The sequence below is a fragment of the Thermus sp. H19.2 genome (assembly GCF_054979525.1).
On sequence record NZ_CM143429.1, the window covers coordinates 892,432 to 945,320 of the forward strand.

Annotated in this window: 57 protein-coding genes and 3 tRNA genes (2 of these 60 only partly in view); 36 read left to right on the top strand and 24 right to left on the bottom strand. The window is 68.1% G+C overall.

All coding sequences use genetic code 11. The features are described from left to right. On the top strand, window positions 1-597 hold the end of the coding sequence (locus ACY5J6_RS04845; RefSeq protein WP_462846234.1) for a (Fe-S)-binding protein. It extends 1,389 nt beyond the left edge of the window; only the last 597 of its 1,986 coding nucleotides appear in the window; its start codon lies off the left edge, out of view; the stop codon is at window positions 595-597. On the opposite strand, the gene ACY5J6_RS04850 is transcribed toward ACY5J6_RS04845, so the two are convergent. Genes ACY5J6_RS04850 through ACY5J6_RS04865 form a run of 4 tightly spaced genes read right to left on the bottom strand, consistent with a single transcriptional unit; the run spans window position 587 to window position 3,608 of the window. After that, complete coding sequence (locus ACY5J6_RS04850) at window positions 587-1,123, bottom strand: methyltransferase domain-containing protein (RefSeq protein ID WP_462846236.1); 537 nt, start codon at window positions 1,121-1,123, stop codon at window positions 587-589. The genes ACY5J6_RS04845 and ACY5J6_RS04850 overlap by 11 nt on opposite strands. Beyond that, a complete protein-coding gene (locus tag ACY5J6_RS04855) occupies window positions 1,116-1,790 on the bottom strand; it encodes a TerC family protein (RefSeq protein WP_462846238.1) in 675 nt (224 codons plus the stop codon). The genes ACY5J6_RS04850 and ACY5J6_RS04855 overlap by 8 nt, the downstream gene beginning before the upstream one ends. Next, complete coding sequence (locus ACY5J6_RS04860) at window positions 1,787-2,725, bottom strand: alpha/beta hydrolase-fold protein (protein ID WP_462846240.1); 939 nt, start codon at window positions 2,723-2,725, stop codon at window positions 1,787-1,789. The genes ACY5J6_RS04855 and ACY5J6_RS04860 overlap by 4 nt, the downstream gene beginning before the upstream one ends. A 37-nt stretch (window positions 2,726-2,762) precedes the next feature. Continuing rightward, window positions 2,763-3,608 (bottom strand): DUF1517 domain-containing protein, encoded by an 846-nt coding sequence (locus tag ACY5J6_RS04865; RefSeq protein ID WP_462846242.1) that lies wholly within the window; start codon window positions 3,606-3,608, stop codon window positions 2,763-2,765. Window positions 3,609-3,719: 111 nt separating this feature from the next. Between ACY5J6_RS04865 and lon the strand changes: the two genes are divergently transcribed. Beyond that, window positions 3,720-6,143, top strand: a complete 2,424-nt coding sequence (gene lon / locus ACY5J6_RS04870) for an endopeptidase La (protein WP_462846497.1) — start codon at window positions 3,720-3,722, stop codon at window positions 6,141-6,143. A gap of 63 nt (window positions 6,144-6,206) precedes the next feature. On the opposite strand, the gene bshA is transcribed toward lon, so the two are convergent. The 3 genes from bshA to ACY5J6_RS04885 form a co-directional block, all read right to left on the bottom strand. Further along, window positions 6,207-7,301, bottom strand: coding sequence for an N-acetyl-alpha-D-glucosaminyl L-malate synthase BshA (gene bshA, locus ACY5J6_RS04875; protein WP_462846244.1), 1,095 nt, complete (start codon window positions 7,299-7,301; stop codon window positions 6,207-6,209). 113 nt (window positions 7,302-7,414) lie between these two features. After that, a complete protein-coding gene (locus tag ACY5J6_RS04880) occupies window positions 7,415-8,521 on the bottom strand; it encodes an LptF/LptG family permease (protein ID WP_462846246.1) in 1,107 nt (368 codons plus the stop codon). Then, the gene (locus ACY5J6_RS04885) at window positions 8,518-9,141 is read right to left on the bottom strand and encodes a hypothetical protein (RefSeq protein ID WP_462846248.1); all 624 of its coding nucleotides are present in this window, start codon (window positions 9,139-9,141) and stop codon (window positions 8,518-8,520) included. The genes ACY5J6_RS04880 and ACY5J6_RS04885 overlap by 4 nt, the downstream gene beginning before the upstream one ends. 65 nt (window positions 9,142-9,206) lie before the next feature. Here ACY5J6_RS04885 and ACY5J6_RS04890 point away from each other — a divergent pair, with 65 nt between their 5' ends. Then, complete coding sequence (locus ACY5J6_RS04890) at window positions 9,207-10,631, top strand: O-antigen ligase family protein (RefSeq protein WP_462846250.1); 1,425 nt, start codon at window positions 9,207-9,209, stop codon at window positions 10,629-10,631. Continuing rightward, on the top strand, window positions 10,628-11,035 hold the full coding sequence (locus tag ACY5J6_RS04895; protein ID WP_462846251.1) for a hypothetical protein: 408 nt from the start codon (window positions 10,628-10,630) through the stop codon (window positions 11,033-11,035). Before ACY5J6_RS04890 ends, ACY5J6_RS04895 begins: the two co-directional genes overlap by 4 nt. Here the strand turns inward: ACY5J6_RS04895 and ACY5J6_RS04900 are convergent. The 3 genes from ACY5J6_RS04900 to ACY5J6_RS04910 form a co-directional block, all read right to left on the bottom strand. Continuing rightward, on the bottom strand, window positions 11,032-11,466 hold the full coding sequence (locus ACY5J6_RS04900) for a hypothetical protein (RefSeq protein WP_462846252.1): 435 nt from the start codon (window positions 11,464-11,466) through the stop codon (window positions 11,032-11,034). The genes ACY5J6_RS04895 and ACY5J6_RS04900 overlap by 4 nt on opposite strands. Window positions 11,467-11,475: 9 nt before the next feature. Beyond that, on the bottom strand, window positions 11,476-13,089 hold the full coding sequence (locus tag ACY5J6_RS04905; protein WP_462846253.1) for a hypothetical protein: 1,614 nt from the start codon (window positions 13,087-13,089) through the stop codon (window positions 11,476-11,478). A gap of 121 nt (window positions 13,090-13,210) precedes the next feature. Further along, window positions 13,211-13,690: a hypothetical protein gene (locus ACY5J6_RS04910; protein ID WP_462846255.1), complete on the bottom strand. Its 480-nt coding sequence runs from the start codon at window positions 13,688-13,690 to the stop codon at window positions 13,211-13,213. A gap of 84 nt (window positions 13,691-13,774) precedes the next feature. On the opposite strand from ACY5J6_RS04910, the gene ACY5J6_RS04915 reads away from it, so the two are divergent. The 14 genes from ACY5J6_RS04915 (at window position 13,775) to ACY5J6_RS04980 (ending at window position 30,030) form a co-directional block, all read left to right on the top strand. Next, entirely contained in the window at window positions 13,775-15,160 is a 1,386-nt protein-coding gene (locus tag ACY5J6_RS04915) for a phosphohexomutase domain-containing protein (RefSeq protein ID WP_462846256.1), read from the top strand. A gap of 105 nt (window positions 15,161-15,265) precedes the next feature. Further along, the gene (locus ACY5J6_RS04920; RefSeq protein WP_462846257.1) at window positions 15,266-16,525 is read left to right on the top strand and encodes a nucleotide sugar dehydrogenase; all 1,260 of its coding nucleotides are present in this window, start codon (window positions 15,266-15,268) and stop codon (window positions 16,523-16,525) included. Beyond that, window positions 16,522-17,454: a Gfo/Idh/MocA family oxidoreductase gene (locus ACY5J6_RS04925; protein WP_462846258.1), complete on the top strand. Its 933-nt coding sequence runs from the start codon at window positions 16,522-16,524 to the stop codon at window positions 17,452-17,454. The genes ACY5J6_RS04920 and ACY5J6_RS04925 overlap by 4 nt, the downstream gene beginning before the upstream one ends. A 3-nt stretch (window positions 17,455-17,457) precedes the next feature. Beyond that, the gene (locus ACY5J6_RS04930) at window positions 17,458-18,036 is read left to right on the top strand and encodes an acyltransferase (protein WP_462846259.1); all 579 of its coding nucleotides are present in this window, start codon (window positions 17,458-17,460) and stop codon (window positions 18,034-18,036) included. Window positions 18,037-18,039: 3 nt separating this feature from the next. Continuing rightward, the gene (gene asnB, locus ACY5J6_RS04935) at window positions 18,040-19,965 is read left to right on the top strand and encodes an asparagine synthase (glutamine-hydrolyzing) (RefSeq protein ID WP_462846260.1); all 1,926 of its coding nucleotides are present in this window, start codon (window positions 18,040-18,042) and stop codon (window positions 19,963-19,965) included. Continuing rightward, the gene (locus ACY5J6_RS04940; protein WP_462846261.1) at window positions 19,958-21,154 is read left to right on the top strand and encodes a glycosyltransferase; all 1,197 of its coding nucleotides are present in this window, start codon (window positions 19,958-19,960) and stop codon (window positions 21,152-21,154) included. The genes asnB and ACY5J6_RS04940 overlap by 8 nt, the downstream gene beginning before the upstream one ends. Next, window positions 21,135-22,235 (top strand): DegT/DnrJ/EryC1/StrS family aminotransferase, encoded by a 1,101-nt coding sequence (locus ACY5J6_RS04945; RefSeq protein WP_462846262.1) that lies wholly within the window; start codon window positions 21,135-21,137, stop codon window positions 22,233-22,235. Before ACY5J6_RS04940 ends, ACY5J6_RS04945 begins: the two co-directional genes overlap by 20 nt. Before the next feature lie 137 nt (window positions 22,236-22,372). After that, window positions 22,373-23,497: a lipopolysaccharide biosynthesis protein gene (locus ACY5J6_RS04950; RefSeq protein WP_462846263.1), complete on the top strand. Its 1,125-nt coding sequence runs from the start codon at window positions 22,373-22,375 to the stop codon at window positions 23,495-23,497. Continuing rightward, window positions 23,494-24,579 carry a non-hydrolyzing UDP-N-acetylglucosamine 2-epimerase gene (wecB, locus tag ACY5J6_RS04955; protein ID WP_462846264.1) on the top strand — a complete coding sequence of 362 codons (1,086 nt, stop codon included), beginning with the start codon at window positions 23,494-23,496 and terminating at the stop codon, window positions 24,577-24,579. Before ACY5J6_RS04950 ends, wecB begins: the two co-directional genes overlap by 4 nt. Then, on the top strand, window positions 24,579-25,703 hold the full coding sequence (locus ACY5J6_RS04960; RefSeq protein ID WP_462846265.1) for a glycosyltransferase family 4 protein: 1,125 nt from the start codon (window positions 24,579-24,581) through the stop codon (window positions 25,701-25,703). The genes wecB and ACY5J6_RS04960 overlap by 1 nt, the downstream gene beginning before the upstream one ends. Window positions 25,704-25,715: 12 nt before the next feature. Next, window positions 25,716-26,828, top strand: a complete 1,113-nt coding sequence (locus ACY5J6_RS04965; protein WP_462846266.1) for a glycosyltransferase family 4 protein — start codon at window positions 25,716-25,718, stop codon at window positions 26,826-26,828. A 4-nt stretch (window positions 26,829-26,832) separates the two neighbouring features. Further along, complete coding sequence (locus tag ACY5J6_RS04970; protein WP_462846267.1) at window positions 26,833-28,062, top strand: sugar transferase; 1,230 nt, start codon at window positions 26,833-26,835, stop codon at window positions 28,060-28,062. 188 nt (window positions 28,063-28,250) lie between these two features. Then, a protein-coding gene (locus tag ACY5J6_RS04975) for an IS3 family transposase (protein ID WP_462844539.1) occupies window positions 28,251-29,422 on the top strand; the annotation gives its coding sequence in 2 pieces (ribosomal slippage) (window positions 28,251-28,506 and window positions 28,506-29,422; 1,173 coding nt in all). A 53-nt stretch (window positions 29,423-29,475) separates the two neighbouring features. Then, a complete protein-coding gene (locus ACY5J6_RS04980; protein WP_462846269.1) occupies window positions 29,476-30,030 on the top strand; it encodes a hypothetical protein in 555 nt (184 codons plus the stop codon). 46 nt (window positions 30,031-30,076) lie between these two features. On the opposite strand, the gene ACY5J6_RS04985 is transcribed toward ACY5J6_RS04980, so the two are convergent. Genes ACY5J6_RS04985 through ACY5J6_RS05005 form a run of 5 tightly spaced genes read right to left on the bottom strand, consistent with a single transcriptional unit; the run spans window position 30,077 to window position 33,578 of the window. Then, window positions 30,077-30,301, bottom strand: coding sequence for a hypothetical protein (locus tag ACY5J6_RS04985; protein ID WP_462846270.1), 225 nt, complete (start codon window positions 30,299-30,301; stop codon window positions 30,077-30,079). Beyond that, window positions 30,301-31,524, bottom strand: coding sequence for a vWA domain-containing protein (locus ACY5J6_RS04990; RefSeq protein WP_462846271.1), 1,224 nt, complete (start codon window positions 31,522-31,524; stop codon window positions 30,301-30,303). The genes ACY5J6_RS04985 and ACY5J6_RS04990 overlap by 1 nt, the downstream gene beginning before the upstream one ends. Further along, window positions 31,521-31,907 (bottom strand): HI0074 family nucleotidyltransferase substrate-binding subunit, encoded by a 387-nt coding sequence (locus ACY5J6_RS04995; RefSeq protein ID WP_462846272.1) that lies wholly within the window; start codon window positions 31,905-31,907, stop codon window positions 31,521-31,523. Before ACY5J6_RS04995 ends, ACY5J6_RS04990 begins: the two co-directional genes overlap by 4 nt. Continuing rightward, complete coding sequence (locus tag ACY5J6_RS05000) at window positions 31,892-32,194, bottom strand: nucleotidyltransferase family protein (protein WP_462846273.1); 303 nt, start codon at window positions 32,192-32,194, stop codon at window positions 31,892-31,894. Before ACY5J6_RS05000 ends, ACY5J6_RS04995 begins: the two co-directional genes overlap by 16 nt. Next, complete coding sequence (locus ACY5J6_RS05005) at window positions 32,184-33,578, bottom strand: sigma 54-interacting transcriptional regulator (RefSeq protein ID WP_462846274.1); 1,395 nt, start codon at window positions 33,576-33,578, stop codon at window positions 32,184-32,186. Before ACY5J6_RS05005 ends, ACY5J6_RS05000 begins: the two co-directional genes overlap by 11 nt. Window positions 33,579-33,644: 66 nt before the next feature. On the opposite strand from ACY5J6_RS05005, the gene ACY5J6_RS05010 reads away from it, so the two are divergent. From ACY5J6_RS05010 to ACY5J6_RS05035, 6 genes are all read left to right on the top strand, one after another. Continuing rightward, window positions 33,645-33,836 carry a HEPN domain-containing protein gene (locus ACY5J6_RS05010; RefSeq protein ID WP_462846275.1) on the top strand — a complete coding sequence of 64 codons (192 nt, stop codon included), beginning with the start codon at window positions 33,645-33,647 and terminating at the stop codon, window positions 33,834-33,836. Then, on the top strand, window positions 33,833-34,201 hold the full coding sequence (locus ACY5J6_RS05015; protein WP_462846276.1) for a nucleotidyltransferase domain-containing protein: 369 nt from the start codon (window positions 33,833-33,835) through the stop codon (window positions 34,199-34,201). The genes ACY5J6_RS05010 and ACY5J6_RS05015 overlap by 4 nt, the downstream gene beginning before the upstream one ends. Window positions 34,202-34,211: 10 nt before the next feature. Next, window positions 34,212-34,778 (top strand): ATP-dependent protease subunit HslV, encoded by a 567-nt coding sequence (hslV, locus tag ACY5J6_RS05020; RefSeq protein ID WP_462846277.1) that lies wholly within the window; start codon window positions 34,212-34,214, stop codon window positions 34,776-34,778. After that, entirely contained in the window at window positions 34,775-36,025 is a 1,251-nt protein-coding gene (locus ACY5J6_RS05025) for an ATP-dependent protease ATPase subunit HslU (RefSeq protein ID WP_462846278.1), read from the top strand. The genes hslV and ACY5J6_RS05025 overlap by 4 nt, the downstream gene beginning before the upstream one ends. 9 nt (window positions 36,026-36,034) lie before the next feature. Continuing rightward, a complete protein-coding gene (locus ACY5J6_RS05030; RefSeq protein ID WP_462846279.1) occupies window positions 36,035-37,099 on the top strand; it encodes a tetratricopeptide repeat protein in 1,065 nt (354 codons plus the stop codon). Window positions 37,100-37,179: 80 nt separating this feature from the next. Next, the gene (locus ACY5J6_RS05035) at window positions 37,180-37,917 is read left to right on the top strand and encodes a formate dehydrogenase accessory sulfurtransferase FdhD (RefSeq protein ID WP_462846280.1); all 738 of its coding nucleotides are present in this window, start codon (window positions 37,180-37,182) and stop codon (window positions 37,915-37,917) included. Here ACY5J6_RS05035 and tatA read toward each other — a convergent pair. After that, the gene (gene tatA, locus ACY5J6_RS05040; RefSeq protein WP_448569877.1) at window positions 37,907-38,071 is read right to left on the bottom strand and encodes a twin-arginine translocase TatA/TatE family subunit; all 165 of its coding nucleotides are present in this window, start codon (window positions 38,069-38,071) and stop codon (window positions 37,907-37,909) included. The genes ACY5J6_RS05035 and tatA overlap by 11 nt on opposite strands. A 71-nt stretch (window positions 38,072-38,142) precedes the next feature. Between tatA and ACY5J6_RS05045 the strand changes: the two genes are divergently transcribed. The 4 genes from ACY5J6_RS05045 (at window position 38,143) to mscL (ending at window position 38,839) form a co-directional block, all read left to right on the top strand. Continuing rightward, a tRNA-Pro gene (locus ACY5J6_RS05045) sits at window positions 38,143-38,219 on the top strand. A 1-nt stretch (window position 38,220) separates the two neighbouring features. Beyond that, a tRNA-Gly gene (locus tag ACY5J6_RS05050) sits at window positions 38,221-38,296 on the top strand. 34 nt (window positions 38,297-38,330) lie between these two features. After that, window positions 38,331-38,406 (top strand) — tRNA-Arg (locus tag ACY5J6_RS05055). A gap of 58 nt (window positions 38,407-38,464) precedes the next feature. After that, a complete protein-coding gene (mscL, locus tag ACY5J6_RS05060) occupies window positions 38,465-38,839 on the top strand; it encodes a large conductance mechanosensitive channel protein MscL (protein ID WP_462846281.1) in 375 nt (124 codons plus the stop codon). On the opposite strand, the gene ACY5J6_RS05065 is transcribed toward mscL, so the two are convergent. Continuing rightward, on the bottom strand, window positions 38,823-39,644 hold the full coding sequence (locus ACY5J6_RS05065; protein WP_462846282.1) for a hypothetical protein: 822 nt from the start codon (window positions 39,642-39,644) through the stop codon (window positions 38,823-38,825). The two genes, mscL and ACY5J6_RS05065, sit on opposite strands and share 17 nt — an antisense overlap. Before the next feature lie 104 nt (window positions 39,645-39,748). Between ACY5J6_RS05065 and ACY5J6_RS05070 the strand changes: the two genes are divergently transcribed. The 8 genes from ACY5J6_RS05070 to ACY5J6_RS05105 are packed head-to-tail and all read left to right on the top strand — an operon-like array spanning window position 39,749 to window position 47,714. Beyond that, a complete protein-coding gene (locus tag ACY5J6_RS05070; protein WP_462846283.1) occupies window positions 39,749-40,078 on the top strand; it encodes an ArsR/SmtB family transcription factor in 330 nt (109 codons plus the stop codon). Then, window positions 40,075-41,727, top strand: a complete 1,653-nt coding sequence (locus tag ACY5J6_RS05075) for a proton-conducting transporter transmembrane domain-containing protein (protein WP_462846284.1) — start codon at window positions 40,075-40,077, stop codon at window positions 41,725-41,727. Before ACY5J6_RS05070 ends, ACY5J6_RS05075 begins: the two co-directional genes overlap by 4 nt. After that, window positions 41,724-42,575, top strand: a complete 852-nt coding sequence (locus ACY5J6_RS05080; protein WP_462846286.1) for an NADH-quinone oxidoreductase subunit H — start codon at window positions 41,724-41,726, stop codon at window positions 42,573-42,575. Before ACY5J6_RS05075 ends, ACY5J6_RS05080 begins: the two co-directional genes overlap by 4 nt. Further along, window positions 42,566-43,198 (top strand): hypothetical protein, encoded by a 633-nt coding sequence (locus ACY5J6_RS05085; protein WP_462846288.1) that lies wholly within the window; start codon window positions 42,566-42,568, stop codon window positions 43,196-43,198. Before ACY5J6_RS05080 ends, ACY5J6_RS05085 begins: the two co-directional genes overlap by 10 nt. A gap of 2 nt (window positions 43,199-43,200) precedes the next feature. Then, window positions 43,201-44,547 (top strand): proton-conducting transporter transmembrane domain-containing protein, encoded by a 1,347-nt coding sequence (locus tag ACY5J6_RS05090; RefSeq protein WP_462846289.1) that lies wholly within the window; start codon window positions 43,201-43,203, stop codon window positions 44,545-44,547. Next, a complete protein-coding gene (locus ACY5J6_RS05095) occupies window positions 44,535-45,848 on the top strand; it encodes a hydrogenase large subunit (protein WP_462846290.1) in 1,314 nt (437 codons plus the stop codon). Before ACY5J6_RS05090 ends, ACY5J6_RS05095 begins: the two co-directional genes overlap by 13 nt. 9 nt (window positions 45,849-45,857) lie before the next feature. Further along, window positions 45,858-46,646, top strand: a complete 789-nt coding sequence (locus ACY5J6_RS05100; RefSeq protein ID WP_462846291.1) for an NADH-quinone oxidoreductase subunit B family protein — start codon at window positions 45,858-45,860, stop codon at window positions 46,644-46,646. A gap of 9 nt (window positions 46,647-46,655) precedes the next feature. Next, the gene (locus tag ACY5J6_RS05105; RefSeq protein WP_462846292.1) at window positions 46,656-47,714 is read left to right on the top strand and encodes a pyridoxal-phosphate-dependent aminotransferase family protein; all 1,059 of its coding nucleotides are present in this window, start codon (window positions 46,656-46,658) and stop codon (window positions 47,712-47,714) included. Here the strand turns inward: ACY5J6_RS05105 and ACY5J6_RS05110 are convergent. The 7 genes in view from ACY5J6_RS05110 to ACY5J6_RS05140 are tightly spaced (at most 44 nt apart) and all read right to left on the bottom strand, a layout consistent with a single transcriptional unit that may run on beyond the window. Next, entirely contained in the window at window positions 47,677-48,267 is a 591-nt protein-coding gene (locus tag ACY5J6_RS05110) for a TIGR01440 family protein (RefSeq protein ID WP_462846293.1), read from the bottom strand. The genes ACY5J6_RS05105 and ACY5J6_RS05110 overlap by 38 nt on opposite strands. A gap of 44 nt (window positions 48,268-48,311) precedes the next feature. Next, window positions 48,312-49,163, bottom strand: coding sequence for a menaquinone biosynthesis prenyltransferase MqnP (gene mqnP / locus ACY5J6_RS05115; protein WP_462846294.1), 852 nt, complete (start codon window positions 49,161-49,163; stop codon window positions 48,312-48,314). Further along, window positions 49,160-49,510 carry an aspartate 1-decarboxylase gene (panD, locus tag ACY5J6_RS05120; RefSeq protein WP_462846498.1) on the bottom strand — a complete coding sequence of 117 codons (351 nt, stop codon included), beginning with the start codon at window positions 49,508-49,510 and terminating at the stop codon, window positions 49,160-49,162. The genes mqnP and panD overlap by 4 nt, the downstream gene beginning before the upstream one ends. A gap of 23 nt (window positions 49,511-49,533) precedes the next feature. Next, window positions 49,534-51,081 (bottom strand): Rqc2 family fibronectin-binding protein, encoded by a 1,548-nt coding sequence (locus ACY5J6_RS05125; protein ID WP_462846295.1) that lies wholly within the window; start codon window positions 51,079-51,081, stop codon window positions 49,534-49,536. Then, window positions 51,066-51,830 carry a tRNA (adenine-N1)-methyltransferase gene (locus ACY5J6_RS05130; protein WP_462846296.1) on the bottom strand — a complete coding sequence of 255 codons (765 nt, stop codon included), beginning with the start codon at window positions 51,828-51,830 and terminating at the stop codon, window positions 51,066-51,068. The genes ACY5J6_RS05125 and ACY5J6_RS05130 overlap by 16 nt, the downstream gene beginning before the upstream one ends. Window positions 51,831-51,840: 10 nt before the next feature. Beyond that, window positions 51,841-52,698: a DsbA family protein gene (locus ACY5J6_RS05135; RefSeq protein WP_462846297.1), complete on the bottom strand. Its 858-nt coding sequence runs from the start codon at window positions 52,696-52,698 to the stop codon at window positions 51,841-51,843. Next, window positions 52,695-52,889, bottom strand: the 3' portion of a protein-coding gene (locus tag ACY5J6_RS05140) for a cyclic-di-AMP receptor (RefSeq protein WP_054637906.1). It continues 135 nt past the right edge of the window; 195 of the gene's 330 nt are visible here — the last part of the coding sequence; its start codon lies beyond the right edge, outside the window; the stop codon is at window positions 52,695-52,697. The genes ACY5J6_RS05135 and ACY5J6_RS05140 overlap by 4 nt, the downstream gene beginning before the upstream one ends.

Here is a 52,889-nt window from a genome sequence, read left to right on the forward strand (position 1 = left end):
GAAAAGTGCACCGGGGATTCGGCGAGGCGGGCGGGCAACGAGTACCTCTTCTTCCAGCTCGCCACGGAGAACGTGGAGACCCTGAACCAGGTGGCCCCCAAGACCATCGTCACCACCTGCCCCCACTGCCTCCACACCCTGAAGAACGAGTACCGGGCCTTCGGCGGGGAGTACCGGGTGGTGCACCACACGGAGTTCCTCGCCGAGCTCTTGCGCAAGGGCCAAATCCGGGTGGAGGAGGAAACCCGCAAGGTGGTCTTCCACGACCCCTGCTACCTGGGCCGCCACAACGGGGTCTACGAGGCCCCGCGCGAGGTGCTCAAGGGGGTGGGCTTCCTCCTCACCGAGCCTCCCCGGAGCCGGGAGAAGAGCTTCTGCTGTGGGGCGGGCGGGGCCCAGTTCTGGAAGGAGGAGGAGCCCGGGGCTATGCGGGTTTCCGAGAATCGGTACAAGGAACTTAAGGCCACGGGGGCCGAGGTCATCGCCACGGGCTGCCCCTTCTGCATGGCCATGATGAACGTGGAAACCGCCCAGGACGAGAGGCCCCCGGAGGTTTTGGACATCGCCGAGCTGGTGGCGAGGGGCCTCAAGGCTTGACGTAGACGGCGTAGACCCGGTACCCCCCCATCCACCCCTCCCCAAAGGCCCTTAGGGAAAGGCCCGGGGGAGGGGTGAGGAGTTCTTCCCCTTCCCAGTAGAAGGGGCTCTGGGGCCTTTCCCGCCTCAGGGCCTCCCTCCGGGAGAAGCCCTCTACCAGGAGAAGCCCTCCCGGGGCCAGGAGGGGAGGGAGGGCCCGGAGGAGGGGGCGGTTCACGTAGTAGCTTTTCACGATGGCGGCGAAGGGGCCCTGGGGAAGGCGGGCGAGGGCCCCTTCGGCTTCCAGGTCCAGCTCCACGAGGTGGAGGCCCTTCACTCCCCGAAGCCTCTTTAGGGCCTCCCGGCTCTTCTCCACCAGGACCACGGGGTGGCCTCGTTCCAGAAAATAAAGGGCGTTCCGCCCCAGGCCTCCCGCCAGGTCCAAAACCCTTCCCTGGGGCGCGAAGGCCCCGTAGGCCCGCACCACGAAGGCGGGTTTCCCCATCTTTGGGGCTTCGCGGTAAAAGGCCTCCCAGTCCCTAGGCATGGCGGCGGAGGGCGAGGGCGCTCCCCACGAGGAGGATGAGGAGGGTCCCTCCCCAGAACACCCCCTTGGGGAGGGTTAGGGCGAGCTCGGGGCGGTGGAGGAGGTGGGCCAGGGTGTGGGTGCCCTCCAGGAAGAGCTTCACCCCGGCCCAGCCCACCAGGGCGTAGGCCACCTTTTCCAGGCCCGGGTAGCGCTCCATCAGGGCCACCACCGAGCCCGCCAGGAGGCGGATGAAGAGGATGCCCAGGGCCACCCCCAGGAACACGAGGAGGAAGTCCTTGGAGAAGGCCACCACCGCCAGGATGGAGTCCATGGCGAAGGCCAGGTCCACCAGGTTGATGAGGACCACCACCCGCCAGAACTCCTTGGCGGTGGCCTCGAGGAGGGGCTTGGCCTCGGGGGGGTCGCGGAAGTGCTGGACCATCAGGTACACCAGGTAAAGCCCCCCCAGGACCTGGGCCCACCAGAGCCGGATGAGGAGGACGGCGAAGAGGAGGGCGAGCCCCCTAAGGAGGTAGGCCCCCAGCAGGCCGTAGAGGAGGGCCCGGCGGCGGAGGCGAGGAGGCAGGGGCCGCACCATCACCGCCAGGACCAGGGCGTTGTCCCCGGAGAGGAGGGCCTCCAGGGCGGCCACCGAAAGGAGGGTGAGGAGGGCCTCCCCGCTCACCCTTCCCCCAGAAGGTAGCGAAGCCCGGGGGCCAGGGCCTGCTTCCAGGTGACCCAGTTGTGGCCCGAGGGCCTTTCCCGGTAGGCGTGGGGGGCCCTTCGGTCGGCGAGGAGGGCGGCGAAGCGGCGGTTGGGGCCCAAAAGCCACTCCAGAAGGCCCACCTCGAGGTAGACCCTGGGAAGCCTTTCCGCCTCGGCGTAGCGGGGGAGGAGCCACTCCTCGTCCCGGTAGGCGTCCATCCCCCCGGGGTGGGCCTTCAGGGCGGGGGAGAGGGCGAGGGCCTTCTTAAAGCGGTCCGGATGCCTCCAGGCCTGCCACAAGGAGAAGAGCCCCCCCAAGGAGGCCCCCACCAGGACCACCTCCCCCAGGGGACCGTAGGCCCTTTCCACTTCTTCCAGCACCCGGTGGAACTCCGCCTCGTAGGCCTCGCTGAAGCGGTACTCGGCGTTGCGGTCTAGGGGCTCCACGAAGACCAGGCGCACCGGGGGAACCTCGCCCCGCTCCAGGAGGGCCCGGGCCACCTTGTGGAGCCCCGCCGTGCGGTAGAAGGCCACCCCGTCCTGGGCCACCACCGTGGCTTTGGGGGAGGGTCCGGTCTCCGCCACGTAAAAGCGCCTCTCCCCAAGGCGGTGCCGGGCCACCTTGGGCTCCTCTTGGGGCTCGGGAGGGGCCTCGTAGCGGAAGCCGGGGAGCCTCACCGCCCTCGGGTAGCTCCACCAGGGGTTGTCGGCCCTCTCCGGGTTGTGGGGGTCGGGGAAGGGGCGGCCCTCCCGGTCCAGGAAGGCGTACTCCACATAGGCCCCTTCCGGGAACTCCAAGGTGACGGGCCCCGCGAGGGGGATGGGGTTTCTCTCCCAGTCGGTGAAGTCGCCTATAAGGGCGCGGGCGCCCTCGGGAGGGTAAAAGGTGATGTGCCTTGGGCCTACCTGCACCACGGCTTACACTTTACCCGCAAAGGCCAGGACAGGGCCCTCACAGCTTATCCAGGCCGGGGAAGAGGAAAAGGAGTTCCTCCTCGGTGAGGCCCTCCCCCTCCTTCTCCGGCGTCCAGGCCAGGTGGAAGGCGAGGAGGGTGTAGGGGGTGCTCCCGGCGAAGGCGAGGAGGGCCTCCCTCGCCCTCTTTCGGTCCAGGGGGCCCGGCGGGGGCAGGCCTCCCCGCACCGCGAGGAGCAAGGAGGCCACCAGGTACCGCCCGCCCGGCTCCACCTTGGGGGTGTAGGCCGCCTCCACCTTTTTCCCCTCAAAGTGCCGGAAGGTCTCCCGGTAGGCGCTCCGGTCCTCCAGCATCCAGGCATCGAAGCGGGCCAGGACCGCCTCCTCGTTCCCCACTTGGGCCTCGTAGCTTCCGAAGCGCCAAGCGGGCTCCTCCCGCAGGAGGACCAGGGCCACCTCGTCCAGAAGGTCGGCGAGGCCCTTGGCCGTGGTGGTGTCCGCCTCCTCGGCGAGGCGGCGGAGGGCCCTTTGCGTTTCGGGGCGCAGGAGAAGGGCCAGGCGCAGGCGGCCCACGCTGGCCGCAGGCCCCCTTTCCCCCGCCTGGCTTAGCCCCCGCACCATGAGGAAGGCCACCAGGGCCAGGCCGAGGAAGACCAGGACCGGCGCCGCCCCCAGGCTCCCCCCGCCCCCCGGGTAGGGGTAGACGTACACCGGGCCCGGGGTGGGGTAGGGTAGGGGGTAGGCGGGGGCGGGCCCCGGGCTCATGGGCGGGGGGGAGGGGGTGTAGGGCCTCCCCCCCACCCCGCCCCCGCTCTTCTGCCCCAGGGCGAGGCCCAGGACGAGGAGGAGAAGAAGGGCCCGGAAGGCCTTCACGTCCCTTAGCATAAGGGCTTTGGGCCGGCGCCCTTTGCGTAAAACAAGCTCTTGCAGTAAACTTGACATAGGTAGGCTTAGGCTATGGACGAACGCAAGGAAACGCCCGAAAGGAGGAACGCCATGCTGCCGGAAACCCTGCCCGTCTGCCCCGTGAGGGGGTCGGTCATCTACCCCACCATGGTCATGCCCATCGATGCGGGCCGGCCCATCTCCATCCGGGCCATCGACGAGGCCCTGGCCCGCGAGCGGGTGCTCCTCATCGTGAGCCAGAAGGACAAGGAGGTGGAAAGCCCCAGGCCCTCGGACCTTTACGAGGTGGGCACCGCCTGCAACATCCTGAAGATGCGCAAGAACCCGGACGGGTCCGTCCAGGTCCTGGTGCAGGCCTTCGCCCGGGTGCGGGTGAGGGAGTGGCTGGACCTGGGGGACCACCTCGAGGCCCGGGGGGAGGTGCTCCCCGACGAGCCCGGGGAGGCCCTCACCGTGAAGGCCCTGGTGCGGGAGGTGAAGGACAAGTTCCAGGCCCTCCTGAAGGAGGGGAAGTACCTGGCCCCCGAGGTGGCCCAGTTCGTTCTGAACCTGGAGGACCCCTCCCAGCTGGCCGATTACATCGCCTTCCACATGGACTTCCGCCTCGAGGACAAGCAGAAGGTCCTGGAGACCGCCAACGTGGCCGAGCGCCTGAAGCGCGTCCTGGTCCTTTTGGAGGCGGAGCTGGAGCTCATCGAGACCCAGCGGCGCATCCAGCAGCAGGTCAAGGAGGAGATCGACCGCAACCAGCGGGAGTACTTCCTCCGCGAGCAGATGAAGGCCATCCAGCGGGAGCTCCACGGGGAGGAAGGGGAGCAGGAGGTGGAGGAGTTCCGGAAGCGGTTGGCCGAGCTGGACCTCCCCCCCGTGGTGCGGCAGGAGGTGGAGCGGGAGCTCAACCGCTTCGCCCGCATGCACCCCGACTCCGCCGAGGCCAGCGTCATCCGCACCTACCTGGACTGGATCGTGAATCTCCCTTGGAACACCCGTACCGAGGACAACCTGGACCTGGCGCGGGCCAAGGAGATCCTGGAGCGCGACCACTACGGCCTGGAAAAGGTGAAGGACCGGGTTTTGGAGTACCTGGCGGTGCGCAAGCTCAAGGCGGAGCGGGCGAGGCGCGGGGAGATCCCGCCCGACGAGGTGAACAAGGGGCCCATCCTCCTCTTCGTGGGGCCGCCGGGGGTGGGGAAGACCTCCATCGCCAAGAGCATCGCCGAGGCCTTGGGGCGGAAGTACGTGCGCATCTCCCTGGGCGGCGCCCGGGACGAGTCGGATATTAGGGGCCACCGCCGCACCTACATCGGGGCCATGCCGGGCCGGATCATCCAGGGCCTGAGGCAGGCGGGGACCAAGAACCCCGTCTTCCTCCTGGACGAGGTGGACAAGCTGGGCATCTCCTACCAGGGGGACCCGGCGGCGGCCCTCCTGGAGGTCTTGGACCCCGCCCAGAACAAGGAGTTCGTGGACCACTACCTGGGGGTGCCCTTTGACCTCTCGGAGGTCATGTTCATCTGCACCGCCAACTTCCCCCAGAACATCCCGGCGCCCCTCATGGACCGCATGGAGGCCATTGAGTTCACCAGCTACATCGAGCAGGAAAAGCTGGAGATCGCCAAGCGCTACCTCCTGCCCAGGCAGCTAAGGGAAAACGGCCTCGAGCCCGAGCAGGTGGTGGTCACCGAGGCCGCCCTCACCCGCCTCATCACCCACTACACCCGGGAAGCGGGGGTAAGGCAGCTGGAGCGGGAGATCGGGGCCCTGCTGCGCAAGGCCGCCCGGCAGATCCTGGAGGAGGGAAAAAAGCGGGTACGCATCACCGAGCGCGACCTGGAGCGCTACCTGGGCCCGCCCCGCTTCCTGCCCGAGACCGAGGCCCGGGAGCCCCAGGTGGGGGTGGCCACGGGGATGTACTACACCCCGGTGGGCGGGGACATCATGTTCGTGGAGGTCTCGGTGATGCCCGGCAAGGGCAACCTGATCCTCACCGGGCAGCTGGGGGACGTGATGAAGGAGTCCGCCCGGGCGGCCCTCTCCTACGCCAAGAAGAACGCGGAGCGCTTCGGCATCCCCCTGGAGAAGTTTGACCGGTCCGACATCCACATCCACGTCCCCGCCGGGGCCATCCCCAAGGAAGGCCCCTCCGCCGGGGTGGCCATCGTGAGCGCTTTGGTATCCGCCCTCACCGAGGTGCCCGTGCGGCACGATATCGCCATGACCGGGGAGATCACCCTCACGGGCAGGGTGCTTCCCATCGGCGGGGTGAAGGAGAAGGTCCTGGGAGCCAGGCGGGCCGGGATCCGGGAGGTGATCCTGCCCAAGCAGAACGAGCCCGACCTCGCCGACATCCCCAGGCCCCTCCGGCAGAACATGACCTTCCACTTCGTGGAGCACCTGGACGGGGTGCTGGACCTGGCCCTGGTGGGGGGGCTGAAGGCCTTGGAGGCCCGCGCCCGGGAACCCAAGAAGCGCCCCGCCCGCAAGGGCAAGCGGGAGCTGGTGGCCCACGCCTAAGGTACCCCGCTCTGGCTAAAGCCAGAGCGGGGGCCCCAGAAGCCCCAAAAAGGCCTTTTGCCTTTAGCCTAGGGCCTCCCGGTAGACCTCCAGGTACTGCCCCGTGATCCGCTCGGGGTGGAAGCGCTCCACGGCGTAGGCCCGGGCCCGCTTGCGCATCTCGGGAAGCCTTGGGCTTTGTAAGAGCTCCAGCACCGCCTCGGCGAGGCCCTCGAGGTCGCCCAGCTCCACCAGCCTTCCCACCTCTGGGGTGACGAGCTCCGGGACCCCCCCCACCGCCGTGGCCACCACGGGCACGCCCGAGGCCAGGGCCTCGAGGGCCGCCTGGCCGAAGGACTCCTCCTCCGAGGCCAGGAGGAAGAGGTCCCCCGCCCCCAGGACCTCCTCCGGGTGCGGGGTGGGGGGGTGGAAGGTGACCCAGGGGGCCACCCCCAGCTCCTCCGCCACCCGCCTGGCCTCGGCCTCCTCCGGCCCCTTCCCCAGGAGGAGAAGCCTGGCCCGGACCTTCCTCCGCACCTTGGCGAAGGCCCGCACCAGGTCCGGCACCCTCTTGATGGGGCGGAAGTTGGAGGCGTGCGCCAAGAGGAACTCCCCTTCCTCCGCATAGAGGCCTTTCCTTTCCGGCCTGGGGTAAAAGCGCTCCGGGTCCACGGCGTTGTGGATCACCCTCGGCCGCACCCCGAAGGCCCTTTCCGCCTCCTGGGCCAGGGCCTGGCTCACGGCGGTGGTGGCCCGGGCCTTGGCCAAGGCGCGGCGGGTGGGCCCGTGGAAGGCGGGGTCCATCCCCAGGAGGGACACGTCCGTGCCGTGGAGGGTGTGCACCAGGGGAAACCCCTCGCCCAAGGCCAGGTAGGCCGAGGCGGCGTGGGGGATGGCGTAGTGGGTGTGGACCAGGTCCAGTCCGAGCCTCCTGGCCTCCCTCTCCAAGGTGCCCGCCAGGGATAGGGTGTAAAGGGGCCCGGGGAAGACGGGGTAGTAGGGCAGGTCCACGGGCACGTAGACCACGGGGCTTTCCTTGGCCAGGCGGAAGGGCCGTTCCGTGGCGAAGAGGTAGACCCGATGCCCCAACCGGGCGAGCCTGTCCGCCAGCTCCGTGGCCACGATGCCGCTTCCCCCAAGGCCTGGGTAGGCCACCAGGCCCAGGCGCAAGGGCCTCACGGTCTAAGCCCCCCGGTGCCCTTCGGGCGCCCGCGCGGGGATTGGGGAGCCTTCCCCCGCGACGAAAGCGGCGGCGGGGTAGTTAGGGAGCCCCTTCCCACCATGTCCCGAGTCTACCGCAGGGCCCGCACCCCGAGGAAAAGGAAGAGCAGGTTGGCCCCCCAGGCCCCAAGCTCCGGGGGAAAAGCCCCCACCCCGGCCAGGGAGCGCCCCAGGAAGAAGGCCCCGTAGTAGGCCAGGGCGAGGACCACGCTCATCCCCAGGGCGAGCCCGGCGCTCCGCCCGTAGCGGAGGGCCATGGCCGCCGAGAGGAGGACCAAGACCAGGTTGGCCAGGGGCAAGGCCAGCTTGGAGTGGAACTCCAGCCTAGCCCTCAGGCGGTCGGCGGGGGGAAGGAAGGGGTCCTTGAGCTTTCGCCAGGCCTCGCTGAGGCTATCCTGGCCGAAGCTGAAGGTGTCGGCGTAGTCGGCGATGGCCCGGGCCCGGGAGAGGTCGGACTCCACTTCCAGAAGCTTTCCCTGGCTTACCGCCCGGAAGACCTTGCGCACCTGGGCGAGGAGGTCCTTAGCCCCTTTCAGCCCCGGCACCTCCCGGAAGTCCACCCGGTAGAGGCGGTAGTCCCGGAGGTAAAGGGTCTTGTCCTCCCAGGTGCCCCGCTCGGCGAAGAGGAAGGTGCACACCTCCCCCTGGAAGGCGCTGATGCGCACCCCCAGCATCTCCTTGGCCGCCATGTCAAAGCCATCGAAGTAGAGGTTTTTGCCCTGGCCGATGGGGATCTCCTTCCCTACCAGGCGGAAAAGCCCCGCCCCCTGGGTGTGGATCTCGTCCCACCAGGCCACCCGCACCCGGTTGTTGGCCTCCGGGACCACGTACTCCTGCAGGTAGAGGGAGGCCAGGGAAAGGAGGGCCCCCATCCCGAGGAGGGGTAAGGCCGCCCGCCAAAGGGGGATCCCCCCGGAAAGGAGGGCGAACTGGGCCCCTTCCGCCGAAAGCCTTCCGAAGAGGAGGACGGTGGCCGTGACCAAGGCGATGGGGAAGACCTGCACCAGCACCCCGGGCACGTGGTAGGAGAGCCAGCGGAGGACCTTGGGGATGGGGACCCCTTCCAGCCACCTGGCCCCGGCGTAGAAAAAGCCGAAGAGGTAGACGGCGGTGAGGAAGAGGAGGGCGAAGAGGAGGAGGGGCAGGGCGTCTTTGAGAAGGTGGCGGTAGAGGGTCATGGGAGGCGCCTGGCGTAGGCCTCGAGGCGGCCCGCCTGGGGCGGGAGCTTGGTGCTGGCCTGGACCTTGCCCCCTACGAACCGGAGGTACAGCCTCGCCGAGGCCCCCTGGCCCTTCAGGGTGGCCTTCCCCTCCTGGTAGAGGAAGCTTCCCAGGACCAGGGCCTCCCTGGCCTTCAGGTCGGCCACCAGGGTCTCGGCCTGGAGCCTCGGGCTTTCCGCCCGAACGCTTCCCTTGAGGAGGACCACGTCCTCGGCGAAGAGGGCCAGGGCCCTTTGGGCCCTGAGGTTTTTGAAGTCGGGGTTGCTGAAGGTGAGGCCCGTGAAGCGGGCCTCCTGCCTGGGGATATCGTGCTCCAGGCCCTCCGCCAGGAAGGTCTCCTTCTGGGAGAGGAGCTCCACCTCCCTAGCCCGCACGAAGCTCCCCTCCTTGTACTCTATGTAGCTTCCCTTGAGCCGGAGGCCGTTCTCGTTGTCGGTGAGGACCCCTCCCTGGGGCAGGGTGGTCACCTCGGTGTCCAGGTTCACCCGCTGGGCCCCGAAGGGCTCCACGCTAAAGGCGGCGAACCGGGCCGCCAGGCCAAGGCCGAGGAGGAGGGCGAGGGTGGCAAGGCGCCTCATGCCCCCCACTTTACCGGCGAATCCTGAGGCCCGCCTTAAGGGGGCTTTCGTATAGTAAGGGCCGTGTGCTTCCTCGGTTTGGCCCTCGCCCTGGCCCCCCTTTTCCCCCCCTGGCCCTCCTCGCCCCGCTCTTCCTTCCCCGGCTCCGGGAGCTCTCCCCTGGGGCCCGGGTCCTTCTCGCCCTGTACGCCCTTTCCCTCCTCCTCCCCGCCCTCTTGGCCCCCGAGCCCCTCGCCTTTCCCCTCGCCCTGGGGCGGGCCCTGTACGTCCTGGGGCTGGTGGGGGCGGGGGTGGCCCTGGCGCGGCGGGGGGTGGGCTTGAGGCCCCTGGGGTGCGGCCTTCTTCCCCTCTACCTCAGCGCCTTCCTCGCCACCTACCTGGCCTTCGGGGACCGGGCCTGGACGGAGCGCCTCATGCACCCCTTCCACAGCCCCGTGGGCCTGGGGTTTATGGGGGCTTTAGGGGTGATCCTCGCCCTCTACCTTCGCTACCCCTGGCCCTTTCGGGCGCCCCTCGGGCTTTTGGGGGGGGCGGTCCTCCTCCTCTCGGGAAGCCGCGGGGGGATGCTGGCCCTTCTGGTGGGGGGGGCCGGGGGGCTCCTCTTCCGGGGGCGGGGGCTTGGGGCCCTAGGCCTTGCGGGGCTTCTCCTTTTCCTGGCGGCGAACCTGGACACCCCGGTCTCCGAGCGCTTTTTCCAGACGCACCTTTCGGGGCGGGAGGGGCTTTGGCTTCGGGCCTACGAGGTCTTCCAAGCCCACCCCTGGACGGGGGTGGGGCCCTACCTCCTGGGGGACTACCTGAAGGGCACCCTCCTCGGGAACTGCTTCCTCTTTCCCTTGCTGGAGGCCCGGGGGCTTTCCTGCCCCTCCTGGCTTGTGCCCTTGGGGGGGTTTTGGCAGTTCGCCCACAACCACCTCCTCCAGGCCCTGGGGGAAAGCGGCCTCCTGGGGGCCCTGGGGCTTCTCCTTCTTGCGGGCGGCTTCCTGGCGGCGGCCTGGGGGGAGGGGCTCCTCTTCAGCCTCCTCCTGGCCTACGCCGCCATGGGCATGGCGGATAACCCCTTCAGCGTCCCCAGCCCTTTCCGGGGAGAGGTCTTCTTCCTCCTCGGAGGGATGGCCCTGGCCCGAAGGACCCCCTTCCCCGGCGCCCTGGGGTGGGGTGGGGTCCTGGCCTTTCTTTGGGCCCTGCCCTTTTTCTACCTGGGAAGCCGCCCCGAGCCCCCCCCGCCCCGCCTGGCCTACGCCGCCCTGCCCCGGGAGGGCCTGGGGGAGGTGCGCCTTCTGGGGGGCGAGGGGTACCGGGTCCAGGTGTGGCTCTGCGGGGCCAAGGGGTGCTTGCGGGTGGGCTGGGAGTGGGCGGGGGAGGAGCCCATCCGTTTTGCCCTCCCCGAGCTTCCCTCGGGGCGCTACCGCCTCCGCCTCCTGCTCTTCAGCCAGCACCGCCTGGCCCTGAGGCCCCGCTACACCCTGGAGGAGGAGGTGGTGCGGTGAGGGCTTTCCTCCAGGGAGCCTTCTTTCTCCTCGCCTTTTGGGCCTCCCTCCTCGCCCTTTCCCAGGCCCTCACCCCAAGGCCCCTGGAGGAGGAGGCCTGCGTCCCTGGCCCCCTGCCGGAGCGGGCGGAGCTTTGGGGCAACGGAGCCCTTCCCTTACCCCTTTGCCGGGCGGCCACCCTGGTGCTGGACCTCGAGGGCACCCCCGCCCAAGGCCGAGGTCCCCATGTCCTCCTGGTGGAGGGGAGGCGCACCCTGTGGGAGGGGGAAGTCCTGGGCCGAAGGGAGGTGCGGGTGCGGGTCGCCGGGAGAGGCACGGCGGCCCTGGTCTTCACCAACGACCTCTACCGGCCCCCTGAGGACCGGAACCTCTTCCTTCGGGGCTTGAGGGTGGAGCCCCCCTAGCGGAAGAAGGTGAGCAGGGCCAGGACCGTCCCAAGGGCGGCAAAGAGGACCATGGTCTTGTTGAAAGCGGTGTTGATTTCGGCCTTCACCTCCTGGCGCAGGTTTTCAATGCGTCCTTCCAGCTTGGTCTCAACCTCTTGGATTTGGCGTTCCAGCTTGGTTTCCACGGCCTGAATTCGCTCTTCTAGCTTGGTTTCCACCTCCTGGATCCGCCCTTCCAGTTTGGTTTCCACGGCCTGGATCCGCCCTTCCAGTTTGGTTTCCACGGCCTGGATCCGGCCCTCCAGCCTGGCTTCCACCCCGCGCACCTCTTCCCTTAGACCGTCTATCCGCCGGGAAAGGTCCTGGACCAGGGGCGGGAGCACCTGGACGGTGGTCTCCACGATGCCCTCGAGCTTCTCCAGCCGCTCCAGCAAGCGGTCCTCGGGCATGCCCCCATCTTAGCGCAGGCTGAGGCCAAAGGAGAAGCCGAGCCCGGTGGCCTCGTCGTACTGCCCCTTGAGGACGTTCTGCGCCCTAAGCTCGTAGGCGAAGCAGCCCTCGTAGTAGCGCAGGGTGAGGCCGTAGCGGCTTAGGGCTCCGCCGCTTAGCCCCACCTCCGGGGCGAGCCAAAGGGCCTGGCAGCAGGTGCGGTCGGGCAGGGGCATGGCGTAGGCCAGGCGTACCTCCTCGTGGCTCCCCCGCACGTAGCCTAGGCGGAAGGTGCCCAGGGCGCTTTGGTACTCCCCTTCCAGGCGGTCCAGGCGGTTTCCCAGGGGGTTTTCCAGGGCGTAGCGGAGGGTGAAGGGCCCCTGGCGCCCTTCCAAGAAAAACCTTTGGAACTCGTCCCGGTTCTCGTAGGTGAAGGGCGGGGTCTTCCCTAGGGCCTCCAGCCTCCCCGCGTACCCCGCCCGCAGGGCCAGCTCCCCCTCCTGGAAGCCCCCCTCCAGGCTTCCCCCCACCGCCAGGTAGGGAGGGTAAGGGGTCCCGGGGTAAAGGGCGGCCAGGAGGGTGGGGGAGAGGGTGAGGCTAAAGGGGCCCTCCTTAAGGGTCTGGCGGTAGCCCCCCTCCACCCCCAGGGTCCAGCCCTGGCTCCTTCCCGTTTCCGCGTAGCGCAGGAAGGGGCTTAAGGTAAGGCCTTCCAGGCGGAAGGTGGGGCGGTAGCGGGCCTCGAGGCGGGGGGTGTCGGCGTCGGGGGGAGAGGGGGTGGCGGCGAAGTAGAGGTCGTCCCAATAGGCCCTCACCCCGGCGGCGTGACCAAGCCGTACCTCCGCCCCCTTGCTTCCCTCCTTGAGGCCCAAGATCAGGGCCTCCTGGGAGGCGTTCACCCCCGTGGCGAGCAGGGTGAGGCGCCTTTGCCAGCGCCCGATCTCCTCCCCGGGCTGGGGAAGGGGAAGGTCTTGTAGCCCCAGGGTAAGCCCCCCGCTTTCGCTCCCCGAGAGGACCAGGGGGCTCCTTAGGTCCGGCCTGCGGCGGGCGTTGGCCCGGGCCTCCCCCAAGGGGATCTCCAGGCCCCATAGCCCCAAGGAGGCCTCCCCCAGAAGCTCACCCGTCTTTGGGTCAAAGCGGGCCTCCTCCATCCGTAGGCGCACCTCCTCCCCGCAGGGGCAGGGGGTGGCGAGGAAGCCCTTGAGCCTGGCCTCTTCCCAGGTAAAGGAGGCCTCTTCCGCCCTTACCCGGTAGGCGGGGCTTTCCAGGTAGACCCCTTGGCCCACGGGGGGCCGCTCCAGCAAGACCCTTTCCGCCTGGGCCTTAAGGCTTCCCTTTTCCAGGCGCACCCTTCGGAGGGCCTTCCCCTCCAGGCTTTCCGCCTCGAGGCGCCACCCCTGGGCCTCGCCCCTTAGACCCCTGCCCTCTAGCCCTTCCCCTTCCCGGTAGCGGAGGAGGGGGGCTTCCAGGTAGAGCCCCTCCCGCTCCGGGCAGGCCTTCCCCTCAAGAACCAGGACCTCGCCGTCATAGCTCAGGTTCTCCCAGCCCAGGAGGCCTTCTTCCGTCTCCAGGGTGTAAGGCCTTTCCCCGCAGGGGCCCGCCAGGGCGGCCCCCAGGAGGAGGGCCAAAGCCAGCGCCCGCCACATGGCAGGAGGATAGCAAAAGGCTTTTGATAGGCGTAGACCCCTCGCCCAAGCCCAGGCGTGGAGGCCCTGCGGGCTTTTTTACCGGGGCCCCCATGCTGGCCCCGGCCAGCATGGGGTGGTATTAGGGTTTCCAGCCCGAGGGAGCCGCCGGGTAGGGCGGGGCTTGGTTCCGCTTAAGCTCCACCCGGAAAAGCCGGCTCAGGGTGACCGTGCCCCCGGTCTGGGCCGCCTCCCCCATGGCCCGGTCCAGGAGGGCGGCGAGCTCCAGGAGGAAGCGGTCCTGCCGGGCCTTCTCCAAGGGGAGGGCCCCGAAGGTGAAGCAGGCGGGGTTCACCGCCTGGCAGTGTCTCTCCAGGCGGAGCTTCCCCCCGAGGAAGTAGAGCCGCCACCCTCCCAGGTCCACCCGGTACCCTGCCCTGAGGTGGTCCCGGTACTGGAGGGAGAGGGCCTCCCAGAGGGCCCGGGCCTCCTCGCCCCTTGGGGTTAGGGTGTAGCGCCAGGTTTTGGCCCCTTGGGCGGTGAGGGTCTGGCTCCGGGTGAGCCCCCAGTCCTGGGCCAGGGCCAGGGGGAGGAAAAGAAGGGCCAGCCAGATTCGTTTCATGCCTTCATTCTTCACCGGGGCCCAGGGGGGCGGAGGGTCGTTTGCACCGGGGGCCTCCCCATCCCGCGGTACACTCCTTCCCTGATGAGGGGGCCCATCCGCTTCGGCACCGAGGGCTTTCGCGGCGTGGTCGCCCGGGACTTCACCTTCGCCACCCTCCACCGCCTGGCCGAGGCCTACGGCCGCCACCTCCTGGATAGGGGCGGGGGTCCCAAGGCGGCCCCGCCGACCGTGGTGGTGGGGCACGACCCCCGCTTCCTTGCGGACGCCTTCGCCCGGGCCCTCGCCGCTCATCTCGCGGGGATGGGCCTGAAGGTGGTCCTCCTCCAGGGCCCCGTCCCCACCCCCCTCCTCTCCTTCGCCGTGCGCCACCTGAAGGCGGCGGGCGGGGCCATGCTCACCGCAAGCCACAACCCGCCCCAGTACCTCGGGGTGAAGTTCAAGGACGCCACCGGGGGGCCCATCGCGCAAGAAGAGGCCAAGGCCATTGAAGCCCTGGTCCCCGAGGAGGCGGAGGCCAGGGAAGGGACTTACGAGGTCTTGGACCTGAAGGAGGCCTACTTTGAGGCCCTGAAGGCCCACCTGGACCTGGAAGCCCTCGCCCGCTTTCCCGGAGTCCTCTACCACGACGGCATGGGCGGGGCGGGGGCGGGCTTCCTCAAGAGCTTCCTCCGCCACGTGGGCCTGGAGATCCCCGTGAGGCCCCTCCGGGAGGAGCCCCACCCCCTCTTCCACGGGGTAAACCCCGAGCCCATCCCCAAGAACCTGGGGGTGACCCTGGCGGTCATGGGCCCCGAAACCCCTCCCAGCTTCGCCGTGGCCACGGACGGGGACCGGGTGGGGGTGGTCCTCCCCGGCGGGGTCTTCTTCAACCCCCACCAGGTCCTCACCACCCTGGCCCTCTACCGCTTCCGGAAGGGCTTTAGGGGCCGAGCGGTGAAGAACTTCGCCGTGACCTGGCTTTTGGACCGCCTCGGGGAGAAGCTCGGCTTCGGGGTCACCACCACCCCCGTGGGCTTCAAGTGGATCAAGGAGGAGTTCCTTAAAGGGGACTGCTTCATCGGCGGGGAGGAGTCCGGGGGCGTGGGCTACCCCGAGCACCTCCCCGAGCGGGACGGGATCCTGACAAGCCTCCTCCTCCTGGAGAGCGTGGCCGCCACGGGGAAGGACCTTTCGGAGCAGTTCAGGGAGGTGGAGGCCCTCGCGGGCCTCGCCCACACCTACGACCGCCTGGACCTCCCCCTGAAGGCCCCCCTGGACCTCACCCCCCTCAAGGAGCCCCGCCCCCTCGCCGGCCTCACCCCCAAGGGGGTGGACACCCTGGACGGGGTAAAGTGGCTCTACGAGGAGGCTTGGGTCCTCTTCCGGGCTTCGGGCACGGAGCCCGTGGCGCGGGTCTACGTGGAGGCCACGAGCCCCGAGCTCGTGCGGGCGCTTTTGGAGGAGGTTAGGGAGCTTTTGAAGGCGTGATGCCTGTCTGGGGTCAAAGGGAGGTTGACGATGTTCAAAACCACCGATAGAAACTTGGAAACCCTAAAAGCCAAAATCGCCACCCGTGCCGCTACCATCGGAGTGGTGGGCTTGGGTTACGTGGGCCTCCCCTTTGCGGTGGAGAAGGCCAAGGTGGGGTTCCGGGTGCTAGGAATAGAGCAAAACCCCCACCGGGCCGAGCGGGTGAACCGGGGGGAGAGCTACATCGCCGATGTCTCCACCGAGGCCCTCGAGGAGGTAGTGGGAAAGGGCCTTCTCAGGGCGGAAACGGGCTTCGAGCGGGTGGCGGAGATGGACGTGATCGTCATCGCCGTGCCCACCCCCCTTACCCGGAACCTGACCCCGGACCTCCAGTACGTGGAGCGGGTAACTCGGGAGATCGCCCAGAGGCTCCGCCCAGGCCAGCTTATTAGCCTCGAGTCCACCACCTACCCCGGCACCACCGAGGAGGTCATGCTCCCCATCTTGGAGGAAAGCGGGCTCAAGGTGGAGGAGGACTTCTTCCTGGTCCACTCTCCCGAACGGGTGGACCCGGGCAACAAGCGGTACACCACCAAGAACACCACCAAGGTGGTGGGCGGGGTGGGCCCCCGCTCCTTGGAGGCCGGGGTCTTTTTCTACAGCCAGACCATCGAAAAGGTGGTGCCCGTTTCCAGCGCCAAGGCCGCCGAGCTGGTGAAGGTCTTTGAGAACACCTTCCGGGCGGTGAACATCGCCCTGGTCAACGAGCTGGCCATGCTCTGCGACCGCATGGGCCTGAACGTGTGGGAGGTCCTGGATGCCGCCTTCACCAAGCCCTTCGGCATCATGCCCTTCTACCCCGGCCCCGGCGTGGGGGGGCACTGCATCCCCATAGATCCCCACTACCTGGAGTGGAAGGCCAAGGAGTACAACTTCAACACCCACTTCATCGCCTTGGCGGGGGAGATCAACCGTAAGATGCCCGAGTTCACCGTGGAAAAGGCCCTTCGGGTCTTGGCGGAAGCGGGGGTCCCGGTGAAAGGGGCCAAGGTCCTGGTCCTGGGGGTGGCCTACAAGAAGGACATCCCCGACTATCGGGAAAGCCCGGCCATCGAGGTCATCCGCGGGCTCAAGCGGCTCGGGGCGGAGGTGGAGTACCACGACCCCCACGTGCCCCGCTTCTCCGAGGGGGATCTCGCCATGGAAAGCGTGCCCCTAACCGAGGAAAGGCTTCGGGCAAAGGACCTGGTCCTTATCGCTACCGATCACTCGGCCTTCGACTACCCGGCCATCGTGGCCCAGGCCCGAAGGATCGTGGACACCCGAGGGGCCACCCGGCACTTGCCCACGGAGCTCACGGAAGGGAAGGTGGTGCTCCTATGACCCGCTTCGCCCTCACCGGACTCGCGGGCTACATTGCTCCCCGCCACCTCAAGGCCATCAAGGAGGTGGGCGGGATTCTGGTGGCGGGCCTGGACCCGGCCACCAACGTGGGGCTCGTGGACAGCTTCTTCCCCGAGGCCGAGTTCTTCACCGAGCCCGAGGCTTTTGAGGCTTACCTGGAAGACCTTCGCGACCGAGGGGAAGGGATCGACTACCTTTCCATCGCCAGCCCCAACCACCTCCATTACCCCCAGATCCGCATGGCCCTCCGCCTGGGAGCGAACGCCCTCTCGGAGAAGCCCCTGGTCCTCTGGCCCGAGGAGGTGGACCGCCTCGCCGAGTGGGAGGCCCGCGCGGGAAAGCGGGTGTACACCGTGCTCCAGCTCAGGGTCCACCCGGCCCTTCAAGGCCTAAGGGAGCGCCTTGCCCAGGAGAGGGGCATGAGGGACGTGGTCCTCACCTACGTCACCGGGCGGGGGAAGTGGTACGGGGCGAGCTGGAAGGCGGACGAGCGGAAGAGCGGGGGGCTCGCCACCAACATCGGCATCCACTTCTTTGACCTCCTCGCCTGGTTCTTCGGGAAGGCCCACCGGGTGGAGGTGCACGCGCGTACCCCCACGGTGAACGCCGGGTACCTGGAGCTGGAGGGGGCCCGGGTGCGCTGGTTCCTCTCCATAGACCCTTCCTTCGTGCCCGAGCCCCTGCGCCGCCAGGGGAGGCGTACCTACCGCTCCATCGCCGTGGACGGGGAGGAGGTGGAGTTTTCCGAGGGGTTCAGCGACCTTCACACCGAGGTCTACCGGAAGACCTTGGCCGGGGAAGGGTTCGGCCTGGACGAGGCGAGGGAGGCCATCCGGGTGGCGGCCCTCCTGCGCATCTTGCCCTTAAGCCAGCCTTCGCCGGAAGGGCGCCATCCTTTCCTGGGGTGAAGCATGGACTATTTCAAGCACGAGAGCGCCTACGTGGACGAAGGGGCCAAGGTGGGTAAGGGGACCCGCATATGGCACTTTTGCCACATCATGGCGGGGGCGGAGATCGGGGAAAACTGCACCTTGGGCCAAAACGTCTTCGTGGCCAAAGGGGCGCGCGTCGGCCATGGGGTCAAGATTCAGAACAACGTTTCCGTGTACGAGGGCGTGATCCTGGAAGACGATGTCTTCGTAGGCCCCTCGGCCGTCTTCACCAACGTGCGCAACCCCCGTTCTCCCTTTCCCCGGAACCGCCCCGAGGATTTCCTGCTCACCTTGGTCAAACGGGGGGCCACCATCGGGGCCAACGCCACCATCGTCTGCGGGGTCACCTTGGGGGAGTGGTGCTTCGTGGCTGCAGGGGCGGTGGTCACCAAGGACGTGCCCGCCTACGCCCTGGTGGCCGGGGTCCCCGCCCGTAGGGTCGGCTGGGTGTGCGAGTGCGGGGAAAGACTGGTGTTTGTAGGCGAGGAGGCCATCTGCGGGGCCTGCGGCAGGCGTTACCGCCAGGTGGCGCCTGAGCGGGTAGAAAGGGTGGGGTAGCCCGTGTGCGGCATCGCAGGCCTTGTTCTCCGCACCCCTGACCCCAGGGGGGTGGAGGTCCTGGAGTCCCTCTCTCGCGCCCTCGTCCACAGGGGACCCGACGACCGGGGGTATCTCCTCTGGGGCGTGGAGGGGCTTTTGGCCTCGAGGGATCCGGTCCCCGTGGAGGGCTTCCGCCTGGGGCTCGCCCATCGGCGCCTGTCCATACTGGACCTCTCGGAGGCGGGGTGGCAACCCATGTCCTCCCCGGACGGGCGCCTCTACGTGGTCTACAACGGGGAGGTCTACAACTTCCTGGAGCTTCGCGAGGCCCTCGAGGCGAGGGGCCACGCCTTCCGAAGCGCCTCGGACACCGAGGTCCTCCTCGCCGCCTGGCGGGAGTGGGGCGAGGGGAGCCTAACGCGCCTCGTGGGCATGTTCGCCTTCGCCCTCTTGGACGCGGAGGAGGGGGTCCTCTACTTGGCGCGGGACTTCTTCGGCATCAAGCCCCTTTACTACGCCTTCCTTCCCGGAGGCCTCGCCTTCGCCTCGGAGATCCCCCCTCTCCTCTCCCTCCCAGGGGTGAGGAGGCGCGTGGACCCCGAGAGGCTCTACGCCTACCTCCGCTTCGGCCTCACCGACCACGGCGGGGAGACCCTTTTCGCCGAGGTGCGCCAGGTGCCCCCCGGCCACTACCTACGGGTGCCCCTGGGAGCGCCGGGGGAGGCGGAGCTCGTCCGCTACTGGCACCTCGTCCCGGAGGGAGGGGAGAACCTGAGCTTTAAGGAGGCGGCCCAGAGGCTCAGGGAACTCTTCTTGGAGAGCGTGCGCCTGCACCTGAGGAGCGACGTGCCCCTGGGGTTTGCCCTTTCCGGGGGAATAGACTCCTCGGCCATCGTGTGCGCCGCCCGCCACCTGGAGCCCCACCTGGAACTCCACGCCTTCAGCTTCGTGGCCGAGGACGAGGCGGTTTCTGAGGAGCGGTACGTGGACCAGGTGGCGGAGGCCTGCGGCGCGCGGGTCCACAAGGTGCGCGTTTCGCCCGAGGAGCTCGCGCGGGATCTGGACTCCCTGGTCCGCATTCAGGGGGAGCCCTTCGGCAGCACCAGCATCTATGCCCAGCACCGCGTTTTCCGGAGGGCGAGGGAGGAGGGCATCAAGGTCATGCTGGACGGCCAGGGGGCCGACGAGCTGTTGGCGGGCTACGTGAGCTACGGGGCCGCCCGGGTGGCCTCCCTCCTGGCCTCGGGGAGGCCCTTCGAGGCCCTCTCCTTCCTTCTTTGGCTCTCCCGGCTACCCGGCAGGGAAGGAACCTGGAAGCGCGTCCTGGGGAGGCTTCTTCCCCCTGTCCTCCAGCCCCTCGCCCGCCGCCTGGGCGGGGAGGCCCTTCTTCCCCCCTGGCTCAACGCTCCCTGGTTCGCCGAGAGGGGCGTGGCGCCGAGGCCGCCCTCCCGCCTCCTGGGCTCCCGTGGGGACCACCTCCGCCAGGAACTCCTGGAGGCCCTCACCGGGACGAGCCTCCCCATGCTCCTCCGGTACGAGGACCGAAACTCCATGGCCCACTCCATAGAGAGCCGGGTGCCCTTTCTCACCCCCGCCCTCGCCCGCTTCGTCCTCGGCTTGCCCGAGGCGTACATCCTGGCCCCCGACGGCACCAGCAAGGCCGTGTTCCGGGAAGCCATGCGGGGCCTGGTTCCCGAGGGGGTGCTCGCGAGGAAGGACAAGATCGGCTTTGCCACGCCCGAACTCCGCTGGCTTAGGGCCCTCGGCCCCTGGGTGGAGGGCCTGCTCCGGGGAGAGGCCCTGAGGTCCATCCCCGCCCTCCGCCCGGAGGAGGTGCTTAAGGAGTGGCGGGAGGTGGCCGAGGGGCGAAAGCGCTTTGACTTCCGGGTGTGGCGGTGGGTCAACCTGGTGGCCTGGACCGAGGCCTTCGGGGTGCTCTATGACTGAGAAGAAAGGATATGCCAAAAAGCGCCTTTTGGTGCTCTCCCTTTCCGACCTTTCCCGGGATGCCCGGGTTCAACGCCATCTTCGCTACCTGTCGGAGGAGTACGAGGTGGTGGCTTGCGGCTACAACGCGAGCGGCCTTCCGGGGGTCCGCACCCTCACCCTGCCCCATCCCCGCCAGGTGAGGGGACGTACCTTCTGGCGTGCGGTTAGGCTTGGGCTCCTCCTCACCCGGGCCTACGGTTGGGCCGATAGCCTCTGGCCTACCTTTCGGCAAGCTTTGCGGGTTTGCGGGGAGGAGCGCTACGATGCGGTGTGGGCCAACGATGTGGACACCCTCCCCGTGGCGTACCGCCTTGCCCAGAAGTGGGGGGCACCCATCCTCCTGGATGCCCACGAGTACGCTCCCCGCGAGTTTGAAGATTGGTTCCTGTGGAGGGTATTCTACCAGGGGTACAAAACCTACCTGTGCCGCAAATTTCTCCCCGGAATCCGCTTGATGACCACGGTGTCGCCGGGGATCGCTCGGGCCTACAGGGAGGCCTTTGGCCTCGCTTTCCCGATCCACGTTCTCCTGAACACCCCTCCCTATCAGGACTTGCCCGCGCGCCCCGCTTCCCCAGACGGCAGGATCCGCCTCGTCCACCACGGGGGGGCTATCCCCTCCCGTAAGCTGGAGGGGATGATCCAGGCGCTCCGCTTTCTGGACCACCGCTTCACCCTGGACTTTTACCTGGTGGACGCCCATCCTGAATACCTGGAGCTTCTCAAGCGCTTGGCCGCAGGCGATCCGAGGATCACTTTTCACCCGCCCGCGCCTCCGTCCGACGTAGTGGGGACCCTGAACGGCTACGATGTGGGGGTTTACCTGCTGCCTCCTACAAGCTTAAACAGCGCCCTAGCCCTTCCCAACAAGCTCTTCGAGTTCATCCAGGCCAGGCTAGCGGTGGCCATTGGGCCTTCCCCGGAGATGTCCAAGGTGGTGGCGGAGTGGGGTGTCGGGGTGGTGGCGGATGGCTTCGAGCCAGAGGCCTTCGCCCGGGCTCTGAGGGAGCTCACCCCCGAGAGGGTGAACGAGATGAAGAGGAGGAGCCACATAGCGGCTAAGGAGCTATGCGCCGACACCCAGTATGCCCGGCTCCTGCCCCTGATCGAGGAGGTCTTGGAGGACCATGCCCCTACCCGTCTATGATCCCCTGCCCGAGGTGGAGTTCCTCTGGCCTGAGCTGGAAGAGGCCTTCCGCCGGGTGATGCGCTCGGGGCAGTACATCCTGGGCCCCGAGGTGGAGGCCTTTGAGCGGGAGGCGGCGGCCTACCTGGGGGTGAAGCACGCTATCGGGGTGAACTCCGGAACAGATGCCCTGGTCATCGCCCTCCGCGCCCTGGGCGTGGGCCCGGGGGACGAGGTGATCACCACCCCCTTCACCTTCTTCGCCACCGCCGAGGCCATCAGCCTGGTGGGGGCCACCCCGGTCTTCGTGGACATAGACCCGAGGACCTTTAACATCAATCCCGAGCTAATAGAGCCCGCCCTCACCCCCCGGACCAAGGCCATCCTCCCCGTGCACCTTTACGGTTTCCCCGCCGAGATGGACCCGATCCTCGAGATCGCCCGCTCCCACGGCCTCAAGGTGCTGGAGGACTGCGCCCAGGCCTTCGGGGCCACCTACGAGGGCAGGAAGGTGGGCACCCTGGGGGACGCCGGAGCCTTCTCCTTCTTCCCCACCAAGAACCTGGGCGGCTACGGGGACGGTGGGCTCATCGCCACGAACAGCGATGAGGTGGCCGACCTTGCCCGTATGCTCCGGGCCCACGGCTCGCGGAAGAAGTACCACAACGAAACGATTGGTTACAACTCCAGGCTGGATGCCCTGCAAGCGGCTTTCCTTCGGGTGAAGCTCAAATATGTGGACACCTTCAACGCCCGCCGCCGGGAGGTGGCCGCCCGCTACCACCAACTTCTTCAGGGGACCCCGGGCCTGGTCCTGCCTCCCCTGGTGGAGGGCCACGTGTTCCACCAGTACACCGTGCGCGTCCTGGAGGGGCGGGACCGGGTAGCCGAGGCGTTGGCGAGGGAAGGGGTGGGGACCATGGTCTACTACCCCGTTCCCTTGCACAGGCTATCGGTTTATGCGCACATGGGAGCGGCCTTGCCCGAGGCGGAGCGGGCGGCGCGGGAGGTGCTTTCCCTGCCCATAGGGCCCTTCTTAAACGAGAAGGGAATTGCGGCAACTGCGAACGCCTTTCGGAGGGCATTCTGGAGGACGCACTAGTGGCCCCTATTTGGAAACGGATGCTCCGAAGCGACTTTTTTCAGAGCGTGGCCAAAGTAGCCGGGGGAACAGCTTTGGCCCAAGCAATAGGAGTCTTGGCCTCTCCCATTATTGCTCGCCTATACACCCCTGAGGATATGAGTCTCTGGGCGCTTTTCCTGAGCTTCGTTGGCGTAGCCTCGGTGGTGACCACTCTGCGCTATGAGGTGGCAGTAGTTGCGGCTCGGTCAGAAGGGGAAGCCCGATCCCTGGCTGTGGGCAGCCTGGTGGTTTCTGGGGGACTTTCTGTTCTTGCTGTAGGAGTTTTTGAGTTCTTAAGGCAGAAGGACATTTTCGGGTACGGCCTTTTTCATCCCTGGACTTCTTTGCTGGTAGGCCTTGCCTTAGTAGCCACCAGTTGGGCTATGATCCTTCACCATTTTGTTATGCGTTTGGGATTTTTCCATATCATAGGGCGGTTTACTGTCTTTCAAGCCCTCTGGCGAACAGCGGCTCAGATGGGGCTATCCTTTTTGGGCCCGGCGGGTCTCGTGTTCGGCGAGGTAGTGGGCCGATGGGCAGGTCTAGGAAGCCTTTGGAGAGTCTTTGCACAGAGTATCGTCTCGTGGCGGATTGCCTGGAGCCCCCTTTGGGACTACAGGAGATACCCATTTGTTCAATTGCCCTCTAGTGTTCTGGATACTATGGCCTTAATGGCGCCTGTACCCGTTTTTACCGCTGTTTTCGGCGCGACGGCAGGTGGAGGGCTTGCCCTGGCCCAGAGAGTGGTCGGACTCCCTATAGCCCTAATTGGTGGATCCGTGGCAGACGTGTTTTACAGTAGGGCAGCGGAGTTCTTGCGTACGCATCCAAGGGGCTTGTTAGCCTTTTTTCTGACCACTTCTTGGCGGATGCTAGCTCTTGGGGTTGCTCTTGGGTTCGCCATGTGGGCTATAGGACCGTGGATTGCGGTGAAGGTCTTCGGACCCCGGTGGGAGGAAGCGGGTTTGATGCTCCGGGCCATGGCTCCCTGGATGGCCGCCCAGATGGCGGTAAGCCCTGTCAGTCGGGTGGTGTTTCTCTCCCCTTACTCTTGGCCCAAACTCGTCTACGATTTTGCCTCTCTTTTGGCCGTTGGCTTGCCCTTGTGGTGGAAAGCCAACTCCGCTGTCCATGCCTTGTTTCTTATAGCTTGGGTGCAAGTCGCTCTCTATGTCCTCTACTTTCTAGTTCTTCTCGTTATTGTGAAAGAGCTGAGCTATCATCACGGAGAAAAGCGATGAAAGTGGTGAGTGTTGTCGGAGCCCGCCCCCAGTTCGTCAAGGTGGCCGTGGTTTCCCGCGCCCTCAGGGAGGCCGGGCTTTCGGAGGTACTGGTCCACACGGGGCAGCACTACGACCCTGGGCTGTCCGAGGTCTTCTTCCGGGAGCTGGACATCCCTCCCCCCGACTACCACCTGGGCATCGGCGGGGGCACCCACGGAGAGAACACGGGGCGCATGATGGAGGCCATAGAGCGGGTACTCCTGGAGGAGCGCCCCGACTGGGTCCTGGTCTATGGGGACACGGACAGCACCCTGGCGGGGGCCATCGCAGCGGCGAAGCTCCACATCCCCCTGGCCCACGTGGAGGCGGGCCTCCGCTCCTTCAACCGAAGGATGCCCGAGGAGATCAACCGGGTTCTCACGGACCATGCCTCGGACCTCCTCTTCGCTCCCTCCGAAACCGCCGTGAGGAACCTCTTGCGGGAAGGGATCGAGGAGAGCAGGATCAAGCTCGTGGGGGATGTCATGTACGACGCCGCCCTCCACTACGGGGCCAAGGCGGAGCGGGAAAGCCGCATCCTGGAGAGGCTTGGCCTCAAGCCCAAGGAGTACCTCCTGGCCACGGTCCACCGGGCGGAGAACACGGACGACCCAGAGAGGCTTGGGGCGATCCTCGAGGCCCTCGCCCTCCTGCACGGGGAAATCCCCGTGGTCTTTCCCGTCCACCCCAGGACGCAGAAGCGGGCCCACACCTTTGGGCTCGAGCGCTTTTTCAAGGAGGTCCTGGCCCTAGACCCGGTGGGCTACCTGGACATGCTGATGCTGGAGAAGAACGCCCGCCTTGTCGCCACAGACTCGGGAGGGGTGCAGAAGGAGGCGTTTTTCTTCCGGGTGCCGTGCGCTGTCCTTCGCGAAGAGACGGAGTGGCCGGAGCTGGTGGAGCTGGGCTGGTGCACGCTGGTGCCGCCCCAGGACAAGGAGGCGGTCAGGTACGTACTGACGACGATCCAGGGTACAGTAGGAAGAGAAGGGACCCCTTATGGGGAAGGAAGGGCTGGGACCGCCGTTGCGTTTTACCTTTTGCATCAGGAGGTACCTTGATGGAGGCCAACTCTCTGGGCCGAAGAGTGGCCTACCTTGCCCTGCAGGCCACCCGCGAGGGGCAGGCCTCTCACGCCCACGTCCACGAGATCCTCGCTGGCTTGCGCTCGCGGGGCTGGCGGGTGGAGCTCTACGAACCCGGTTACGCCAACAGGGAGGATGAACCGGGGGTCCTCGCCCGGGCCCTGGAGTTTGCGAAAACCCAGCTTAGGCTCTGGCGTTCGGGAAGACCCGACCTGCTCTACGTACGCCACCACTTCGCCGCCTGGCCCTCGGCGCTTTGGGCTAGGCTCAACCGGATCCCCGTCGTTCAGGAGGTCAACGGCCCTTACGAAGACCTCTTCGTGGCCTGGCCCTGGACGGCCAAGCTCAAAAGGCTTTTCGTGTTCCTCTTGCGCACGCAGATCCGCTGGGCGGACCTCGTCATCGCCGTTACCTCCGGCCTGGCCGACTGGGCCCTAAGGGAAGGGGCAAGGTGGGCGGAAGTTGTGCCCAACGGGGCCAACACCACCCTTTTTCGGCCGGATGCTCCCCTCGATGGGGGCATAGATCTTCCCGATGACTACGTGCTGTTTTTCGGCGCTTTGGCTCCCTGGCAGGGAATAGACACCGTGCTCTCGGCCGTCGAGATGCCCTCTTGGCCCAGAGAGGTGGCGTTGGTGATCGTTGGGGACGGCGCGGAAAGGCCCAAGGTGGAAGAGGCGGCGCGGGCGCGCCGTCCGAGGGTGGTCTACTTGGGCAAGCGACCCTACCGGGCGATGCCGGGGATCGTCGCCCGCAGTTTGGCGGTTCTTTCCGTTAAAGAAAGCACTACTACAAAGCTTGCCGACGTCGGTGTCTTTCCCCTCAAGCTCTTCGAGGCCATGGCCTGCGGGGTTCCGGTGGTGGTGAGCGACCTCCCGGGCATGGCCCCCCTGGTCCGGGAGGGCGGTTTTGGTCGGATCGTCCCTCCTGGGGACGCCCGGGCGGTGGCCGAGGCGGTGGGGTGGCTCTTCCACCAAGCGGAGGAGCGGCGGCGGATGGGGATGCGGGGTAGGGAGCTGGTGGAGAAGGCGCACTCTTGGGATCACCGGGCCGCCGAAACCCACCGTCTTCTCCTCCGCCTCTTGGAAGGGAAGGGCTAAAGGGCGGCACCCATGCGCCTCCTCCACCTCATCACCCGCGCTGAGCCTGGTGGGGCCCAGGTGCACGTCCTGGAGCTCCTACGGGCTTTTAGGGACCAGGCCGAGGTCCACCTCGGGGTGGGGGAGGACCGGGACGGGTTTCTCATTGAGGAGGCGAGGAAGCTTGGGGTGGAGGTTCACCTCCTCAAGGGGCTGGTCCAGCCCATACGCCCCCACCGGGACCTCCCCGCCCTTTGGGAGATCGGGGCCCTCCTCAAGCGCCTCCGGCCTCACCTCGTCCACGCCCACTCCTCCAAGGCCGGGTTCCTCGGGCGGCTTGCGGCGAGGGCCTTGGGCGTGAAGAGCGTCTACACCGCCCACGGCTGGGCCTTCACCGAAGGGGTTCCGGAAGGTCGGAGGAGGCTCGCCCTCGCCATGGAGCGCCTGACCGGAAGGCTTGGGGACCGGGTGATCGTCGTGTCCCACTACGACCGGGGCCTCGCCCTCCGCCACCGGGTGGTCCCTCCGGAAAAGCTAAAGGTCGTCTGGAACGGCGTGCCGGACACCCCCCTGAGGGCCCACCCCGAGGCCCACCCCCCAAGGCTCGTCATGGTGGCCCGCTTCGCCCCCCAGAAGGACCACGCTCTCCTCCTCCGGGCCCTCGCGGGCCTGAAGGAGCTTCCCTGGACCTTGGACCTGGTGGGGGAGGGTCCCCTCCTTCCCCAGGCCAAGGCCCTGGCCGAGGCCCTCGGGCTTGCGGAGCGGGCGCGCTTCCTCGGGGCGAGGCGGGACGTGGCGGAGATTTTAGCGGGGGCCCAGGCCTTCGCCCTCGCCACGAACTGGGAAGGCCTTCCCCTTTCCGTGCTGGAGGCCATGCGGGCCGGGCTTCCCGTGGTGGCCACGGACGTGGGCGGGGTGGGGGAGGCGGTGGTGGAGGGGAAGACGGGGTTTCTGGTGGGCCGGGGGGACGAGGCGGGGTTTCGGGGGAGGCTCGCGCAACTCCTCCAAAGCCCAAGGCTCAGGGCCTCCCTGGGGGAGGCGGGGCGGAGGCGGTACGAGGAGGCCTTCACCCTGGAGAGGATGCTCCGGGAGACCTGGAGGGTCTACGAGGATGTGTTGGTACGAGGGGGCTCTCCGGTAGCATAACTCCATGGAGGTTTTAGAAGTCACTCTCCCCGCTCACCCCTCCCTGGGTAAGGCCCGTTCCCCCTGGCCCCTTTTCCTCGCTCCCTTACCCGCCCTCCTCGCCCTCCTTCTCCTCTTCCCCCTCCTGCCAAGGGGAGGGGAGACGTGGCTCCTCCTCGCCCTCACCGCCGCGGCTCACCTTTTCGCCTTTCTCCTGACGGAGAGGATGGCCCGCTACCACGGGCAGGAAGCCCTGAGCCTCGCAGCCTTCAACCTCCTACTCTTCACCCTCTTCCTCCTGGCGGTTCTCGCCATGGGGAGGCTCTACTACTCCAGGAGCTACCTCCTCCTCGCTACCCTCTTCGCCTTTCTCTTTCTCCTCCTCTACCTCAAGAGAACCCCGCCCCTGAGGCTTGCCCTCCTCCGAGGAGGGGTCTCGGAGAGGCTCGTTGGGCTCTTCCCCCACCGGGCCTTCCCCCTTGGGAGCCTGGACAGGGTGGAAGGGGTGGTGGTGGACCCAAGGCAGGTGACCCCACAGGCCCTGCCTCTGCTCGTGCGGGCGGCCCTCGAGGGACTCCCCGTCCTACATGCGGGGAAGGTGTATGAGGTCCTCACGGGACGGGTACTGCTGGAGGAGTCCGAGGGCGTTTTGGCCGTGGCGGAGATGGACCCTGGCCTGTACCGCCACCTGAAGCGGCCCCTGGAGGTCCTTTTCATCCTCCTCCTCTCTCCTCTATTCGTGCTCATGGAGTCCTTTATAGCCCTTGCCGTCTACCTGGAACTGGGGAGGCCTGTGCTTTTCGCCCAGGAGCGGGTGGGGCTCGGGGGAAAGCCCTTCAAGGCCTACAAGTTCCGCACCATGCGGGGGCAACCTCGGGAGGGCGCTTACGCCGGGGAGGAAGAGGGGCGGATCACCCCCTTGGGCCGATTTCTTCGCCGCTACCGCTTGGACGAGCTTCCCCAGCTCTTTAACGTCCTCAAGGGGGAGATGAGCCTCGTGGGCCCCCGGCCCGAGCAACGGGTCTTGGCCGAGGCCTACGCCCGGGAGATCCCCCTTTACGCCCTCAGACACACGGTGCGCCCCGGCCTCACGGGGTGGGCCCAGGTGCACCAGGGCTACGCCGAGGGGAAGGAGGAGACCCTGATGAAGCTTTCCTACGACCTCTACTACATCAAGCACCTCTCTTTCTTTCTGGACCTCCGGATCCTCCTTCGCACGGTCTGGGTGGTCCTCTCGGGCTTCCGGGCGAAGTAGGAGGGATAGGGAATGGCGCCTCAAGAACTCACTCTTTTGGACCTCTTCGTCCATTTGCGGCGGAGCTTGCGCGGGCTCGTTCTAGCAGCGCTTGGAGCGGGGCTTTTGGTCTACGGGGTGAAGTGCTGCCCCAAATTTGGACCACCCCAAGAGAGAGGCTAAGGGGTGTAGTCTGAAGGGGTAGCGAGATGCGCAGGTGGTCAGCGAAGGAAAAGGTAAAAATTGTGTTGGAGGTCTTGTCGGGTCAAAGGACCGTGGCCGAAGCCTGCCGGGCTTATGGGGTGGCGGAGTCCCTCCTTTACCGCTGGCAACGAGAAGACAAGATAGCTTCGCTGACCATGGAGAACGCCCACGCCGCCTTCACCTCCGGCTGCGCGGAGCAGGAGGCCCGTATCCGCGAGCTGGAGCGCCTGGCGGGCCAGCTGGCCCTGGAGGTGGAGGTCCTAAAAAAAGCCTCGGGGCTCTACCGGCAAAGGAAAGGCGGGAGCTGGTGAAGGCCCTCAAGGTACGGGCTACGCCCGTGACCAAGGGAGCCTACCCCCTCCGCCTGCTTTCCCGGGTCCTCGGGGTGCCCCGGAGCACCCTCTACTACCGGCCCCAGGACCCCCCTCCCGAGGAGAGGGCCCTCCGGGAACGCCTGCGGGCCCTGGCGGAGGCCTGGCCCCGGTACGGCTACCGGCGCCTCACCGCCCTCCTGCGGGGGGAAGGTTTCCAGGTGGGAAAGAAGCGGGTGTGCTCCCTGATGCGGGAGGAGGGTCTGCTTCTTGCTCGGAAGCCTCCCCCTCCCAGGACCACCTCCCCAGGGGGCCTTCTCCCGGAAGGGGTGAAGAACCTCCTGCCGGGACTCGCGGTGACCCGCCCGCACCAGGTGTGGGTGGCGGACCTGAGCTACGTGGTCCTGGGGGAGGGGGTGGCCTACCTGGCGGTGGTGATGGACCTCCACACCCGGAAGGTGCTGGGGGTGGCCCTGGGGCCCAGGCTTTCCCAGGGGCTGACCCTGGGAGCGCTGGAGATGGCCTTGAGGGAGGGGTGTCCGGAGGTGCACCATTCGGACCGGGGGGTGCAGTACACCTCCAGGGCGTATGTGGAGCGGCTTTTGGGGCTAGGGGTGCGGCTCAGTTACGCGGGGACGGGGAGGCCTTGGGAGAACGGGCACGCGGAGCGGTTGATCCGGACGATCAAAGAGGAGTGGGTGGCGTTACGGGAGTATAGGACCTTGCAAGAGGCACGGACCTCGGTGGAGCGGTTTGTCTTCCAGGTGTACAACCGTAAGCGTCCTCACTCGGCCTTGGATTACATGACGCCCGAGGCCTTTTCGGAGAGCCTGTTGAAAGGGGGTGGGAGTCCTGACTTAAACTGACGGGTAAGGTGGTCCAAATTTAGGGCCGCAGTACACAGACCCTATCCTTTCGCGTGGCTGGGTCCACGCCAGAGGAGGCGCAGGATCGGGCGGCCTGGCTCCTTAAGGAGAGCCAGCGCTTCCTGCGGGAGAGGCTCTGGGAGGTGTACCGCGCCCTGGGCCAGGCTGAGCTCGCCAAGGCCAAGGAAAACCTAGAGACCCTGAGGAAGGGCCTCGAGGCCGCCCTCCCCAAGGTGTCCTCCGCCGGGAGTCCGGCCCTTGCCCCCTACCTCGAGGCCCAGGGGGTTTCCCCCCCGGTGGCCCGGGCCCAAGACCCCGCCGCCACCTACCTCGCCCTCAAGCGGGCCGAGCTTTGGTACCAGATGGCCCAGATCCAGGCCGAGGCGGACAGGCTAGAGCGGCTTTTGCGGGAGGATGGGGCCCCGGAGCGCTTCCTGGCCGTGAGCGTGCTTCTGCCCCCCACCCTTTCCGAAACGCCCCTCTCCCCAAGGCCCTTGGCCTACGGGGCGCTGGCCGCCCTCGGGGCTTTGCTCCTTGGGGTCCTTTGGGTCTTCCTGGCGGCCGTCCTCGTTTCGGAGGGCACAGGGGTCCACAAGTCGGGCACCTAGGTACCCCACCGCAGCGAAAGCCGTGGTGGGGTGCTTGAGAGAAGGGCTAGAGGTGGGCCGCTTCCTCCAGCCTCCTCTCCGCTTCCTCCATGTACCGGTCCCAAGGGATGAGGGCGTAGCCCCCTTCGCCCCGGGCGGCGTAGTAGGGGAGGTCCAGGGAGAGGGGCGTGCGCACCTCATGGTGTTCCCGCACCAGGGCGGGGAGGGGCCTGGGGAAAGCCTTGGGGCGCCTCAGGCGCTCCAGGAGAAGGGCGAGGCGCAAGGGGCCCATCAGTTCCTCCGCACCTTCTTGTTGAGGAAGTCCAGGAGGAGGTACCTGCCGATGTTCCTGGGGCTCGTGAGGTAGGCCTTGCCCCGGGTGATCTGGGAGAGCTTCTTCACGAAGGCCAAAAGCTCGGGCTCCCGGGCCAGCATGAAGGTGTGGATGGGGATGCCTTCCCGCCGGGCCAAGGTGGCCTCCTTCAGGGTCTCGGCGAGGATCAGGGGGTCCAGGCCCCAGGCGTTTTTGTAGATCTCCCCGCTCGGGAGGGTTAAGGCCGAGGGCTTGCCGTCGGTGATGAGGATGATCTGCTTCATCTCCCCGCCCATCTTCTTGAGGAGGGTGCGGGCGAGCTCCAGCCCCGCCTTGGTGTTGGTGTGGTAGGGGCCCACCTGGGCCAGGGGGAGCTTGGAGAGGGGGATCTCCTCGGCGGTGTCGTGGAAGAGGACGAAGCGCACCCGGTCCCCGGGGAACTGGGTGCGGATGAGGTGGGCGAGGGCGAGGGCCACCCGTTTCGCCGGGGTGAAGCGGTCCTCCCCGTAGAGGATCATGGAGTGGGAGCAGTCCAGGAGGACCACGGTGCTCATGCTGGCGGTGTACTCGGCGAGATCCATCACCAGGTCCTCGTGGGAGAGGTTTTCCAGCCCCTTGGCTGCGGCCTTCTTCAGGGTCTCGGGGACGTTCAGGTCCAAGGGGTCCCCCCACTCCCAGGGCTTGGTCTCCCCCGTCTTCTCCACCCCGGGGGCGTGGTGGGGGGTGGGGTGGAGGCCCGGGGGGTTGCGGCCCAGGGCGCCCAGGAGCTCCCGGAGGCTCTTCAGGCCCAGGAAGTCCGAGGCCTTCTCCGTGAGCTCCAAGCGGGCCTCCCCCGCCTCGCCCCGGTAGCCGCCTTGGGTGGGGTCCGTGGGGTCCTCCCCGGGAAGGCGCAGGTAGCCCGCCTCCTGGAGTTTGCGGATCATCCCCTGGATGGCCTGGTAGAGCCTCGTCTCCTCCTTGCGGTGGGCGAAGCGGGCCTCGCGGAGCCAGTCCTCGGGGACGAGCTCGTTCTTGAGGAGGGCCTGGAGGAGGGCGTCGTAGAGGTCCTCGAGGGTGGGGGCGCGCTCGGGGTCCGGGTCGTAGCGCTGGAAGGGGTCGGAAAACCCCGAGTCCAGGAGGAAGTCCTCCAGGAGGGAGAGGATCTCCTCGGGGGAAAGCTCCTCCAGGCCTCCCTCGTAGCGGCTGTAGCGGATGGCCTTCATCTTTGCAACCTCCTCAAGATCCTTTCCATGAGCCGGGCGTAGTCCGGAAGCCGCGAGAAGATGGCCCGGGCCAGGGCTTCGTTGTACGTGTGGACCGTGAGGTTGCGGTCGTCCACCATGCCGAGGGCCAGGCGGGCCTCCTCCTCCCCCAAAAGCCCCGCCTCCCGGGCCAGGCGGATGACCCCCTTGGGGCTTGCCCCCTCCAGCCCCTCCACCTCCCGGAGGTAGGCCTGAAGCGCCTTCCAGAAGGCCTCAAAGGTGTACTCAAAGCGCTGGATGGCGGCGTCCCGCTCAATGGGGCTCGGGTCCTGCAGGAAGGCGAGCTCCTTAAGGGTGGCGAGGGCCTTCTCCGCGACCTGGATCCGCTCTAGAACTCGGCCCATAGAACCCCTTCCCTAAGCACCCGCTCCCGGAAGGCGGGCTCGGCCTCGGCGAGGTCCACGAGGTCCACCCGCCGCACCACGGGGGCCTCCTCCAGGGCCTCCCGGAGGAGGGGCATGAGGGGGGCGAGGGGCGTGGGCGAGAGGAGGGCGAGGTCCAAATCAGAGGCCCGCCTACCCTCCCCCCGGGCGAAGGAGCCGAAGAGGAATAGCCTCGTCCCCGTGCCCTGGAGAAGGGGCGCCAGGGCCTTTAGAACCGCCTCCTTATCCCGCTCCAGGCTAGTTGCCATAGCTCCTCGGCCTCTCCGCCGCCTGGTAGCTGGCTTCGCCCCGGGAGAGCTTCCGCCTCCCCACCAGGCCCTCGAGGACGAACTCCCCGGCGGAAAGCAAAACCTCAGGGGCTTCCCCCTCGGCCAGGGCCCGGGCCGCCTCCAGAAGCCCCGGGACCCCGGCCATGGCCTCCAGGGCCCCCTCCAGGTCCCCTTCGGGGAGGGTGAGGAGGTTCCCCGCCTCAAAGTGGGCCACGATGGGCTCGGTCCTCAGGCGGTAACGGGGGAGGACCATGCCGAAGGCCCGCTGCACGATCTCCCGCGCCACCTTTTCCGCCCCCTGGAGCTCCCCCTCGTACTCCAATTCCAGCTTCCCGGTGATGGCGGGAAGCCCCTGGTAGAGGTCCAGGGGCCTCGCCACGGGCCTCCCCCCGTGGAGGAGGGCGCGGCGCTCGGCGCTCGCCGCCACCACCTCCAAAAGGCTGATGGCGAGGCGCTGGCTGACCCCCGCCGTCTGGTCCACGCGGCGGTCCTCCCGGGCGGCGAAGGCCACGGCCTCCACGGAAAGCCTCACCCACTCCGGGACCAGGACCCCTTCCGGCACGTAGGCCTCCTGGGTGCTGATCCGGGCCCCCTCCTCCAGGGAGCGGGGGTAGTGGGTGCGGATCTCGCTCCCGATCCGGTCCTTGAGGGGGGTGACGATCCGGCCCCTGGCGGTGTAGTCCTGGGGGTTGGCGGTGAAGACGAGCCAGACGTCCAGGGGAAGCCGGATGGGGTAGCCCCGGATCTGGACGTCCCCCTCCTCGAGGATGTTGAAAAGGGCCACCTGCACCTTGGGGGCGAGGTCGGCGAGCTCGTTCACGGCGAAGATCCCCCGGTTCGCCCGGGGCAGGAGGCCGTAGTGGATGCTCTCCAGGTCCGCCATCCCCGTGCCCCGCCGGGCCGCCTTGATGGGGTCCATGTCCCCCAGGAGGTCGGCCACGGTGGTGTCGGGGGTGGCGAGCTTTTCCACGTACCGCTCCTCCCGGGAAAGCCAGAGGATGGGGGCCTCGTCCCCGGCCTCCTCCAGAAGGCGCCTCCCCTCGGGGGAGATGGGGTGGAGGGGGTTGTCGCGAAGCTCCGTGGCGAGGGCGGGCACCTCCTCGTCCAGGAGGCTTGTGAGGCTACGGAGGATCCGGCTTTTCGCCTGCCCCCGGGTGCCGAGGAGGATGAAGTTCTGCTTGGCCAGGATGGCCTGGACCAGGGCGGGGATCACCGTGTCCTCATAGCCGTGGATGCCGGGGAAAAGCCTCTCCCCGCGCCTAAGCTTCTCCCTTAGGTTCTCCCTGGCCTCGTCCTTCACGGCGCGGCGGAGCTTCTCCAGGGGGTAGGTGCGCTTGAGTTCGCCTAGGGTCTTGGCCTTCACCCTTACCAGTCTAGGGGAAGGGGTGGGCGGGGTGTGTGCCGTGGGTCTCCGTGGGATAATGGGAGGGTGAACCGCGCGCGGGACTGGCTGGAGCAGGCAAGGCACAACCTCCGCCACGCCCAAGGGAGCTACATCCCCACCCGCTACCCCGACGCCCACCCGGCGGGCCCCGCCGCCCGGCACTACACCCGCCTCGAGGCCGAAGAGGCCCTGGACCTAGCCCAAAGGATCCTGGCCTTCGTGGAGGAAAAGCTTTGACCCGCATCTTCCGCTTTGACCCTAAGGCCCGCTTGAGGGAGGTGATGCGGGCCGCCCGCGCCTTGGGGGAGCGTCCCGAGGTCCTCGCCGTGGTCCTCTTCGGCTCCCTGGCCCGGGGGGAGGCCACCGCCTTCAGCGACGCCGACCTCCTCATCCTCCTCCGGGACACCCCTCTCCCCTTTCCCGAAAGGCTTGTGCGCTACCGCCCGGAAGGGGTGCGCCGGGTGGAGGTCTTCCCCTACACCTTGGCCGAGGCTAGGGAGGCCCTGAAGGAGGGGTTGGGCGTGGTCCCGGCCGCCCTCAGGGAAGGGCGGGTCCTCTTTGAGCGGGAGGGGGCCTGGGAGGCCCTCGGCCGCCTAGCCTAACGCCCCTCTCATGCCTAGGGGGTATCTTGGCGGCGTGGAGATTCACGGCACCACCATCCTCGCCGTCCGCAAGGACGGGGTCACCGCCCTCGCCGGCGACGGCCAGGTCACCTTCGGCCAGACCGTGCTCAAGCGGGGGGCGGTGAAGGTGCGGAAGCTGGAGGTGGGGGAAGGCGTCCTCGTGGGCTTCGCCGGGGGCGTGGCCGACGCCATGGCCCTCCTGGAGCGCTTTGAGGAGAGGCTCAAGGAGGCCAAGGGTAACCTCCTCAAAGGAGCGGTGGAGACGGCCAAGCTCTGGCGCACCGACCGGGTCCTCCGCCACCTCCAGGCCATGATCGTGGCCGCGGACCGGGAGAGCATGGTCCTCCTCTCGGGAAGCGGGGAGGTGATCGCCCCGGAGGAGCCCCTTTTGGCAGTGGGCAGCGGCGGCCCCTACGCCCTCGCCGCCGCCAAGGCCCTTTACCGGCACACGGGGCTTTCCGCCAAGGAGATCGCCACGGAGGCCCTAAGGATCGCCTCCGAGGTGGACCTCTACACCTCGGGCCAGGTGACCGTCCTCACCCTGGGGGAAGCATGAACCTGACGCCCGCCGAGATCGTCCGGGAGCTCTCCAAGCACATCGTGGGCCAGGAGGCGGCCAAGCGCGCGGTGGCCGTGGCCCTGAGGAACCGCTACCGCCGCAAGAAGCTTCCTCCGGAGATCGCCCGGGAGGTCACCCCCAAGAACATCCTCATGATCGGGCCCACGGGGGTGGGGAAGACGGAGATCGCGAGGCGCCTGGCCCGCCTCGCCGGGGCGCCTTTCGTGAAGGTGGAGGCCACCAAGTTCACCGAGGTGGGCTACGTGGGCCGGGACGTGGACGCCATCGTTCGGGACCTGGCGGAGGCCAGCTACCAGCTGGTGCTGGAGGAGATGAAGAAGAAGGTGGAGGAGAAGGCCTTGGCCTTTGCCGAGGAGGAGCTCGCCACCCTGCTTCGGGCCTCGCCCGCCGAGGTGCGCTCCGGTCGCCTGGACGCCCTTTCCGTGGAGGTCCAGGTGGAGGAGGAGGTTTCCCTGCCCTTCATGGGGGTCTTGGGAGGGGAGGGCTTCGGGGGGATGGGGGAGATGCTGAAAGGCCTCCTCCCCAAGCGGCCGGTGCGCAAGCGGATGACGGTGAAGGAGGCCCGGGAGGTCCTCAAGAACCAGCACGCCGAGCGCCTCATCGACAAGGAGGAGCTTAAGGAGGAGGCGAGGCGCCGCGCCCAGGAGGAAGGCATTGTCTTCATCGACGAGATCGACAAGGTGGCCCGGAAGGAGGGCACGGTGGGGCCGGACGTCTCCGGGGAGGGGGTGCAGCGGGACCTGCTTCCCATCGTGGAGGGCACGGTGGTCTCCACGAGGATCGGCCCCATCTCCACGGAGCACGTCCTCTTCATCGCCGCCGGGGCCTTCCACGTGGCCAAGCCCTCGGACCTGATCCCCGAGCTCCAGGGGCGGTTTCCCATAAGGGTGGAGCTTTCCCCCTTGGGCCCCGAGGAGTTCTACCGCATCCTCAAGGAGCCGGAGAACTCCCTCATCCGCCAGTACACGGAGCTTTTAAAGGCGGACGGCACCGAGCTCGTCTTTGAGGACGAGGCCCTTTGGGCCATCGCGCAGGCGGCCCACCGGGCCAACCAGGAGCTGGAGGACATCGGGGCCAGGCGGCTGGCCACGGTGCTGGAGCGGGTGCTGGAGGAGGTGAGCTTCCAGACCGACCTGGGACGGGTGGAGATCACCCGGGCCTACGTGGAGAAGCGGCTAGAGGAGGTCTTCGCCTCCCCGGACTTGACGAGGTTTGTCCTGTAGGAGGGAAAGATGCGCTGGTTGCTTGTCGCCTTCGGTTTGCTTGGGGTTTCCGGCTGGGCCCAGACCCCCCCGCCCCCGGCGGGGCAGGTGCAGCAGGACCCCCTGAAGATGGGGGTGCAGCTTTACGCCCTCGGGCGGTACGAGGCGGCCCTGGCCCTGTTTGAGCGGGCGGCCAAGGAAAACCCCGCCAACCCCGACGCCCTTTACTGGCTGGCCCGGGCCCAGCTGAAGATGGGCCTTTTCAACCCCGCCTTGGAGAACGCCAGGGGATTGGTGGCCAAAAACCCCCGCTACATCGGGGGGTACATGGTCCTCTCCGAGGCCTACGTGGCCCTCTACCGGGCCTCGGAGGACCGGGAGAAGGCCCGGGGCTACCTGGAGCAGGCCCTTTCGGTGCTCCGGGACGCGGAGAAGGTCAACCCCCGCTATTCCGCCCTCTTCGCCCAGCGGGGCCTGGTCTACGCCCTCCTGGGGCAGCCGGAAAAAGCGGAGGAGGCCTTTAAGAAGGCCCTGGCCCTGGAGGAAAGCCCCGGGGTGCGGGCCGCCCTGGCCGAGCTCTACCTCTCCATGGGCCGCCTGGACGAGGCCCTGGCCCAGTACGCCAAGGCCCTGGAGCAGGCCCCCAAGGACCCGGACCTCAGGGTGCGCTACGCCTCGGCCCTCCTCCTGAAAGGGAAGGCGGAGGAGGCGGCGAAGGTCCTGGAGGAGGGCCATCGGCTGAAGCCCTTGGACGCCGAGGGCTGGTACACCCTGGGCCAGGCCTACCTCGCCCTGGGGCGGACCAAGGAGGCGGGGGTGGCCCTGGAAAACGCCATCGCCCTCGCTCCCTTGCGCTTCCCCGCCGCCTACTACTACCTGGGGCAGGTCTACCTGGCCCTCGGGGACTACCCGAGGGCGAAAAGCCGCCTCACGGTGGCGGTGCGCCTCGAGCCCAAGCGGGCGGAGTACCGCTACGGGCTCTGCCTGGCCAACGAGAAGCTGGGGGACAAAGAAGGGGCCCGCTACCAGTGCCAGGAGGCCCTGAAGCTCAAGCCGGGCTACAAGGAGGCGGAGGAGGTTCTGAAGCGGCTTTAACCCCCACGCCGGGCCTGGGGGAGCAAGGTGGAGGCGCTTACCGTGTTTCCCGCTCCCTTTGGGCTAGGGTGAAGGTACCCATGTGGCGCTTTGAGCGGGGTACCTTCACCCCGGAGGACTTCCCCCTCCCCGAGGAGGGAAGCCTCCTGCTCGTGGTGAACGGTAGGCCCTGGACGGTCCTGGCCTACACCCCCGGGGAGGAGGTGTATTTGGCGGTGGGCCACCTCTTCCTGAGCGGGGTTCTGCGGGGCCTGGAGGGGGTACAGCTCAGGGTAGGGGAGGGGATGGTCCTTCTGGACCTTCCCTACGAGCCCGAGAAGGCCCTGGGGGTGCGGGACAGCGGCTGCGCCGCCGGCCTCCGTCACGGGGAGCCCAGGCTTTCCCCCCTTCCTCCCGTTGCCCTGGACCCTGCCCTTCCCCTCCGGCTTCTGGCCACCTTACAGGCGGAGGCCCGGGCCTACCGGAGGAGCCGGGGCATCCACGGGGCTGCCCTTTTTGACCTGGAGGGGCGGCTTCTTTACCTGAACGAGGACATCGGGCGGCACAACGCCGTGGACCGGTTGGCGGGGTACATGCTTTTGGAGGGGGTGAGGCCGCCGGTGCTTTTGGCCAGCACGGGGCGGGCGAGCCGGGAGATGGTGGCCAAGGCCATTGGGATGGGGGCGGTGCTTTTGGCGACCCGGACGGGGGCCACGGCCCAGGCGGTGGCCCTGGCCCAGGCGTACGGCCTGGCCCTGGCGGCCTACGTGCGCCCCACGGGCTACCGCCTCTACGCCCACGGGGGGATGCCCGTGCCCCAGGGGGCCTTCAGGCCTTAGGCTCTTCCTTCTTCTCCTCGCCCTCCTGCAGGCCCTTCTTGAACTCCCGCGCCGACTGGCCGATGCCCCGGGCCAGCTCGGGAAGCTTCTTGGCGCCGAAGAGGAGGAGGATGACCAGAAGGATGAGGACGATCTCCAGGGGTCCTAAGCGCATGGGGCCATGATAGCACGCCTTGACCCTCCTAGGGTGAGGTGCTATCGTGGCCTCTGGGTGGCCACGGCCTCCGGGGCGTAGCGCAGGCCGGTAGCGCACCTGCTTTGGGAGCAGGGGGTCGCCCGTTCAAATCGGGCCGCCCCGACCACGCGGGAGTAGCTCAGTTGGTAGAGCATCGGCCTTCCAAGCCGAGGGTCGCGGGTTCGAGTCCCGTCTCCCGCTCCAAAGGGCCGGGGCTTATGCCCCGGCTCCCTTGCTTGGGCCCGTAGCTCAGAGGACAGAGCAGCCGCCTTCTAAGCGGTCGGTCGGGGGTTCGAATCCCTCCGGGCCCGCCAGTTTTTGCAACGGCCCTTGATCGTTCTGGGCGGACCGGGTTCCTTCGCGGAGGTCTTTATGGGGAAGGGTTTGAAGGATTTCCTGATGCGGGGAAATGTGGTGGATCTGGCGGTAGCCGTGATCGTCGGCACGGCCTTCGGCCAGGTGATGAACAGCCTGGTGGCGGACGTGATCACCCCTCTCATTGGTGCCCTGGGTGGGGCGCCGGACTTCTCGGGCATTAAGCTTGGGCCCGTCGCTCTGGGCAAGTTTTTGAACGCCCTGCTCAACTTCCTCATCGTGGGTACGGCCGTTTACTTCCTGGTGGTGGTGCCCATGCAGCGGGCGCAAAAGCGCTTCCAGAAGCCAGCCCAGGAAACCCCTCCCCCGGAGCCCCCTGAGGAGGTCAGGCTCCTTCGGGAGATTTTGGAAGAGCTCAAGAGGAAGGCCTGAGCCGGTTCCAGAGGAAAAGGGTCAGGTACCCTAGGCCGAGCTCCGGCCTGGGGTCGTGGGTTACGGAGAGGGCGAAGGCGTGAAAGAGGAGGCTTTCCAAGGCGTGGCGGGGGCTCCTGGGGAGAAGGGCCTTCAGGGCGGGGCCCTGCCGCAAGGCGAGGAGGGCGAGGTAGGGAAGGTAGGGCCAGGGCCCGGTGCCAAGGCCCAAGGCGGAGATCCCGAGGCTCAGGAAGGCCAGGGCCCGGGCCGGGGGAAGGGGGTCTAGGCCCAAGGGTTTGAGCTCGTTCCACGGGAGCTCTTCCTCCCCCGGCCAAGGCTCCCGAAAGAGAAGAAGCCGCTTGCCCTCGTGGCCGCCCAAGTAGAGGCGGGGGTCCGGGGCCACCCCTAAGGGGAAGAGGAGGGCGGGGTTTTCCCGGAGGCCTTGGAAGAGGAAGGGGTCCAAGGGAAGGCCGTCCACCAAGAACCAGGTGTGGGGCCTTCCCGAGAGGAGGAAGCCCAGGGCCCTTTCCACCCGGTGCCCCCGGTGGGCGAGGATGCCGGGCCAAGCCTCAGGGGGTTCTGGGAGGAGGGCTTCCCGCCAAGGAGGGCTGGCCTCGAGGGGCACGGTGCGGAGCCGGAAACGGACCTCCAAGGCCTCTCCTTCCTTCAGAGCGAAGCGGGCGAGGAGGTTCCCGCGGGCCTCGAGGGCCTCCAGGGGCTTGTGGGAAAGGGAGACCTCCCCCACCTCCTGCCCCGGGAGGGTCTGGGGCAGGGGGAGGGTGAACTCCCTGCCCTGGGGGGTGTGGAAGCGCAGGGCCCAGGTCACGCCCTTAGGCTACCTGGCCGGGTTTCTCCTTGACAGGAGGCGCCTGCAGGTCATAGCATTCCTATATGCGCATTTGCGCATACACGCTTTAAGGAGCAGGAGCCATGCCCGACGCCCTCCATCGGTATAAGGCCGAGTTTTTTAAAGCCCTGGCCCACCCCTTGCGTTTGGCTATCCTGGATGCCTTGCGCCAGGGGGAGAAGAGCGTGTCCGCCCTGCAGGAGGAGCTTGGGGTGGAGCAGTCCTCCCTCTCCCGGCAACTCGCCTTTCTGCGGGAGCGGGGGTTTTTGCGGGCGCGAAGGCAGGGGACCCTGGTCTACTACGGGGTGGCGGACCCCGAGGTCTACGCTTTCTTGGATCTGGGACGCCGTTTGTTCCAGCGGCACCTGGCCTCGGAGCAGGAACGGCTGAAGGCCTTGAGGGAGGGGGTGTGATCCCGCTTTTGGCCTTGGCGGGCCTCGGCCTGGGCATGGCCAGCCTCTTGGGCCTGCGCGCTCCCCGGGCTGGGGCCTACCCCTTGGGGCTTGCTGGCCTGGCCTTGGGCTTGGCGGGAGGGGTGGGCTGGGCTTTGGGGGAGGGGGCCGGGGCCTTTTACCTCTTGCTCCTTGGGCTTCTCACCCTGGGCGTGGCCCCCTACCTCCCCGAGTACCTGGACCACCACGCCCTCCACGGGCGGGCCTACGCCTTGCTCGTGCCCCTTTTCCTGGGAGCCATGGCCGGGGTGGCCCTGGTGCCCCCGGGTTACGCCTTCCTCTTCCTTTGGGAAGGCATGGCCCTTTTGGGCTACGCGCTCATCGCCCTCGAGGGGGCCAAGGCCCTGCCGGGAGCCCAGGCCTTCTTCCTCGCCAGCCGGCTTTCGGGCGCGGGCCTTTACCTGGCCTTTCTCGGCCAGGGGCATGTGGGCGAGGACCTTCTTTGGTTAGGGTTGCTCTTGGGGTTCGGGGTAAAGGCCGCCCTTTTCCCTTTCCACGGTTGGCTTCCCCGGGCCCACCCCGTGGCCATCAGCCCGGTTTCCGCCCTTCTTTCCGGGGCCATGACCAAACTGGGCCTTCTGGGGCTTTACCAATCTGCCTACTGGTTTGGCCCGCCCCCCGGTTGGGTGGGCCCGGTCCTTCTGGGCCTGGGGCTTGGGGGGGCGGTGTACGCCCTGGTGCGGGGCCTGGCCGAGGACGACCTCAAGGCCGCCCTGGCCTATTCCAGCGTGGAAAATTTGGGGCTGATGCTGGCGGCCTTGGGAGGGTACTTCCTCACGGGCCATCCTCTTTTTCAGGCGGCCTTTTTCCTGCACCAGCTGGCCCACGCCCTCTTTAAGGGCCTGCTCTTTCTCGGGGTGGGGGCGTTGGGGGAGCGCCGGCTTTCCCGGCTGGGGGGTCTGTGGCGCCAGTCCCCGGTCTTGGGGGCCCTGGTTCTTTGGGGCATGGGGGTGGCGGCGGGGCTTCCGCCCGGCCCCCTTTTCCTGGCGGAGTGGTCCTTATACTTGGGATTTATCCAGGAAAAATCCTGGCTTTCCCTGGGGGCGGGGGCCTTGGCCTTGGTGGGGGCCCTGGCGGTGTTTTACTACGTGCGCCTTTTCGGCCTGGCCTTTCTGGGGTTTCCTCGAGGCCCGGCCTCGTGGCACCTGGGCCCGGGGATGCGGCTTGGCTTAGGGGTGCTCTCCGGCCTTCTCCTCCTTTTGGCCCTGGGGCCTGGCTGGGCCCTTTCCCCCCTGGGGGCGGGGGTTTACCCCAACGGCCTCCTCTTCCTTCTCCTACCCGTGGCCTACCTTCTCTACCGCCGCCTCCAGGGCCTGCCCCACCGGGTGTACGCCACCTGGGACTGCGGTTACCGGCCCCTTTCCCCGCGGATGCAGCCCACGGGCTTGGGCTTTAGCCAGCCCCTTTTGCGCCTCTTCCCCTTCGTGCGCCTAAGGGAGGCGGAAAGGCCGGGCCTCGAGGAGCCCCTGGAGAACCTCTTCCAGGGCATAGGGGGCTTCTACGCCCGGCTGAGCTACCGCTTCCAAGGGCTCCAGTCGGGAAGCCTGCACTTCTACCTGCTTTTGCAACTCCTTACCTTGGTCTTGGTGCTGGGGGGGGTGTTGCTGTGAGCGCCCTTTTGCTTCTCCTCCTCGCCCCCCTCTTCACGGGGAGCGTGAAGTGGCTCAAGGCCCGGCTCACCCACCGCCTGGGGCCTAGCCCCCTGGTGGAGTACCGGAACCTGGCCAAGCTTTTGGGAAAGGCGTGGGTATGGCCCGAGGCCGGCACCCCCCTTTTCCTCTTGGGGCCGGTTCTCGCCCTCTTGGGGGCGTTGGCCGCGGCGAGCTTCTTGCCCTACCTGCCGGGGCCTCGCTTTGCGGGGGATCTCTTTCTGGCCCTCTACCTCCTCAACCTGGGGCGGTTTTTCCAGATGCTGGCGGCCCTGGATGCGGGAAGCGCCTTCGGCGCTCAGGGGAGCTACCGGGAAGGGCTGGTGACGGCGCTGGCGGAGCCCGGCACCCTTCTGGCCCTGGGGGCGGCAGCCCTTATGGGGGAGGGGTTTTCCCTGGCGGGCCTTCCCACCCTAAGCCCTGAAAACGCCCTGGTACTTCTTCTGGTTTTGGCCTCCTTGGCCTTGGCCCTCCTCGCCGAGGGGGCGCGGATGCCGGTAGACGACCCCACCACCCACCTGGAGCTCACCATGGTCCACGAGGCCCAGCTTCTGGACCACGGGGGCCCCCTCCTGGCCCTCTACGAGCTGGCGGTGGGGGTAAAGATGCTCTTCTATGCGGCCCTTATGGCCCTGCTTCTTCCCGGGCCTCCCCTTCTTCTCTTCCTGGGGGTGGCGGGGCTTTGGGTTCTGGCCCTGGGCTACCTGGAAACCTACGGGGTGAAGCTCCGGTACCTGCGGCTACCGGACTTCCTCTCCTACAACACCCTCTTTGGGGTGCTGGCCATGCTGGGGGCGGTATGGAGGTAGCGCACACCCTAACCCTGGCGGTCTTGGCCACCGGCGTTCTCATGGTGAGCCGGAGGAGCCTGGACGCCATCATCCGGCTTTATGCCTTGCAGAACCTGCTTTTGGCGGCCTTGGCCTTTCTCTTGGCCCGCGGGGAGGTGCACTTCATCCTGGCGGGGGTGGCGCTCTTCCTGGTGAAGGGGATGCTCATCCCCGCCTACCTCTTCTGGCTTCTGGACCGCCTGGAGGTGAGCCACGAGGTGGAGGGCTACCTCTCCGTGACCCTTTCCCTGCTTCTGGCGGGGCTCCTCACGGCCTTGGCCTTCCGGGTGGGGCGGGCCTTTGTGCTTCCCACGGCCCCCTTGCCCCAGGGGGTGCCGGTGGGCCTGGCCCTGGTGCTCCTGGGGGCCCTTTCCATGGTGAGCCGGAAGAAGGCCGTGAGCCAGGTGCTGGGCTTCTTGGCCTTGGAAAACGGCGTCTTCCTCCTGGCCTTGGCGGAAAGCCACGGCCTGCCCTTGTTTGTGGAGCTTGGGGTGGCCCTGGACGCCTTTGCCGCGGTCTTCTTGGCGGGCGTCCTCATCTTCCGCATCAAGGGGGAGCTGGGCCACGTGGACACCGCGCGGATGCGCTCGCTCAGGGGGTGAACGTGCTCTATCTTTTGGTGGCGCTACCGCTTTTGACCTTCCTCGGGCGTCGGGACCCCAAGGCCTTGCCGCTTTTGGCCGCGGGGGGCGCCTTGCTTTCCGCGGGGGTGGCCTGGGCTTCTTTGGGCCTGGCGGAGGGCCCTTTCCGCCTGGACGGCGTGGGGCTTTTTTACCTTCTCCTAACCGATGGGCTCTTCGCCCTGGTGGCCCTTTTCGCCCAGGGCTACTTTCCCCGGGAAGAGGCTTGGCGCTTTTACTGGTCCGGAGCCCTTTTCCTGGTGGCGGTGCACGGGGCTTACCTGGCCCACAACCTGGGGGTGCTCTGGGTCTTCGTGGAGGGGAGCACCCTGGCCTCGGCCCTCCTCATCTACCACCGGGGCGGGGCGAGGGCCCTCGAGGCCACCTGGAAGTACCTGATGCTGGGAAGCGTGGGCATCGCCTTGGGCCTTCTTGGCGTCATCCTGCTCTACGCCCTCCTGGGAGGGGCCACCCTGGACTGGGCCGAGGCCCGGGCCCGGATGCCCGGGGTGAACCTCGAGGGGCTGAAGGTGGCCTTCGCCCTGCTCCTGGTGGGCTTCGGCACCAAGGTGGGGCTTTTCCCCTTGCAGGCCTGGCTTCCCGATGCCCACGCCGAGGCCCCGGGGCCGGCTTCGGCCCTCCTTTCCGGGACCCTCTTAAACGTGGCCTTCCACGCCCTTCTCCGCTACACCGCTCTCCTGGAGGCGGCCGGGCTCTTCCCCTTCGCCCAGAAGCTTCTCTTGGCCTTCGGCCTCCTGAGCCTCTTTGGGGCGGCCCTCTTCCTTTACGGCCAGAAGGAGTACAAGCGGCTCCTGGCCTACTCCAGCATGGAACACATGGGCCTGGCCACCCTGGCCTTGGGGCTTGGCCTGCCCTGGCTGGCCCTGTTCCACACCCTGGCCCACTCCCTGGCCAAGACCCTGGCCTTCCTGGGGGCGAGCGCCGTCCACAAGGCCACCCACGCCAAGGAGGTGCGGCAGGTGGGGGGGTTGGCCTTCGCTTGGCCCGGGGTGGGCTGGCCCTTGGTCCTGGCCCTGGCGGCCCTGGGGGGGCTTCCCCCCTTCCCTCTCTTCTTCGCCGAGTTCCAGGCGGCAAAGGCCGCCCTGGCCGTTCCCTGGCTGGGCCTGGCTTACCTGGGGGGGGTGGGCCTGGCCTTCTTGGGCCTCCTCGGCCCCATGGGGCAGATGGGGTTTGGCCCGGGGCGCCCCGTCCGCCGGGAAGGGGGGGTGCTCTGGCCCCTGTGGGTTTTGCTGGCCGCGCTTCTTCTCCTGGGGGCCATGCCCCCCGTGGAGGTGTTTAAGGCCTTGGGGGTGGTTTTGTGGAAGCCTTGAGGGAGGCTCTGCGCCAGGGGCGGCCGGTGGCGGTGTTCTGGGATGGGGAGGCTTTGGTGTACGCGGTGGAGCGGGCCAAGGCCCTGGAGGTCTTCCGCCACCCCGCGAAGGAGAGCTTTCCAAGCCTGGCCGCGGAGTTCCCCTCCCTGGACTGGTTTGAGCGGGCCATCTGGGAGCGGCACGGCCTTGTGCCCCAGGGCCACCCCGAGCTCAAGCCCCTGCGCCGCCACGACCTTCCCTACGTTTTTCGCCTCTTCCCCGAGCTCCACGAGGTGCCGGTGGGGCCGGTGCACGCGGGGATCATTGAGCCCGGCCACTTCCGCTTTAGCGTCCTGGGAGAGAAGATCCTCCACCTGGAGATCCGCCTGGGCTACCAGCACCGGGGCCTTCTTGCCCTTTTGCCCGGCAAGGGCCCCGAGGAGGCCCTCCTCCTGGTGGAGCGGGCGGGGAGCGAGCCCGTGGCCCACGCCCTGGCCTTCGCAGAGGCCTGGGAGGCCGCCATGGGGGTGGAGGCCCCACCCCGGGCCCAGGCCCTTAGGCGGGCGGTCCTGGAGCTGGAGCGGGCCTTCGGCCACCTGGGGCACCTGGCGGGGCTCTTCACGGACGTCGGCTACGCCTTCGGGGCCACCCAGGTGGGGCGGGTGCGGGCCCTCTTGCAGGGGGAGGTGGACCGGCTCACCGGCCACCGCTACGGCCGGAACTTCCTGCGGGTGGGCGGGATCTGGCGGGAAGGGAAGGCGGACCTCGAGGCCTTGAGGGCCCAGCAGAAGGAGCTCGCCCGCCTGCTCCCCCGCCTTCTCAAGCACCCCCAGGTGCTGGACCGGATGCGCTACGTGGGCCGGGTGCGTCAGGTGGAAGCCCGGGCCTTAGGCTTTGTGGGGCCCACGGCCCGGGCGAGCGGGGTGGCCCGCGACCTCCGGGAGGAGGACCCCCATTACCCGGGCTTCCGGCCCGTGGTGCGGCAGGGCGGGGACGTTCTCGCCCGGGCCCAGGTCTACGCCGAGGAGGCCCTCCTGGCCCTGGGCCACGCCCTGCGCTTGCTGGAAAGCCTTCCCCCAGGTCCCCTCTTCCGGGAGGTGCCTGAAGGGGACGGGGAGGCCATGGCCCGGGTGGAGGCCGGACGGGGGGAGGTCTTCTGGTTCGTGCGCCTGAAGGGGGGCCGGGTGGCCTTGGCGGAGGGGGTGGACCCGAGCTTCAAGAACTGGCGGGCCTTGGAGCTTGCCGTGCGGGGAGAGGGGCTTCCGGACTTTCCCCTCTGCAACAAGTCCTTTGACCTTTCCTATGCGGGAAACGACCTTTAGGAGGAGGAGATGGGCCTCGTGACCACCTTGCGCCTGGGTCTTCTGACCCGAAAGCTTGCGGAGATCCTCCGGGTGCCGGACCACGCTTTTGGCTACCCTCGGCTTAAGCCCGAGGGGCTTTCCCCGGAAAGGCGGGCCCACCTCCTCCGCCTCTGCCCGAGCCGGGCCTTCCGGGAGGAGGGAGGCCTCTTCCAGCTGGACCTGGCCCGGTGCGTGGGGTGCGGGCGGTGCGCCCTCGCCCACCCGGAGGCGGTGGGGGAGGAGAAGGGCCTCGAGGTGGCCGTGACCCGGCGGGAGGACCTTATTCAACGCGTGGACCTGGAGCGGGGGACCTTCCTGGACCCGGGGCCGCCGCCCCCTCCCCGGAAGGAGCTGGCCCTGCCCACCCTGGCCTTCCGGGAGGTGAGCGCCGGGGACACCGGCCTCGCCGACTCGGAGGTGGCCCTTCTCGGCAACCCCTTCCACGACATGGGCCGCTTCGGCTTCTCCGTGGTGGCCTCCCCCCGCCACGCCGACGCCCTCTTGGTCACGGGGCCGGTGAGCCGCAACATGGCCGAGGCCCTTTTGCGCACCTACGAGGCCATGCCCGAGCCCAAGGGGGTGGTGGCGGTGGGCAACGAGGCCATCTCCGGGGGCGTCTTCGCCGAAAGCCTCGAGGTGGCGGGCGGGGTGGACCGGGTGGTGCCCGTGGACGTCTACGTGCCCGGCGACCCGCCCCGGCCCGGGGCCATCCTCTTCGGCCTCCTCCTCCTGACGGGCCGGGTGCGCCAGCGCCTGGTGGGCGGGGTCTTCCGCTAAACTGCTCCCATGGACTGGCTCCTCACCCCAGGACCTGTGCGCCTGCACCCCAAGGCCCTGGAGGCCCTTTCCCGCCCCCAGCTCCACCACCGCACCGAGGCCGCCCGGGAGGTGTTCCTGAAGGCGCGGGGGCTCCTAAGGGAGGCCTTCCGCACCGAGGGGGAGGTCCTGATCCTCACGGGAAGCGGCACCCTGGCCATGGAGGCCCTGGTGAAGAACCTCTTCGCCCCCGGGGAGAGGGTCTTGGTGCCGGTCTACGGCAAGTTCTCCGAGCGCTTCTACGAGATCGCCCTGGAGGCGGGGCTTGCCGCAAAGCGCCTGGACTACCCCTACGGGAAGGTGCCCCGCCCCGAGGAGGTGGCCCAGGAGGGGTACGCGGGGCTTCTTTTGGTCCACTCCGAGACCTCCACCGGGGCCCTCGCCGACCTCCCCGCCCTGGCCCGGGCCTTCAAGGAGAAAAACCCCGAGGGCCTCGTGGGGGCGGACATGGTGACGAGCCTCCTCGTGGGAGAGGTGGCCCTCGAGGCCATGGGCGTGGACGCCGCCGCCTCGGGGAGCCAGAAGGGCCTCATGTGCCCTCCGGGCCTCGGCTTCGTGGCCCTCGCCCCAAGGGCCCTGGAGCGCCTGAAGCCCAGGGGCTACTACCTGGACCTCGCCCGGGAGCTCAGGGCCCAAAAGGAGGGGGAGAGCGCCTGGACCCCGGCCATCAACCTGGTCCTGGCGGTGGCCGCCGTTTTGCAGGAGGTGCTTCCCCGCCTGGAGGCGCACCTCGCCCTCAAGGCCTGGCAGAACGCCCTCCTCTACGGGGTGGGGGAGGAGTGGGGCCTGAGGCCTGTCCCCGAGGAGAAAAGCCCCGCCGTGGCCGCCTTCTACCTACCGGAAGGGGTGCCCTACGCCCGGGTGAAGGAGGCCTTCGCCAGGAGGGGCGCGGTCATCGCCGGGGGGCAGGGGCCCTTGAAGGGCAGGATCTTCCGCCTCTCCCTCATGGGGGCCTACGACCGCTACGAGGCCCTGGGGGTGGCCGCCATGTTCAGGGAGGTTTTGGAAGAAATTCTTCCAGCTTCTTGAGCATCTCCTCCCGGGTGTAGACCGCCCGGGGCCCGCCCACCAGCTTGGGCCGGGTTTTGGCGGCGAGGAGCACCGCCTCGCCGATCTTCCGCAGGGAAAGCCTCAGGGGCACGGCCACGGGGCGGAGGTGCATGCCGATGAGGACGCCCCCGATGTCCATTCCCCCGTGGGCCTGGGCCCTTAGGGACTCCACCACCACCGGGTCCCTAAAGCGCAAGAAGGCCGCCGTGGCCAAGGCCCCTCCCGCCTTGGGGTGGGGGAAGACGGTGACCTCCTCCAGGCCAAAGGCCCGGGCCGCCTCCCGCTCCACCACCAGGGCCCGGTTCAGGTGCTCGCAGGCCTGGACCGCCACCCACACCCCCCTTTCCAGGAGGGGCGGGAGGAGGCCTTCCAGGAGGGCGTGGGCCGCCTCGAGGCTCGGCCTCGTCCCCACCCTCTCCCCCAGGACCTCGCTGGTGGAGCCCCCGAGGACGAAGAGGCTTCCCCCCTCCATGGGGAAGAGGTCCAGAAACTCCCGCGCCGCCCGTTCGGCCGCCTTGCGGATGCCTTCCATACCCTAAGGTTACGGGAAGCCCCCCCTGGCCATGGATGGGTGGGCTACGCTAGCCACAGGTCCAAGACGATGAAGAGGAACATCCCCAGGCTCACCCCCACGTTGGCCTGGAAGAAGGCCACCTCTACCCTGGAAAGGTCCTCGGGGGAGACCAGGCGGTGCTCCACGAGGAGTAGCCCCCCCACCAGGAAAAGGCCCAGGTAGTAAAAGGCCCCCGCCCCGTAGGCGAGGCCCGCCTGGAGGAAGGCCATCCAGGCGAGGAGGTGGGTGGCCCGGGCCACGGCGAGGGCCCTAGGAATCCCGAAGCGGGCGGGGACGCTTTGCACCCCATAGGCCCGGTCAAAGGCATAGTCCTGGGTGGCGTAGAGGATGTCAAACCCGGCGATCCAGAGCCCCACCCCGGCCCAAAGCCAGTAGGCCGTGGGAGCGAAGCTCCCCGTGACCGCGATCCAGCCCCCAGCGGCGGCCGCCCCGATGGTGAGGCCCAAAACGTAGTGGCAAAGCCAGGTGAAGCGCTTGGTGTAGCTGTAGAAGGTGAGGAAGAAGACGGCCACGGGAAGGAGCCGGGCGGTGAGGGGGTTTAGGCGGAGCCCGGCGTAGACCAAAAGGCCGAGGCCCAAGAGGGCGAGGAGGAGGGTTTCCCAGGGCTTCACGAGGCCTTTGGGCAGGTGGCGGTTTTGGGTGCGCGGGTTCAGGGCGTCTATGCGCCAGTCGATGAGGCGGTTCAGGGCCATGGCCATGGTCCTGGCCCCCACCATGGCCAGGGTGACCAGGAGGAAGGTGGGCCATCCCGGCCACCCTCCCGCCGCCAGGAGCATCCCCGCATAGGCGAAGGGCAGGGCGAAGAGGGTGTGCTCAAAGCGGACCAGCTCCAGGTAGAGCCTTAGGCGCTTCACCCTTTGCGCACCTCGAGGATGCGGTTCCTTTCGTCCACCAGCACCACGGTGGGCCTGAGGCGCCTCGCCTCCTCCTCCTCGAAGACCCCGTAGGCCACGAGGATCGCCAGGTCCCCCGGCCTTACCAGGTGGGCGGCGGCCCCGTTGATCCTCACCTCCCCCGAGCCCCGCTCCCCGGGAAGGGCGTAGGTGGTGAGCCGGGCCCCGTTGGTGATGTCGTAGACGTCCACCTGCTCAAAAGGCAGGATCCCGGCGGCCTCCAGAAGCTCCTGGTCCACCGTCACCGAGCCCACGTAGTGGAGGTCGGTCTGGGTCACGGTGGCCCGGTGGATCTTGGCGTGGAACATCACGCGCCTCACGAAGCCCGAGTTTACTCCTCCGGGGCCTCCGGGGGAAGGGTGCCCTCCACGAAGAGGGTCTTGGCCTGGGTGTAGAGGGCCTGGCCGGGGGGGGCCTTGCGGGGCCGCCAGACGTGCTTCTTGCGGGTGTAGTCCACCGGGACCTGCCTCTCCCCCCGGGCCTTGGAGTGGTAGGCGGCGAGCCGGGCGGCGAAGAGGAGGTCTTCCAGGGGGGGGTTTTTCCCCTCGGCCTTCAGGATCACGTGGCTTCCCGGCACCCCCTGGGCGTGGAACCAGAGGTCTTCCGAGTGGGCGAGCCGGGTGAGGAGGTCGTTCTCCTTGGCGTTCCGGCCCACCAGCACCGGGAAGCCGGAGGGGGAGGTATAGCGGAGGCCCAGCTTGGGCTCCCGTTTTCTGGGCTTCTGGGAAAGTTGGAGGAGCTCCTCCAAGGAGGCCTCCCGCACCCGGGCCATCTCCTCCTCCAGGGCCCTCACCCGGGCCTCGGTCTTGGGGATGAGGTCCAGGGCCCTCTCCGCCAGCTCCTCCAGGCGCCTCGCCCGCTGGTAGAGCTTCTTCGCGTTCTCCTGGGGGGTGAGGCCGGGGTCTAGGGGGATCTCCACGGGGCTCCCGTCAAAGCCCTCCAGGACCGCCCGCTCCGCCCCCTTGGGCACCTCCTTGAGCCGGGCGAGGAGGAGGTCGGCCTTTTGCCGGAGGTCTTCCGCCTCCTCCAGGCGCTCCAGGGCCCTTTGGTAGTCCGAAAGGCGGGCCAGAAGGGTCCGCTTCTCCCGCTCCAGGGCCTCGAGGAGGGGCTTCCTCAAGGCCTCCTTCTCCTCCTCGGCGAAGCGCCGCCTGAGCTCCTGGGAAAGCTCCGCCCGCCAGGAGGGGTCTTCCACCAGGCTCCTCAGGGCCTGGAAGACCCGCCCAAGCCCTTCCTCGTCCAAGGGGGTCTCGGGGGTGAGGCCCGCCCGTCTGGAAAGCTCGAGGAGGAGCGCCTTCCCGATCCCGTCCACGTGGCGCGCCGCTTCCTTCAGAGGCTTTCCCAAAAGAATCCTGAGGTCCGCCTCGGTCAGCGTCCTCGGGTCCAGCTTCCGGTAGGGGGGCGGGGGGGTGTAGGGGAGGCCGGGCCTGAGCTCCCGGTAGCGGTTCACCTCCTTGGTGATGACCCGGTCCACCCCGAGGATCCGGCCCTCCTCGTCCAGGAGGAGGAGGTTGGCGTTCCTGCCCGTGGCCTCCAGGACCAGGACGGAAGGGGGGGCGTCCACGAACCCCTTTTCCCCGGCGAAGCGGAAGAAGGCCACCCGGTCCAGCTTGAGCTGCCTGGCCTCCACCAAGGGCCCCTTGACCCGGGCCTGGAGCTGCCTCTGGAAGGGGGTCTTGGGGTCCCCAAGGAGGGTGCCCCCCTCCAGGGCCAGGCTCGGGGTGGGGGGGCGGTAGCGGAGGACCAGGTTGAAGATGCGCCCCGTCTTCCCCTTGAGGAGGAGGGCCGCCGTCCCCTCCTCGGGGAAGGCGAGGCCCAGGTTCTGGGCGGGGAGCTCCTTCTCAAGCTCCCTCAAGACGGCGTGGATCAGGAGGCCTTCCATTTTCTCAGGGCGAGGAGGAAGGCGGTGTGCCCCACCTGCTGGAAGCGGGGGTGGGCCACGGGAAGCCTAATCTCCCACTCCCGCCAGCCCACCTCCAGCACCCTTTCCAGCCGCAAGGGAAGCCCTTCCGCCTCCTTCAGGGTCTCGAGGACCTGGGTGATGTTGGGGAGGTAGGCCACCAAAAAGCGGTCCGGGAGGAGGGCCTCCGTGGCCTTCCTGAGCACCTTCCAGGGCTCCATGAGGTCCAGGGCCACCCCGTGGTAGGCCTCCCGGGGAAGCTCGGCCTCCTCCAGGCCCCCCTGGTGGAAGCGGATGTTGTCCGCCGTCCAGAAGGCCCGGATGTTCTCCATGGCCTGCTCCAGGTGGTGGGGGCGCTTCTCGTAGGTGTCCACCAGGCCCCCTTCCCCCACCGCCCGGGCCAGGAAGAGGGTAAGCCCCCCCGAGCCCGTGCCCGCCTCCAGGACCCGCATCCCCGGGGCCAGGTCCAGGAGGGCCACCATGGCGCTGGCGTCCTTGGGGTAGGTGGGGGTGGCGCTCCTTTTCATGTGGAGGACGTACTCCTCCAGGGTGGGGCGGTGGACGGAAAGGGGCTCCCCCAGGTGGGTCCGCACCACCCCCCCGGGGCCGGCCTCGAGGATGGCCTCGTGGGGCACCGTCCCCCGGTGGTGGTGGAACACCCCTCCGGGCCGTAGGCGCACCAGGAAGGCCCGGCCCTTGGCGTCCTTGAGGAGGAAAAGCGCGCCTTCCACCCCGCCCACTTTAGCGGGCGAGCTCCAGGTAGTCCAGCACCCTTCCCAGGTCAAAGGGGTCGGGCACCCAGTAGGGCCCGGCGAAGACCGTGGGGGTGCCCCGGAGGCCGAGCCTCAGGGCCAGGGCCCGGTCCGCCTCCACGGGGGCCTTGGCCGAGGGGTCCTTGAGGCAGGCGGCGAAGGCCTTCTCCTCCAGGCCCAGTTCCCGGGCCAGGGCCAGGTAGTCCCCAAGGCGCCCCTCCATGAGGCGGTCGTGGTAGGCAAAGAAGGCCCCCTGCCGGTGGGCGCACTCGCTGGCGGTGGCGGCGGGGAGGGCTTCCCTGTGGATCTCCGTGAGGGGGAAGTGGCGGTAGCTCACCCGGAGCTCGCCCTTCTCCGCCCGGGGCTTCAGGGCGGGGAGGACCTCCCGGGCCAGGCGCTGGCAGAAGGGGCACTGGAAGTCGGAAAACACCCGAAGAAAGGGCCCCTTCTCCCCCAGGACCAGTCGGTCCTGGCCGAAGGCGCCCTCCGGCACCTCCCGGGGGGCGAGGCGGGCCGTGAGGGAGGGGCCTAGGGCGAGCTCCAGGAGGAAGGCGTCCCCCAGGTGGAGGGTGAGGCGCTTTCCCCGCAGGGCCTCCCGGTTCTTGCCGTACCAGTCCAGGAAGGGCCCGGCGAAGCCCATCCCCGTGGCCCTCTCCAGGAAACGGGCCAGGAAGGAGGCGTTCTCGGGGCCCTGGTACCGGGCGGCGAGAAGGCGGCCCCCCTTGGCCTCCACCTCCACCCTGGCCCCGGGGGGCAGGGGACCCAGGGCCTTCTGGAACTCCTCCACGGGCCTGGCGATCTGGGCCAAGGCCAGGCCCAGAAGGGGGAGGAGCCATATGGCCCTCATACCTTGAAGAAGCCTTCCACCGGCAGGACGAAGACCACCGCCCCACCCACCTGCACCTCCACGGGCTGGGCCAGGAAGGGGTCGGGGGCCTCGGAGAGGGGGAGGCCCCGGGTCACCAGGCGGGTGCGGGTGCGGCACTTCTCCCGGATGAGGTCCAGGACCTCGGGGACCCGGTCGTCCTCGAGGCCGAT

What these genes read in the sequence shown, in the direction of transcription:
- ACY5J6_RS04850 (WP_462846236.1), bottom strand. Translation starts at nt 1,123, where the DNA reads ATGCCTAGGGACTGGGAGGCCTTTTACCGCGAAGCCCCAAAGATGGGG.
- ACY5J6_RS04865 (WP_462846242.1), bottom strand. Translation starts at nt 3,608, where the DNA reads ATGCTAAGGGACGTGAAGGCCTTCCGGGCCCTTCTTCTCCTCCTCGTC.
- lon (WP_462846497.1), top strand. Translation starts at nt 3,720, where the DNA reads ATGCTGCCGGAAACCCTGCCCGTCTGCCCCGTGAGGGGGTCGGTCATC.
- ACY5J6_RS04880 (WP_462846246.1), bottom strand. Translation starts at nt 8,521, where the DNA reads ATGACCCTCTACCGCCACCTTCTCAAAGACGCCCTGCCCCTCCTCCTC.
- ACY5J6_RS04885 (WP_462846248.1), bottom strand. Translation starts at nt 9,141, where the DNA reads ATGAGGCGCCTTGCCACCCTCGCCCTCCTCCTCGGCCTTGGCCTGGCG.
- ACY5J6_RS04900 (WP_462846252.1), bottom strand. Translation starts at nt 11,466, where the DNA reads ATGCCCGAGGACCGCTTGCTGGAGCGGCTGGAGAAGCTCGAGGGCATC.
- ACY5J6_RS04905 (WP_462846253.1), bottom strand. Translation starts at nt 13,089, where the DNA reads ATGTGGCGGGCGCTGGCTTTGGCCCTCCTCCTGGGGGCCGCCCTGGCG.
- ACY5J6_RS04910 (WP_462846255.1), bottom strand. Translation starts at nt 13,690, where the DNA reads ATGAAACGAATCTGGCTGGCCCTTCTTTTCCTCCCCCTGGCCCTGGCC.
- ACY5J6_RS04915 (WP_462846256.1), top strand. Translation starts at nt 13,775, where the DNA reads ATGAGGGGGCCCATCCGCTTCGGCACCGAGGGCTTTCGCGGCGTGGTC.
- ACY5J6_RS04925 (WP_462846258.1), top strand. Translation starts at nt 16,522, where the DNA reads ATGACCCGCTTCGCCCTCACCGGACTCGCGGGCTACATTGCTCCCCGC.
- ACY5J6_RS04930 (WP_462846259.1), top strand. Translation starts at nt 17,458, where the DNA reads ATGGACTATTTCAAGCACGAGAGCGCCTACGTGGACGAAGGGGCCAAG.
- ACY5J6_RS04940 (WP_462846261.1), top strand. Translation starts at nt 19,958, where the DNA reads ATGACTGAGAAGAAAGGATATGCCAAAAAGCGCCTTTTGGTGCTCTCC.
- ACY5J6_RS04945 (WP_462846262.1), top strand. Translation starts at nt 21,135, where the DNA reads ATGCCCCTACCCGTCTATGATCCCCTGCCCGAGGTGGAGTTCCTCTGG.
- ACY5J6_RS04950 (WP_462846263.1), top strand. Translation starts at nt 22,373, where the DNA reads ATGAGTCTCTGGGCGCTTTTCCTGAGCTTCGTTGGCGTAGCCTCGGTG.
- wecB (WP_462846264.1), top strand. Translation starts at nt 23,494, where the DNA reads ATGAAAGTGGTGAGTGTTGTCGGAGCCCGCCCCCAGTTCGTCAAGGTG.
- ACY5J6_RS04960 (WP_462846265.1), top strand. Translation starts at nt 24,579, where the DNA reads ATGGAGGCCAACTCTCTGGGCCGAAGAGTGGCCTACCTTGCCCTGCAG.
- ACY5J6_RS04965 (WP_462846266.1), top strand. Translation starts at nt 25,716, where the DNA reads ATGCGCCTCCTCCACCTCATCACCCGCGCTGAGCCTGGTGGGGCCCAG.
- ACY5J6_RS04970 (WP_462846267.1), top strand. Translation starts at nt 26,833, where the DNA reads ATGGAGGTTTTAGAAGTCACTCTCCCCGCTCACCCCTCCCTGGGTAAG.
- ACY5J6_RS04985 (WP_462846270.1), bottom strand. Translation starts at nt 30,301, where the DNA reads ATGGGCCCCTTGCGCCTCGCCCTTCTCCTGGAGCGCCTGAGGCGCCCC.
- ACY5J6_RS04990 (WP_462846271.1), bottom strand. Translation starts at nt 31,524, where the DNA reads ATGAAGGCCATCCGCTACAGCCGCTACGAGGGAGGCCTGGAGGAGCTT.
- ACY5J6_RS04995 (WP_462846272.1), bottom strand. Translation starts at nt 31,907, where the DNA reads ATGGGCCGAGTTCTAGAGCGGATCCAGGTCGCGGAGAAGGCCCTCGCC.
- ACY5J6_RS05000 (WP_462846273.1), bottom strand. Translation starts at nt 32,194, where the DNA reads ATGGCAACTAGCCTGGAGCGGGATAAGGAGGCGGTTCTAAAGGCCCTG.
- hslV (WP_462846277.1), top strand. Translation starts at nt 34,212, where the DNA reads ATGCCTAGGGGGTATCTTGGCGGCGTGGAGATTCACGGCACCACCATC.
- ACY5J6_RS05025 (WP_462846278.1), top strand. Translation starts at nt 34,775, where the DNA reads ATGAACCTGACGCCCGCCGAGATCGTCCGGGAGCTCTCCAAGCACATC.
- ACY5J6_RS05030 (WP_462846279.1), top strand. Translation starts at nt 36,035, where the DNA reads ATGCGCTGGTTGCTTGTCGCCTTCGGTTTGCTTGGGGTTTCCGGCTGG.
- ACY5J6_RS05035 (WP_462846280.1), top strand. Translation starts at nt 37,180, where the DNA reads ATGTGGCGCTTTGAGCGGGGTACCTTCACCCCGGAGGACTTCCCCCTC.
- tatA (WP_448569877.1), bottom strand. Translation starts at nt 38,071, where the DNA reads ATGCGCTTAGGACCCCTGGAGATCGTCCTCATCCTTCTGGTCATCCTC.
- mscL (WP_462846281.1), top strand. Translation starts at nt 38,465, where the DNA reads ATGGGGAAGGGTTTGAAGGATTTCCTGATGCGGGGAAATGTGGTGGAT.
- ACY5J6_RS05070 (WP_462846283.1), top strand. Translation starts at nt 39,749, where the DNA reads ATGCCCGACGCCCTCCATCGGTATAAGGCCGAGTTTTTTAAAGCCCTG.
- ACY5J6_RS05085 (WP_462846288.1), top strand. Translation starts at nt 42,566, where the DNA reads ATGGAGGTAGCGCACACCCTAACCCTGGCGGTCTTGGCCACCGGCGTT.
- ACY5J6_RS05100 (WP_462846291.1), top strand. Translation starts at nt 45,858, where the DNA reads ATGGGCCTCGTGACCACCTTGCGCCTGGGTCTTCTGACCCGAAAGCTT.
- ACY5J6_RS05105 (WP_462846292.1), top strand. Translation starts at nt 46,656, where the DNA reads ATGGACTGGCTCCTCACCCCAGGACCTGTGCGCCTGCACCCCAAGGCC.
- ACY5J6_RS05110 (WP_462846293.1), bottom strand. Translation starts at nt 48,267, where the DNA reads ATGGAAGGCATCCGCAAGGCGGCCGAACGGGCGGCGCGGGAGTTTCTG.
- panD (WP_462846498.1), bottom strand. Translation starts at nt 49,510, where the DNA reads ATGTTCCACGCCAAGATCCACCGGGCCACCGTGACCCAGACCGACCTC.
- ACY5J6_RS05125 (WP_462846295.1), bottom strand. Translation starts at nt 51,081, where the DNA reads ATGGAAGGCCTCCTGATCCACGCCGTCTTGAGGGAGCTTGAGAAGGAG.
- ACY5J6_RS05135 (WP_462846297.1), bottom strand. Translation starts at nt 52,698, where the DNA reads ATGAGGGCCATATGGCTCCTCCCCCTTCTGGGCCTGGCCTTGGCCCAG.